General features: G+C 43.9%; 32 protein-coding genes and 5 pseudogenes. 25 read left to right on the top strand and 12 right to left on the bottom strand.

The features are described 5' to 3' along the window. Positions 1-125: 125 nt before the first annotated feature. Both AACQ38_RS20050 and AACQ38_RS20045 read left to right on the top strand, forming a co-directional pair. Positions 126-836 (top strand): annotated as a pseudogene (locus tag AACQ38_RS20050) (ISKra4 family transposase); the annotation flags it as partial. A gap of 73 nt (positions 837-909) precedes the next feature. Next, positions 910-1,017 (top strand): annotated as a pseudogene (locus tag AACQ38_RS20045) (IS982 family transposase); the annotation flags it as partial. Positions 1,018-1,092: 75 nt separating this feature from the next. On the opposite strand, the pseudogene AACQ38_RS20040 reads toward AACQ38_RS20045, so the two are convergent. The 4 genes and pseudogenes from AACQ38_RS20040 to AACQ38_RS20025 all read right to left on the bottom strand — a co-directional run. Then, positions 1,093-1,284 (bottom strand): annotated as a pseudogene (locus AACQ38_RS20040) (IS256 family transposase); the annotation flags it as partial. A gap of 93 nt (positions 1,285-1,377) precedes the next feature. After that, positions 1,378-2,268, bottom strand: a complete 891-nt coding sequence (locus AACQ38_RS20035) for a hypothetical protein (protein ID WP_165578907.1) — start codon at positions 2,266-2,268, stop codon at positions 1,378-1,380. Positions 2,269-2,535: 267 nt separating this feature from the next. Beyond that, positions 2,536-3,294 carry a hypothetical protein gene (locus AACQ38_RS20030; RefSeq protein WP_165578906.1) on the bottom strand — a complete coding sequence of 253 codons (759 nt, stop codon included), beginning with the start codon at positions 3,292-3,294 and terminating at the stop codon, positions 2,536-2,538. Between the two features lie 99 nt (positions 3,295-3,393). Then, positions 3,394-5,574 (bottom strand): hypothetical protein, encoded by a 2,181-nt coding sequence (locus AACQ38_RS20025; protein ID WP_165578905.1) that lies wholly within the window; start codon positions 5,572-5,574, stop codon positions 3,394-3,396. A 606-nt stretch (positions 5,575-6,180) separates the two neighbouring features. Between AACQ38_RS20025 and AACQ38_RS20020 the strand changes: the two genes are divergently transcribed. After that, positions 6,181-7,380, top strand: a complete 1,200-nt coding sequence (locus AACQ38_RS20020; protein WP_207631938.1) for a hypothetical protein — start codon at positions 6,181-6,183, stop codon at positions 7,378-7,380. A gap of 112 nt (positions 7,381-7,492) precedes the next feature. Beyond that, a complete protein-coding gene (locus AACQ38_RS20015) occupies positions 7,493-12,748 on the top strand; it encodes an RHS repeat-associated core domain-containing protein (RefSeq protein ID WP_165578903.1) in 5,256 nt (1,751 codons plus the stop codon). Positions 12,749-12,825: 77 nt separating this feature from the next. On the opposite strand, the gene AACQ38_RS20010 is transcribed toward AACQ38_RS20015, so the two are convergent. After that, the gene (locus tag AACQ38_RS20010; protein WP_207631937.1) at positions 12,826-13,125 is read right to left on the bottom strand and encodes a hypothetical protein; all 300 of its coding nucleotides are present in this window, start codon (positions 13,123-13,125) and stop codon (positions 12,826-12,828) included. Between the two features lie 270 nt (positions 13,126-13,395). On the opposite strand from AACQ38_RS20010, the gene AACQ38_RS20005 reads away from it, so the two are divergent. After that, positions 13,396-14,508, top strand: a complete 1,113-nt coding sequence (locus tag AACQ38_RS20005; protein ID WP_011146589.1) for a class II histone deacetylase — start codon at positions 13,396-13,398, stop codon at positions 14,506-14,508. Between the two features lie 220 nt (positions 14,509-14,728). Here AACQ38_RS20005 and AACQ38_RS20000 read toward each other — a convergent pair whose 3' ends face one another. Beyond that, positions 14,729-15,328, bottom strand: a complete 600-nt coding sequence (locus tag AACQ38_RS20000; protein WP_011146588.1) for a lytic polysaccharide monooxygenase — start codon at positions 15,326-15,328, stop codon at positions 14,729-14,731. Positions 15,329-15,520: 192 nt separating this feature from the next. On the opposite strand from AACQ38_RS20000, the gene AACQ38_RS19995 reads away from it, so the two are divergent. Beyond that, on the top strand, positions 15,521-16,354 hold the full coding sequence (locus tag AACQ38_RS19995; RefSeq protein WP_165578901.1) for an SDR family oxidoreductase: 834 nt from the start codon (positions 15,521-15,523) through the stop codon (positions 16,352-16,354). 207 nt (positions 16,355-16,561) lie between these two features. Here the strand turns inward: AACQ38_RS19995 and AACQ38_RS19990 are convergent, their stop codons facing one another. Beyond that, positions 16,562-18,172 carry an ABC transporter substrate-binding protein gene (locus tag AACQ38_RS19990; protein ID WP_165578900.1) on the bottom strand — a complete coding sequence of 537 codons (1,611 nt, stop codon included), beginning with the start codon at positions 18,170-18,172 and terminating at the stop codon, positions 16,562-16,564. 631 nt (positions 18,173-18,803) lie between these two features. Here AACQ38_RS19990 and AACQ38_RS19985 point away from each other — a divergent pair. The 7 genes and pseudogenes from AACQ38_RS19985 to AACQ38_RS19955 all read left to right on the top strand — a co-directional run bounded on the left by AACQ38_RS19985 (position 18,804) and on the right by AACQ38_RS19955 (position 25,546). Further along, positions 18,804-20,234: a gamma-aminobutyraldehyde dehydrogenase gene (locus AACQ38_RS19985; protein WP_011146585.1), complete on the top strand. Its 1,431-nt coding sequence runs from the start codon at positions 18,804-18,806 to the stop codon at positions 20,232-20,234. Positions 20,235-20,249: 15 nt separating this feature from the next. After that, positions 20,250-20,552 (top strand): annotated as a pseudogene (locus tag AACQ38_RS19980) (nuclear transport factor 2 family protein); the annotation flags it as partial. A gap of 18 nt (positions 20,553-20,570) precedes the next feature. Beyond that, positions 20,571-21,023, top strand: a complete 453-nt coding sequence (locus AACQ38_RS19975) for a nuclear transport factor 2 family protein (RefSeq protein ID WP_339367074.1) — start codon at positions 20,571-20,573, stop codon at positions 21,021-21,023. A gap of 294 nt (positions 21,024-21,317) precedes the next feature. Further along, positions 21,318-22,595, top strand: a complete 1,278-nt coding sequence (locus tag AACQ38_RS19970; RefSeq protein WP_165578898.1) for a 4-aminobutyrate--2-oxoglutarate transaminase — start codon at positions 21,318-21,320, stop codon at positions 22,593-22,595. Between the two features lie 38 nt (positions 22,596-22,633). Then, complete coding sequence (locus tag AACQ38_RS19965; protein WP_165578897.1) at positions 22,634-23,002, top strand: DUF805 domain-containing protein; 369 nt, start codon at positions 22,634-22,636, stop codon at positions 23,000-23,002. 57 nt (positions 23,003-23,059) lie between these two features. Beyond that, positions 23,060-24,601, top strand: a complete 1,542-nt coding sequence (locus AACQ38_RS19960) for an NAD(P)/FAD-dependent oxidoreductase (protein ID WP_165578896.1) — start codon at positions 23,060-23,062, stop codon at positions 24,599-24,601. 174 nt (positions 24,602-24,775) lie between these two features. Further along, entirely contained in the window at positions 24,776-25,546 is a 771-nt protein-coding gene (locus AACQ38_RS19955) for an SDR family oxidoreductase (protein ID WP_011146580.1), read from the top strand. A gap of 153 nt (positions 25,547-25,699) precedes the next feature. Here the strand turns inward: AACQ38_RS19955 and AACQ38_RS19950 are convergent, their stop codons facing one another. Beyond that, positions 25,700-26,437 carry a hypothetical protein gene (locus AACQ38_RS19950; protein WP_165578895.1) on the bottom strand — a complete coding sequence of 246 codons (738 nt, stop codon included), beginning with the start codon at positions 26,435-26,437 and terminating at the stop codon, positions 25,700-25,702. Positions 26,438-26,659: 222 nt separating this feature from the next. On the opposite strand from AACQ38_RS19950, the gene AACQ38_RS19945 reads away from it, so the two are divergent. The 5 genes from AACQ38_RS19945 to AACQ38_RS19925 all read left to right on the top strand — a co-directional run bounded on the left by AACQ38_RS19945 (position 26,660) and on the right by AACQ38_RS19925 (position 32,609). Next, positions 26,660-27,676, top strand: coding sequence for an NAD(P)H-quinone oxidoreductase (locus AACQ38_RS19945; protein ID WP_165578894.1), 1,017 nt, complete (start codon positions 26,660-26,662; stop codon positions 27,674-27,676). A 446-nt stretch (positions 27,677-28,122) separates the two neighbouring features. Then, positions 28,123-30,042, top strand: a complete 1,920-nt coding sequence (locus AACQ38_RS19940; protein ID WP_165578893.1) for a pyridoxal phosphate-dependent decarboxylase family protein — start codon at positions 28,123-28,125, stop codon at positions 30,040-30,042. 44 nt (positions 30,043-30,086) lie between these two features. Further along, positions 30,087-31,295, top strand: a complete 1,209-nt coding sequence (tyrP, locus tag AACQ38_RS19935; protein WP_011146576.1) for a tyrosine transporter TyrP — start codon at positions 30,087-30,089, stop codon at positions 31,293-31,295. A gap of 113 nt (positions 31,296-31,408) precedes the next feature. Continuing rightward, positions 31,409-31,843, top strand: a complete 435-nt coding sequence (locus tag AACQ38_RS19930) for a DUF29 domain-containing protein (RefSeq protein ID WP_011146575.1) — start codon at positions 31,409-31,411, stop codon at positions 31,841-31,843. A gap of 325 nt (positions 31,844-32,168) precedes the next feature. After that, the gene (locus tag AACQ38_RS19925; protein ID WP_011146574.1) at positions 32,169-32,609 is read left to right on the top strand and encodes an OsmC family protein; all 441 of its coding nucleotides are present in this window, start codon (positions 32,169-32,171) and stop codon (positions 32,607-32,609) included. A gap of 160 nt (positions 32,610-32,769) precedes the next feature. Here the strand turns inward: AACQ38_RS19925 and AACQ38_RS19920 are convergent, their stop codons facing one another. After that, positions 32,770-33,084, bottom strand: coding sequence for a hypothetical protein (locus AACQ38_RS19920; RefSeq protein WP_058589434.1), 315 nt, complete (start codon positions 33,082-33,084; stop codon positions 32,770-32,772). 647 nt (positions 33,085-33,731) lie between these two features. Here AACQ38_RS19920 and AACQ38_RS19915 point away from each other — a divergent pair. Continuing rightward, positions 33,732-35,495: an acyl-CoA dehydrogenase family protein gene (locus tag AACQ38_RS19915; protein WP_165578892.1), complete on the top strand. Its 1,764-nt coding sequence runs from the start codon at positions 33,732-33,734 to the stop codon at positions 35,493-35,495. A 246-nt stretch (positions 35,496-35,741) separates the two neighbouring features. On the opposite strand, the gene AACQ38_RS19910 is transcribed toward AACQ38_RS19915, so the two are convergent. Both AACQ38_RS19910 and AACQ38_RS19905 read right to left on the bottom strand, forming a co-directional pair. After that, entirely contained in the window at positions 35,742-39,218 is a 3,477-nt protein-coding gene (locus AACQ38_RS19910) for a Tc toxin subunit A-related protein (protein ID WP_165578891.1), read from the bottom strand. Next, positions 39,164-43,039 carry a Tc toxin subunit A gene (locus tag AACQ38_RS19905; protein WP_339367073.1) on the bottom strand — a complete coding sequence of 1,292 codons (3,876 nt, stop codon included), beginning with the start codon at positions 43,037-43,039 and terminating at the stop codon, positions 39,164-39,166. The genes AACQ38_RS19910 and AACQ38_RS19905 overlap by 55 nt, the downstream gene beginning before the upstream one ends. A 38-nt stretch (positions 43,040-43,077) precedes the next feature. Between AACQ38_RS19905 and AACQ38_RS19900 the strand changes: the two genes are divergently transcribed. From AACQ38_RS19900 to AACQ38_RS19875, 6 genes are all read left to right on the top strand, one after another. Further along, positions 43,078-44,103, top strand: coding sequence for an IS630-like element ISPlu3 family transposase (locus AACQ38_RS19900; protein WP_165578889.1), 1,026 nt, complete (start codon positions 43,078-43,080; stop codon positions 44,101-44,103). Positions 44,104-44,127: 24 nt separating this feature from the next. After that, positions 44,128-44,382 (top strand): hypothetical protein, encoded by a 255-nt coding sequence (locus AACQ38_RS19895; protein WP_165578888.1) that lies wholly within the window; start codon positions 44,128-44,130, stop codon positions 44,380-44,382. A gap of 237 nt (positions 44,383-44,619) precedes the next feature. Further along, positions 44,620-44,808 carry a hypothetical protein gene (locus AACQ38_RS19890; RefSeq protein WP_165578887.1) on the top strand — a complete coding sequence of 63 codons (189 nt, stop codon included), beginning with the start codon at positions 44,620-44,622 and terminating at the stop codon, positions 44,806-44,808. Positions 44,809-44,921: 113 nt separating this feature from the next. Then, on the top strand, positions 44,922-46,046 hold the full coding sequence (locus tag AACQ38_RS19885) for a hypothetical protein (RefSeq protein ID WP_165578886.1): 1,125 nt from the start codon (positions 44,922-44,924) through the stop codon (positions 46,044-46,046). Continuing rightward, positions 46,043-49,399, top strand: coding sequence for an ImcF-related family protein (locus tag AACQ38_RS19880; protein ID WP_165578885.1), 3,357 nt, complete (start codon positions 46,043-46,045; stop codon positions 49,397-49,399). The genes AACQ38_RS19885 and AACQ38_RS19880 overlap by 4 nt, the downstream gene beginning before the upstream one ends. 267 nt (positions 49,400-49,666) lie before the next feature. Next, positions 49,667-49,915, top strand: a complete 249-nt coding sequence (locus AACQ38_RS19875; RefSeq protein WP_165578884.1) for a helix-turn-helix domain-containing protein — start codon at positions 49,667-49,669, stop codon at positions 49,913-49,915. 29 nt (positions 49,916-49,944) lie between these two features. On the opposite strand, the pseudogene AACQ38_RS19870 reads toward AACQ38_RS19875, so the two are convergent. Then, positions 49,945-50,056 (bottom strand): annotated as a pseudogene (locus AACQ38_RS19870) (IS630 family transposase); the annotation flags it as partial.

Genomic DNA, 50,056 nt, shown 5'->3' with positions numbered 1-50,056 from the left:
GTGGTAAAGCAGCTAAAGAAGCCACTTTAACGTATAAGTATTCATGGGCCGATAATGGGTAATAGTCCGGTTGAATTGCCCACTTTACCGCTAAATAACTCAAGTGCCCCAGACTTTTTTATGCTCTACCAACCAAACGCTTTGGTTTTGTGCAATGTCTTGAAAATCACCCCAGAAGAAAACTCATCGCCCAGTTATCTTCACAAGGTATGCAGGCGAATCAACAAATTACTTTCTTATCGGATGGGGCCGATAATCTCAGGGATCTGCAATTTAACTTGTACCCCGAATCGCAGCACGTACTGGATTGGTTTCATATCACGATGCGTCTGACAGTACTCAAACAATATGCCAGAGGGGTATCGAAAAACACCCCTGAACTCGGTGCAGAATTATTGGACGCTTTAACCAGTACAAAATGGTATCTCTGGCATGGCAATGTGATTAAGGCATTAGAACAGCTAGAGGATTGTGCTGAGATGTGTGATGAGGACATCTCGCATTATGATAATAAGAAATCCTTATCAAAACATATCGATGAAATGTACACCTACATTGAAAATAACAACATGATAATCCCGAATTATGGTGAAATGTACCGCTATGGTGAACCCATTTCCTCTTCATTTGTTGAATCGACGATCAATGAAGTGATTGCCAAACGGATGGTGAAAAAGCAGCAGATGCAATGGAGCCAGCAAGGTGCGCATTACTTACTCCAGACCCGCACAGCCGTACTTAATGATGATTTGAAAACCCAATTTGAGCATTGGTACCCAGGCATAAAATTAGGTGAAAAAACGGAGCACTATTTGACAGAGGCAGCTGCTGCATAAGTGCCCCACAGATTTTTATGGTCTCCAGTTACCGCGCCACATCTCGACTCTACCCGTTTTCCAAGCGGACCCCTTACTCAGCTATCCCCGTTTTGTCAGTGTGGCCCCTTCCGTTTTGGTGCCACTATGCAGCTATCTGACGCAATTAAAAGGAAAACCCACAGGTATAGTGACGCCGGATAGATTTAAGCAAGCCAAAAATTCATCAAAATGAGTGTTGCAAAAACGAGGGCGACCATAGATTTTATGGTCTCCAATAGCCGTTTCGGGAGTTGGCCCCCGGTTTGGGCTGATTTTTATCGTAGCCGAGGTGATGAGTCATTTCGGCATTGAGGGCCGCCTCGACGCTGATTTTTTTCAGCAGGCGATTGAACTGGTTGAGATCCTCAGGGGTTTTGAGATTTTTGGCCAGTTCGTTAGCCAGAGCCTGCAACTGTTTTTCGTCCATAAATTAACCTGTTTTTGATGTTGGATTGAATATATCAAAATCAGGCAGATACACAAATTTCTAAACAGGCTCTGTTTGATTAGACCATTACAACTAACTCATATATTTTATCCCTTTTTCATTTAAAGAAACTTGCTGTTCTCGTAAATATTGAATAAAGTAATCAAAACAACCACTAGGTGTTCGGTAATGCCCAGTTTTATTAGTTAGTACTTTTAAAATGCCTTGCTCCACCTGCCATTCACCAGCAAAAATAACTGCTTTGCCGGCAGATAAAGACGTGTGATGTAGTACTTTACTTTCATGCTTATATGAATAAATCAAGTTCCCCCTCCTACAAACTATAGTTCCATATCCCTCACCGTGGTAACGAGTCCTATAAGAAGTTGTACTAAACGGTTTGCCATTTCTATCGAAAAACCTACCATTTTTAATGAAAACGCCTCTTTCTTCTAGTTCTTCACCATGTAAATATTTGACAGTTTTTCCTCCAATTACAACCTCTTCAAGTAGCCTTCTTTCTTCCTCGGTCATATGACAATATGCGGGATTGCCATTTGATCTTGAGTAGTTTCGAACCCAAGTAGGGTAAGACCAAGTAGGGCGAAACGTTTTGTCCTGTGTTTCGGAAGAAGTGTAATAAGGCCTGCCAGCAATAGGAGCTATAAAAGGGGCTCTTTGCTCTAAAACTTCAGATTTCGGGTAATTCATATTTACAGGCAGCTCATTAGGTAGCCCGCGAATGCCTCGTATCTTATGTACTGATTCTTTGAATAAGCTTGAAGCAAATCTTTTTCTTTCATCACTTCCCGTCGTAGCAGCCCTAAAATCTTCAACTATTTTAGATAAGTTGTCTGAAGTTGCAAAAGAATGAATTGCTTTCTTATAAAGTTTGTCAATAGTATTGATCGCGAAAGAATTGTATGGGTCTGTATCTAATACTTTATGCATAGCATTTAGTTTTTCTAAATCAAGATTTGGCATATAGCAACTCTCTATTTAAAAATAGGTTGTTGTGTGGAATCGGATGATATTAACTAGCACTAAGTTAGCGCAGTGGCTTTGTTGCATAAATTCAGGTGCGCGATGTAACACCCATTTACACTTTACCCAGACGAGTTCAGGCAGTAGACGAAGTCAGACAACTAACGATCATTCAGTTAATCTCGTAAATTCTTGAGGGAATCGAGAAAAATTGAATTTGACCTGACAACTGTACACGTCAAACCGGGTGCATATTTGCAGACAAGCCTAATCGATCTTCATCTCTTTGGCCGCATATGTCGCTTTCCCGCCCATTTGCGATTTACGCACCAGAAAATTTTTTATGGCCATACGAGCGTCCTTTTCAGAGGTGAAACAAAAATTGACAACCAGATTTCCCCATGCGTCGATTTCTCGCAGCACCTGCCATTCCCCATCACCATAGAGCGCATGCCAGAAAATGTCCTGGATTCTGTTTTCATCAGGAAGGGACGGTGCTCTTTTTTTTTCAAGAGCTGGAATCTCCTGCCGATACAGCACGCTATCAGGGGCATGAACCCTTAAAAAAATGTGCGCAGTACCATAACCTTTCTGGACATATTTGCGCGAGATGGCATTCCACATGGGTGCGATGCATTTCCAGTCGCTAAAGAGGTTTAGAGCGTCCAATACCCCGCCCAGTATTGTGGATTCGAGCGTTGTGCATTCTTTATTGAACCGCGCATATTCGCTGACAGCAAAGCCGCCGGACCACAAAGCTAGCGGCTTGCCATGTTGCAGCATAAGCAGTTCGCCACTAAGTACTTCTGCAACGGCGGCATAAAAAGGATTATGGTCACGTTTGCGATTTTCACGATTGAGTTGTTGCTGGGCGCGTATGCCCTGCAGTACATTTTCCCAAAGTGGCTCGATGGTTCCTCTTGGTACCCTCTGGCTGAGCAAGCGACGTTCGAACTCGGTCCACTCGGGATGGGCTCGCGGATTCCGCGGGATATAACGGGGGGCACGACTGCTGTCTCTAGGCATTTTTTTTAAACCTCATAAATACTCCGTTGCTATGAACAGACCCGAAGTAGACCTGTCGGTTGCCCGTACAGGTCTACTCAACGCGGCCTGGCCTACCGTCTAGAAAGACTTCTGAAAGATAACTTCGTTTTCAAGTAAAAATATAGGTTTTTCAGCAGCAGCTGGCTTAGATTTTCCTGCACTCCAACCAGCTATTTGTTTTGCTACAACATCTGATGAGGCCACTTGTACTAAAAGTTTATTTTTGAAATATTTAGTCGCACCTTCATGCCATTGGAAATAGGTTAATTTTGTAGAACATTTTGTAGTCGGCATTTTGAATGTCACAACATCATCATAACGTACTACATAAACATCATCATCACACATAAAGATCCATGGATTGGCACAACCAAATATAAAATCGTTAAGAACTTGCTGAAGATGTTTCTTGTTTTGATCACTAGTAACGACTGTTAATTCATTTGATTCATCCTCACTAAGAACTGTTTTTAATATATCCTTTGAGAAAAATAAACGACCTTGTGCGATGCCAATTGAGTATCGTGTCTTTTCATTTGGCAAAACAGGTGAACGCGTATCCATTACGGCACTTGTAAGAAAACTAAGACATGAGTTATGATAAGCACTAAGTTTCCCATTTAAAAAATAAAAAACCCTATCTCTGAATACAAGAAACTCAATTCCATCAGTATATTTATCATCTCTTTTAATATGTGTGGCATAATAGCTATCAGGCACTTCAGGAATATTTAATATCGCCATTGCTGATTTTTTAAATGGATATTTATTATTTAAATCATTATTTAAATACCACACAAAGTCTCGATTATATCCAGTTGGGCAGACCCAAACATTTCTATAATTAAACTTACCAAATCCGTCAATGAACTGTCCTTCTGGAATTCCATTATCATGAGGAACTTGGATTCTTGCAGCGTTTTTGAATGGGAGCCATGTAACGCTTTTGGCATTATCAACCATTAATGGATAATTGGTATACACATTAAAATTATTGTATAGTCCAGCTAAAACTGAAGCTGGAAATATTAATTCATAATTTCCAGCCTCCGGATCATTAAGATTGTGTAATGTTGCAATACCTATGGCAGAATCTTGGGCAAATTCAAGATAAGTTTCTGAACTTTCAATTTCAATGGGGGCACTGTTCAGATAATTGATAGACTTTTCTTTAGAAAGAAACCCTGAACTATGTTCATCTTTTTCCTGAAGCAGAGATTTTAGTTTAACTAATTGTAGGGTTTCTTGGTCATGACGGCCTTTGATAGACGAATCAGATATTCCTGAAACAGTGCCTAAATGCCAGTCCACAACGAATTTTGTTAAGAAACTAAACCTTTGAAAAAAATATTTATCTGATCCAAATTCCGGAACAATATGTTTAAGCATCGAATTATTAAATAAATAATCCAAAACACCTCCGAATGGCAGAGATTTTTTAATGAATTCGTCATCTGTCGTATGATGTTCATTTTTTACGAAAGAAAAATCTAATAGTATTGCAAATGTTGAGTATCGACTTGGTTTAGCCTCTGGTCTCAATGCAAATAAGCCTTCGAAAATGGGATTAAACGAAGATCTTGCAATCAGAGGATCTGCTTTTTTGTCAGAGCGCTGTATATTCCATACTATTCTAGGTTGCTGTAAATCTGACAAAGCGGCCATGCCTGCTAAATCATAGTCAGGAAGACTCCACTGCTTCGCATTTGATTCAGAAACATCAATACCTATTGTTGGAATACCGCCAAACATACCTGCACTTAATCCACTCCCGGTGGATGTTTCAACATTATTATCTTTGTTTTTACTTCGGGGAGAATATTCTGATAAATACCAGTCACTACCTAAACCGAATTTAGGGGATGACTGCGAATAATCATATTCACATATCGACGAATCTATAGGCTGAATAGTGATATGGCAATCATCGAATATATTTTTATTATCTTTAACTTTTAAGTTATTGACATCTTCTGTTTCCATACCTATTCTATCTTGAATAGAATAAGCTAAAACATCAACAGGTTTTTCATTTAAGCCACGAAATGAAGATGTATTGATCATTGTTCCCGCTGTGTTTATTTTTATGCAGCGCCCTGCTCCTGAGAGTGTAGTTGCGCCGACGTTCTCAAAGAGATCTACATTTATTTGAAGCTGTACCCAACGTTCATCTTTTGACTCGGCTATTATAGTTTGTGAAGATTTTCTAACTCCGAAAGGTGACTGACCCGGACTTACACTGCTAAATGATTGTTTCATTTTAATATCTCCAAGTTATCAGCTGATGTTACAAATTATTGTATGTAACGAGCATGAATTCAGCAATTGAGATGCTTATTGGAATTATCTAAGCAAAAATTACGCTATTAAAACCGCATACTAAATAAACCGTTACCTTAACCATAGACACTCAATTCCCGACTAGCAAGGAATAAATATAAAATAAATTCGTTGAGATTGGTATCGTAAGATCACACTATTTTTAAATCAGGAATGAGGTGCGGAATGACAGATTTAACTTCAAGGTACAGAATTTATATTTAAACTAATTGTTAAAAATAAGGAATTATTCTAAGCTATTAGAATAATCATTCTTATTAACAATCATAGGTTGTAAATATTTTTAATAAAAATAAATCCATTGTAATATTTTCCCATAAGGGAAAGATGCTGATGTGCAATCCGTATTTATTAATATTATACAACTGCAACCATTTTATAAGTGTCTAATAGAAAGCATAAATGGCACAGTTTTGAATAAGAATTTGATGATATGGTAGTCTAAGGCTACTAAAGAAAATACTATCCAAAAAACTTGGGCTGCCTATTTTTTCTAATATAAAAGAGGAAATGTATATGAATGATTTGATTTTTAACTCCCAGCCGCAAACGATAAAAGATAAGTCGGATGTGGAAAAATATACCGTCGAGACCTTTGATATCGAATACCCTGAATCCCGCGGGCACGACGCTAAAATATATGGCAATGGCAGAAATGCTGTTCATATTCGGGTACATATTAAACTACTTAACCAAGACGGAACACCGGTACAAATACCTTCGCGTAAAATGCGTGAATTTCTTCATTTGTATGACAGCGTGAGCAAAAAAATTATCTGGAACGTACGTGGCATGTCAGGAAACAATGTTAGTGGTGGTTCGTCAGATGGGATTCATTCTGATGATGTGGTGGCTTTTGAGCTACCAGGCTATTACAGTACTGGACGTTATCCAAATTCGGGGGAAAGTGAAATACAGAATTATACAGCACCGTCATTAGACGCGATGACCTTAGATTATTATGTCCAGTCAGCTAGATCGTTTCAGTCACCTGTGCACCTTTCTCTCTCTGGGTATTTCTCCACCACTCCGGCACTGCCTGATGCCAAGTCCATCACAACCAGTAACAACAATAAACCACCTCTAAAATTGACTGTGGAATCGTTCATACGCTACAGCGATCCCGCTCTTTGGACCTTAACAATACTTGATGAGCAGGTAAAACTTGTCGATGCCCCAGACATTAAAGTGCATAACATTCAGCGTCAGCATGTGCAGGTTGCCTATCAACGATACCTACTGACTCACCGTGATGTATTCGCTAGTCTTTCAGGCAATAAAATTTCCATATTTATTAGGTCACCTTCAAGGTCCCCTAATATTTTTGGGATGTGGCCATATCCCAGTGGACAAGCCTTTTTTGATGGTGTCAAGGAAAAAACAGCCTACACTCAGGCAATGGCTTGGGTGCTTCCTGAGCACAGTGGGAGTATTAATATCAGTGGCACAGTGATGATAGGCTCCGTGGAAGATACGAATAAGTACATTGTCGATTTTAACAAGAACCTTAAATTATGTACTGTGCAACTCAGCGAACATGCGATTACCGTGGTATGTGCGAAACTTATTGTAACGGATGAGTCTCACTTCAAATTGTCAGGTAATCAGGGATCAGGTTACTCGGAACAGACGCAGGCAACAGTCTGGATTGAAGATAACTTCGGGCATCAACAAAAAGTGAATATTTCATTTAACAAAAATACAGGGCTCCCCTCTGTTATCTGATATTCCATAATTTTATGCTCATAAACTGTACCGAACAACTATCTTTGGTGCAGTTTAGTTTGTCTTTGTCCGCGAATCCGAGGAAGAAGGTAACAGCCTTCTTGAATATCTTATGAGAAATGTGCAAACTCAGGCGCATAATTTTACCAGCGCTGCCCAAGCGGGTGTTGACCCCCGCACTGGTATTTTCAGCTTTGGCCTCCCGATGGCCACGCTGTCAGGACACCAAAATCAGGGTCCGTTCCTTGCTCTGCGGTTAAATTACTCCCCCTTGCAGCCTCAGGACGCCTTCGGGCTTGGCCGGGGCATGTCATTTGGTTTGACCATCTATGACGCTTCCACCAACCCTGGGCACCTGCAGCTGGCATCTGGGGAACAATATCGTGTCAACCACAATGTAGCCGGGACTCATTTGACACTGCGTCAGTGCAGACGCCCACCAACACTGACGATTGAAATGCAGACTTCCGGAGAGAACTCGCGATGCGTGGTACGTCATAACACGGGTATGGTGGAGATCCTGAAAAAATATGCTCAGGAAATGTGGCTGCCGGTCCAGATAATGTCACCAATCGGCCGAAGTCTGCATCTGGAATGGAATGACAGACATCGACAGGGGGCTTATCTTCTGACCCGTATCACTGGCGAGGCAGGTAACGTATTGTGTAAGTTTGACTATAACTCTTATCTTTCCATCACAATTTGGCCGGATACCCTCGAAACCGTGACCTTTAATCTGTTGAAGACCAACGGCTACCTGCGCAAGATCAAAAATGTCAGTCAGCCGGCCACACCGCTCACTTGGTCGCTGGACTATGACCCGTCTATAATATTTCCCGGCGATGTCAATCCGCTTTCGTATCTTGTGACACCGGCTGGGTTGACTCAAAAGGTGGACTATGCAGCCAGACAGATGCTTTACAACACCAGTCACGGTCAGGGCGGGCTGCCGGCGGTAACCCGAAGTTTACTTTCCCCTGGACTGAAGCAGCCCTTGCTACAGATAACCTACCGTTACGACGGTAACAACTATTTAGGACATGGGGCGCAGTTTCAGGATTTTAATGAAAACGATGAAAACCTTTTTTCTGTGCCAGGTAGTCATTATACCTACTGGACCGAAGAGCGAGTACACCATCCTGATGGTGGCGAGCAGGTTACCCGGCGTACCTATAACAAATTCCATTTGCTGACGGAGGAACGATTTACCCAAGGGGATTGCACACATACCAAAACCACCCACTATTATGCTGATGAAAATAAGCCGTTTTCGCAACAGCTATCGACTTATCAGTTTCCGAAACAAAACCTGTCACATTGGCAAAAAGGAAGCACTGCCTCTCCGATGTTATCGACATCAATGAAATACGATAAGCAGGGCCATCAAACATGCCAAATCGCAGCGGATGGCACCATTGTGAAAATGCAATGGTACCCGGCTATCGGTGAACCCGGCAGGTGTCCGGCTAACCCTAGTGGTTTTTCGTGCTTTATCAAGAGTCGTACAGTATACCCGCCTCAGACATTCAAAGACGAACCGATTACCCGGGTTGAATACACTTATATCGATATCGCCGAAAAGGCGAAACATCGTCGTCAGGCGGTTATCATGCCACTGACGGAAACGCATTTTCTGTATTCACGGGAAAGTGAAGCCCATCTGGTGCGGCAGAACGTTACTTATGCTTACTATTGTGACGATGTGTCGGCCAGCGACTTTGGGCGTCTCAAACGAAAGACTACCACTTTCCGTAATGACAACTCGCCGGCACATCCTTATGTGCAGCACACGAACTATGCCTTTGTTTTCAAAAACCATCGGTTAACTCGCACGGTGAAACTGAGCACCCAAGCCAATGCTGCCGACCCAGATTATGGCAAGATGACACGGATTACGTCGGATACCGTATCCACGCTCAGCGGCCTCATGCAAACCCAAACGGACAGTGCGGGAAGTACCCTCCAAAACCATTTTAATGCACTGGGACATCAAACCGGCATGGTACTGCACCCGGATGAGGCCGAGTATCGTCAGGAGACACGGATTGACTGGCAACCGGCCAGTGCCTCGTCGCCCGCCCAAGTCACGAAAACTGACCCTTTGGGTAATCGGATACGGATATCTCATGATGCGCTGGAGCAGGTTCTGGCGTCTGAAATTCAGGACAGTGACGGCCCGGCGTCAGCCCGTGACGTGTGGCATATGATGTTGCAGCATACCCTAGATTCATGGGGAAGGGTCACAGAAAGCGTGCAGACAGATTATCTCCGGGCTCCTGGAACCGATATTGTCGCTCCTGCTCCTCTGGGGGAGCGAATTGAGATCCGAACAGCCCTGACTTATGATCATTGGGGGCAGGTCAGCACAATTACCGGCAGTGACGGGATTGTGCACCATAGTCTGGCGGACCCGATAGCCTGTACTGTGACGCACTGGACCACTGACCGAACCGGCAAGGACACGGCCCATATTGTCACCCATCACCACAAATACACGCATCAGGTGGTGAAAATGGAAGTGTTTGAGTCTGCAGACGCTTTAATACATAACACTCCTTATAGTATTAGTCACCAGGAATGGGATGGGGCCGGACGTTTGCGTACCGTCACCGATGCGCTGGGGCGTGTCACCCGGTATGAATATGATGTGTTTGGGCGACTGTTGCGTACGGTCTTGGCGGACAAAACCCAGATTATCCGGCGGTATGCCCGCTTCAGTAGCGCCAATCTGCCCGTTGCAGTGGCCGTGATGGCACTAGGCGAGACGGCAGAAACGGTGCTGGGTGAACAGCGGTTCGATGCACTGGGGCGTCCAGTCAGTATGACTGTCGGGGGACGAACTACCACGTATACTCATGAGCTTAATCCGAAAGCTCGCCCCAACAAAAACAGCATCACTGAACCGGATGGATCGACACAGGATTACCTGAATGAGCCACGCCTAGGAGGGGCGCTGATGGCGGTCATGGCGACGCAGCCAGACGGTAAAAAAGTGCATAAAACGTACCGTTACACGCCAGAAACTGGTCATCTGCTTGATGCGACAGAAGGAAATTCGGTAGTGACGGCGTTGTACGCGCCGTCAGGGCATACGGCAGGGGAGATCACGAGCGTGCACGGTAGCAAGGCGTTGTCCACGCACCGTCTATATTCTCTGGCGGGACGACTGCTGCAGGAGCGCCGTGGTGACGGCAGTTGCTGGACTTACAGCTATGCCACTTCCGGAAACCAGGTCGGCCTGTTGACGCAGATGACGGACGGCAAGACGGTGAAAGTAGTATTTTGCTATGACGACCTGAACCGCGTTGCCCAAACGGTGGCAACGGCCCTGCAGTCCCGGCATGTACTAAAAACCGACATCGAGCGCGATGCCTTCGGGCGGGAGGTGAAGCGTATTTTTAACAGCAATGCCCAAGACACCCGTATATTGCTACAGGAGTACGATGTGGTCGGTCGCGTGGTCAGACGCACCCTACACAAGGGAGACCATCAGGGGGAGGTGCTGACGGATGAACAATTCACGTATGACCTACGCAGTCGCCTGAGTGACTACCGGGTCAGTGGCAGTCTGCTACCCAAGGATGCGTATGGTAACGCGATAGTACGACAAACCTTCATGGCAGACGTACTGGACAATATCACAACATGTGTCACGACGTTGCAGACGGGGGAGAGCAATACCGCTACCCATCACTATAAAAATGCAAAAGACCCCTGCCAACTAAGCTATGTAACAAATACACTGACTTCTAGGGGGTATCTATCGAAGATCCCACTACTGTACGACGGTGCAGGACGCTTAGTCAGGGATGAGGTGGGCCGGACACTACGTTACGATGCGCTTGGACGCCTAAGTCGGGTGGAAGGTGCAAAGCACGGCAGCGGTGACTACGGCTACGATGCCTTTGATCGCCTAGCCTGGCAACAGGGAGACGATACCCGTCGCCTGCATCGGTTGTACTATGACGACAACATGCTGACCAATGAATGGATCAGCGCATCGGAACAAAACCAACAAGCAAACACTGTTATCCGGTATCTGGGTACGGTAGCCCAGATCACACTGGAGTCGCACGGGGAAGAGACGCTGCTACTGGGAACCGACCAGAAACAAAGCGTGATGGCGGTCTGTCGCGAGACTCTAGCCGACCAGACATATACCCCGTACGGGCTGAATACGCCACCCGACAGCACTAAACCCCGCGCGGTCAAGGGATACAATGGAGAGCGGCGTGACCCGATAACTGGCACCACGCACTTGGGGCATGGCTATCGAACCTATAATCCGGTGCTGATGCGCTTTCACTGTCCTGACAACTGGAGCCCGTTTGGCAAGGGCGGTCTTAATTCGTATGCCTACTGCGGTGGCGACCCAATCAATCACGCGGATCCGAGCGGTCATGTTAACTGGTGGAGCGTGGGGTTCGGGATTTTTGGGATTGTGACTGCCGGGATAGCGGCAGTGCTTCTGGCACCGGTGACCGGGGGGGCATCACTGGCGCTGCTGGTTGTTGTGACGGCCTCGGCGGTGGTTTCCAGTGCATTGGACATTGCCAGTGGGGTGCTGGAAGATAGTCATCCCGAGCTGAGTCGCAAGCTGGGAATAGCCGCTTTGATTGTCGGCATTCCAGCGATAGTGGACGGTATTGCACGCCTGCCGGGCATGGTGCGGGCGGGATACAACTTGGTGCGTCAGGCACCGAAGTTATTGCGTGAGGCGAATGAACTGTATAATGCAGGGGTGAAGAGCCTACTAAGCGCAAATCGATTAGCTGTGATAAATATGGGGAGTTCGGCAGTACGAACAGGGAGACGGCTCGGGAGTGGAGCTGAAATTTTGGATGAAGCGCATGTGAGTCAAACCAGAGGTGGCGAGGCTCATCAGGAGGTAATAATGGGGAACATGGGTGACGATACTACCCCGTTTCATGCTGGCACGCGGAACGATTGCGGCCTGCATGCTATCGCTGCCCTGTCCGGCTGGTCAGAGTCCGAAACGGTGAGCAGGCTCGGGTTGTCTACAGAGGGGGTGGAAAGCATCAGCAGGCACGGCATGCGGCTCGATGATATGACCACGGCGTTGCGTATTGCCGACAATGGTAACGCCGTGAGCCACACCCAATTCTCCATTGACGGATTCATAGGGGAGCTGCATAAATTGCCGGACCAGCACAAAGTCGTGCTCGGCATTCAGCGCGATACTGGCATTGGCCACTTTGTTGCAGCAGGCCGCAACGGCAATTATCTGGAAATCTACGATCGTCAAGCAGGAGTGCGTTCGACGCTCACCGAGGCTAATAGCCTCAAGCGTTATCTGAAGGAATATCTGGGCGCGTCGACACTCCACACCTGGTATAGCGCGACATGAATATGACCTTCGCAGCCTGAAAGCGGTGAGAGCATGAAATTGTGTGGGGCACTACATTGGTGTTTATGCTGCTATAGCTAATGTAGAACCATCAATCGTACTCCGGCTAGCTCATTAATTCTGATGCGGAGAGCATTTAAACGATTGCCCCACGGTTTTTTATGCTCTCCCTTAACTACTGGCGTTGTTTTAATATTTATTTCCGGCACTGTGGCAACCCGGGGAACCGGGTTACCAAGATCCGGATTAGTGAAAATAACCAGTTTTTTGTTTCTTTGTACGTAATTACGAATGTGGCTGCGTTTTCTTTCCACCAATCCAAGTTTCACAGACTCCGATTTTGCTCTGGGCCAATGGCTGAACCGGTCGTATCGCATTTTCTGTTAACTGCCTAAAGTTGATTAACTTGTCGTTACTGTCACAAAACAGAAGATATGAAAGTTGTAGGCATCCGTGATGTTATTTTCCGAAGACGACTGCACCGGATTGTTAGAGTTGAGAGGGATCATCTAGGAGCCGGAAATTTCTAGTTGTAACGGTTCGTAATTAAAAACAGTCTGGCTCGTGCTCGTATTTACCCGGTTTTTTGGTATTCTGATTATGTTAATAATGTGTAAATAAATTTAATATTATATAAGGAAGGGGTGATGAAACGAAAAACGGGGTTTTTCTTTGATGAACATTGTTTTTGGCATAGTACTGGCATGCATGTAATGACTCTACCTGTCGGTGGTTGGGTGCAGCCTTCTTCTGGAACTGCACATGCTGAATCGCCGGAAACAAAACGGCGGTTAAAAAATTTGATGGATGTATCAGGCTTGAGCCACTCTTTACACCTTTCTTCGGCATCGCCTATTGATGAGCAAACACTACGTAAAATTCATCCTGAAGAGTACCTGAAGCAGTTTAAGCGAGTCAGTGATAACGGTGGAGGAATGCTTGGTATAGAAGCCTCTCTAGGACCGGGAAGCTATGAAATTGCTAAGCTTTCAGCCAGCCTTGCTTGTGCGGCGGTGGAAGCAGTGCTTAGTGGTGAGCTTGATAATGCTTACAGCCTTTCTCGACCACCGGGTCATCACTGTTTGCCTGATAAACCTATGGGATTTTGTTTTCTAGCAAATATCCCATTGGCAATTGAACAGGCAAAAGCACGTTTTGATTTAAAACGAGTTGCGGTCATTGATTGGGATGTTCATCACGGTAATGGTACTCAACATATTTATTGGGATCGTTCTGATGTTTTGACTATCTCGATACATCAGGATGGTTGTTTCCCTCCAGGATACAGCGGTGAAGATGATATCGGGGAAGGTGAAGGAACCGGTTATAACCTGAATATCCCATTACTTGCTGGAGCCGGACATAATAGCTATATCTATGCAATGACACAGATAGTACTTCCTGCGCTTGAACGCTTTAAACCAGAACTGATTATTGTCGCCTGTGGCTATGATGCGAATGCGATGGACCCTTTGGCAAGGATGCAGCTCCATAGTGAAAGTTTTCGGGAGATGACCCAGCTAGTGCAACAAGCAGCAGATAGTTTATGCGACGGAAAACTAGTCGTTGTTCATGAAGGCGGGTATGCGGAATCTTATGTCCCATTCTGTGGATTGGCTGTACTTGAACAGATGAGCGGCATTCGTACAGAAGTCAAAGATCCAATGTTAGATTCCATACGCTTGCAGCAGCCAAGAGCTGAGTTTGAGCTATTTCAACAACAGCAACTTGATAAACTTAAAGAAAAATTCGGTCTTTAAGCTTTGTTGCATAGGTTTGCTCCACGCTCCACATAGTTTGGAAGCAAACCTATTAAAGTCTCACCTTCATAACATATCAACGACACGTCAATAAAATTTATAGAAAATAACTGAGTTCAATAAATGGAAAAAAAGTCCGATAAACAGGAACAGCATGAGGCTGTTCCCGATAATAGTTATGTTATACCCGTCCCATTGGGTATATAAGATGTACCAAATATCAAGCAGGGCTAATTGTTGTGTCAATTACTTGGTAAAATGCATTTAGGGTATCTGAGATTGTCCAAACACCCAGTATAACGTGATAGCCTTGATAACCCTCTGGTAAGGTACATTTATTAATAACTCTGCTGCTCGGCATTTTTTCCTGATAATCCTCAAAGCAGAAAGGTGTACTATTAAATTGCTCTCTGGTTAAAGGTTTATTGGGATCCCAACCAAGTTTGGTAATAAAATATTCCCAACTTGAGGTTTTGTGTTGAATCATAATTTCCCACTGGAACTCAATCTCACCGGCAGTAATAGGGATTTTTTTCCAACGATCTTCGGTTTGAGCATCCAATGCGCCAAAATGACCAATGCCAGCGCTGGCAATATGACCATCTTCCGGGCCAGCTTGTGGAAAGCCTTTCTTAGCTTCAAGAGATTGAGGCTCATACTTAACCAACCCACAATCCATATTTTGTTCATTTCCTTGTGCGGAACAAAGGAATGCACGACTTCCTGGGCTATCAATATAACCATGAGCCCATGTACCATTAGATAAAGCTGTAATTATCGTAGCGGCTAAAGCCATCACTTTCACTTTATGTTTATACATAATAGCGTCCTCCACTTTGCAGGATAATTTATCTACGACAAATAAAGCCCCAGGACTTAACTATCAATTCTAGATAAATATAATATGATTATCCATTTCATAAATTGATTAACAATTTAATTATATTAAGTTATTGAAATTTTGTTTAAAATATGCCTGTTACTATTTTTTGTAATATAAAAGGAGATTATCATGCAGAGTAATATTTTGGTCACAGGTGGTAAGGGAAAAACCGGAAGGTTGATTAGTGAGTTACTGACCCAAAATGGGAGCACGCATCGGATCGGTACCCGCACCCCTGAATCAAGTAATGAAATTGCCTTTGACTGGATGCGCCCTGATCTGGCTGAAGCCGCATTTTCTGGCATCAGGTCACTATATATTGTGGCACCAACGAACACCAGTGATCATGGCTCAGTAGTACCACCATTGCTTGAAATAGCGCTAGAAAAAGGGGTTCAACGTTTTGTGTTGCTCAGTGCATCGTCACTGGCCTCTGGTGCACCAATGATGGGAAAAATTCACGCCTGGCTGGAAGCTAATGCGCCAGAATGGACAGTGTTACGTCCTACCTGGTTTATGCAGAACTTCTATGAACAACGGCATTTGGTAACAATAAATGAAGAAAATGCTATCTACTCTGCAACGGGCGATGGCAAAGTGGGGTTCATTGACGCTCTTGATATTGCTCAGGCAGCTGTTTCTGCGTTAACATCAAATCGAACCATAAATAAAGATTTCATCCTTACAGGGCCCGAAACACTGAGTTATGGCGATATTGCTTCTGCACTGAGTAAAGCCTTAGGCCGCGAAATTAGTCACCGAAATCTAACGACCAACGAATTGGCCAGTCGGCTACAACAAAATGGACTGGATGAAACCTACTCAAAAATCCTTTCAGCAATGGATAGTGACATTGCATCAGGTACTGAAGACCGCATTACAGATGGCGTCAAAGCATTAACAGGTGTAAATCCTTGTTCACTGGATATCTTTATTCAGCGGGAATGTCCTCGCTGGAGATAATAATTAACCAATATATACCCTATGGATTTCAAGATACATCGCGGCGGCAAAGGAGCGAATCCCCGGGAGCATAGAGAACTATGTGACTGGGGTGAGTGAGTGCAGCCAACAAAGAAGCAACTTGAAAGATGACGGGTATATTACGGTTTAAAACAACCAATCTGCTCAAAACCGTAATATCTACTTAAATGCTACAATAATATGTTATTAATGTTTAATAACATAAAGATCTTTTGTCGATACGAAACCCAATGGACTCATATAATACCCACCAATATAAGGTTTGACTAATCTAACACCGATATAGTAATAAACGGGAATTGCTGGTACATCTTTTGCCAAAATGTCTTCTGCTTGCTGAAAATATTTTCGATCATTTGTTGCTTTAGCTTTATTTATCAAATTATCATAAGCATGATTGCTATATAAGAATGTATTATTAGAACTATCAGTAACAAAATTATTTAAAAACGAGGCAGGATTATCGTAATCAGCGATCCGTGCATATCTCACCATCTCAAAATTACCTTGATGAATAACATCTAACATAGCTTTTCGTTCTTGGTTCTGCAAAGTAATATCTACATCCAGACTTTTTTTCCACATTGAAGTCGCCGCAATAGCAATTCGTTTATGCTCTTCTGATGTATTATAAAGAAGTTTAAATTTCAATGGATTATCTCTATTATAACCCGCTTCATTTAATAATTTCCTAGCTTTCTCAATTCTTGCTTGTTGTGTCCATGATGCATAATCAGGTTGCCCTAAATTCACTCCTCCAGTATTTGGTGGGGTATGATTATAAGCAGGTTCTTGGCCTTGCCCCAAAACTTTATTCGCTATAATCTCTTTATCTAAAGCCAAATTTAATGCCTGTCTGACTCTGAAATCATTAAAAGGTGCTTTTTGATTATTAAGATCATAATAATAAACGCCTAATGCTGGTGTGATATGAACTTGATTACCTAATTTTGCCTTTAAGGATTTAAATAAAATCGACGGGATATTCTTGGTGATATCAATTTCTCCGGCTAGATAACGATTAATATCTGCCGTTTCTGATGCTATTGGAAGGTAAGTGACTTTATTGATAACAGTATGAGCACTATCCCAATATTGTGAATTCCTGACACCCACAACCTTCTCATTGACAACCCATTCGGACAACTTAAATGGCCCACTACTGACAAATACATCGGGATGAGTCCATTTTTCGCCATACTTTTCAACCGCTTTTTGGCTAATAGGCACCATAACAGGGTAGGCCAACATCGGTAAAAAATAGGATACGGGTTGTTCTAACGTCACTTCCAAAGTCAAATTATCCAGTGCTTTTACACCTAATTCATCAGTTTTTTTCTTACCAGCAACAATATCTTTGGCATTGACTACGTGCATGTTTCCAAGATAACTGCCATACGGAGACGCAATTTTGGGATCAACTAAACGTCGCCAGCTAAAAACCACATCATGAGCAGTAATAGGGGAGCCATCAGACCACTTTATTCCTTTTCTTAGATGAAATAACCACACTTTATTATTTTTGGTTTCCCAACTGACCGCTAAATCAGGGATGATTTTTCCATCACTGCCAGCTCTGATTAATCCACTAAAAAAATCATGAACAATATTAAACTCAACATCATTTTCAACTTTATGAACATCAAGAGACACAGGTTCCGAACCATTATTGCGAACGATATCTTGATTAACTGACAATAATGTACCTGCTGGAATAATTGCTGCATGAGATAATGCCAGATTGAAAAATATAATACCTGTGAATAAGGATATATTCCTTAATGTTTTATTCATCATTTGTTCTCCAAGAGGATCTCATTTTGGGGGTAGCTATTTCAGGGAAATCAATTATTTGATAATTAAGGTTTTTATTTAATCTTGCAAACCAAACCTCAGAATGTTTATGATTATTTAAGATATTAAGTGATTCTATTGAATACCCTATTTTGAATGTAAGAGGTATAACTATAATTAAGTATTAGCATAAAATACTTAGTGCTACTTCATCAATCATGAGCTTACAGTACCAAGTGGAATAATTGCTGCATGAGATAATGTCAAGCCTCTAAATATAATTCCTGCGAATAAAGATATATTTTTTATTGTCTTTTCCATCGTAATTTCTCCAATAAGACTTCGCTTTTTAATATTGATGTTGCAAATTGGGCAATCTTTGATATTAGCTCGATTGTAAATAATCCTGCCGAGGAATAACCCCCGAATCTTTTCTTCCAGTAAAAAAAATCCTCGATCCTGCTCACAGATCGGCCGGTATATTTTCCTGAACAGGAGTGTCGAAAGTTACATCTATGTCTTTAATTACTCTTTTATTTTTGTTTTTTAGTTGAAAAATTAACATCTACATAACAATTGAACATACTAAGTTATAGGTTATATTTTATGTTATCCAATCCATCAGGAGGTAACCATGCCGGTACCAACGCTCAGGCATTTCATTAATAGTCAGTATGTTGAATCTAAAAGTTCCGAATATTTTGACCTAATAAGCCCGGTCACGGGTGAAACCTATGCGCGTTCTCCTAACGCGACTATAGCGGATGTTAATGAAGCTTATGCATCAGCTAAAGAGGCATTCAAGATCTGGGGGCGCAGCACACCGTCAGCACGTCAGCAAGCGTTGCTGGCATTAGCCGATGCGGTAGAAAAAAACTCTGAACGTCTGATCGAAGCGCAAAGCCGCAATACCGGGCAGCTCAAGCATCTGATTGCCTCTGAGGAAGTTGCGGCGTCAGTGGATCATATTCGTTTCTTCGCGGGTGCCGCCCGTTTTCTGGAAGGCAAAGCGACGGCTGAATATCTTCCTGATATGACGACCAGTATTCGGCGCGAACCACTCGGCGTGGTGGGGCAAGTTACGCCGTGGAACTACCCGCTGATGATGGCAGTATGGAAGATAGCGCCTGCGTTAGCCGCGGGTAATACCGTGGTACTCAAACCGAGCGATACCACGCCGGAAAGTACTCTGTTGCTGGCTGAACTGGCCGCTCCGTTCTTCCCGACAGGTGCATTCAACGTAGTGTTGGGTAATGCCAGCGCGGGGGCGCTGGTCGTTTCACACAAAACGCCAGCTATGGTTTCCATCACGGGTTCCGTACGCGCAGGTTTGCAGGTTGCCTCTTCGGCGGCAGCTAATCTCACCAGAGCACATTTGGAGCTAGGTGGCAAAGCGCCAGTGGTTGTTTTCGCCGATGCAGATATGGACAAAGCGGTGGAGACCATTGCTACCGCGGGGTATTTCAATGCGGGTCAGGATTGTACGGCAGCCTCGCGTGTGTTGGTGCATGAATCTGTTTACGATACCTTCGTCGCTAAACTGGTGGCGGCAGCTAAAGCTACCCGCTTTGGCTACCCGGAAGATGAAGAGGCGCTATATGGGCCGCTCAATAATGCTCGTCAGCTGGAGCAGGTCAAAGGGTTCATTGCGCGTTTGCCCGCGCATGCCTGTATTGAAACCGGGGGCCGTCAGGCTGAGCGCTCGGGTTATTACTTTGAACCTACGGTAATTACCGGTCTGGAACAGCACGACGAAGCAATCCAGACCGAGATTTTCGGCCCGGTTATCACGGTGCAGAAGTTCCGCGATGAACAGGATGCCATAGAGAAAGCTAACGACGTGAAATACGGACTAGCCTCCAGTGTCTGGACCCGCGATCATGGCCGCGCTTTGCGCCTGTCACGTGAACTCGATTTTGGTACCGTCTGGATTAACACCCATATTCCGCTTACGGCAGAAGCGCCGCACGGCGGCTTCAAGAGCTCAGGATATGGTAAAGATCTGTCGGCTTATGGCTTCGATGAATATACGCGTATCAAACACGTGATGAGTTCCAACGACTGACACAGGACATCCGTAATGATTCAGAATAGATCTCCACGCGACTTGGTGTCGCGTGCGCACCACGAACTGTTTACTGACCGTGATATAGGGGCGCTTGATCGTTATTTTGCGCCGCATTTCATCGAACATTCCCCGTTGGTTAAAGAGGGTCTTGCCGGATTGCGTGAGCTGGTCTGGACACATCCTGAACTGCACCACGAAACGTATCGAGTATTGCAGGATGGTGATCTGGTCGCCATCCACGGTCGTTTTACGGGATTAGACGACTGGCCGTTGGTCGGTTTCGATCTGTACCGGGTTGCCGACGGCTTAATCGTAGAGCACTGGGACGGCCTGGTGCCGCAGGCTGCACCCAACGTCAGTGGCCGGACTCAGTTAGACGGCCCGACTGAAGCAGGCGATGACCATGACCGAGAGAAGAATCGCGAACTGGTGGTCAACTTTTTTACACGTACCCTGATCGAGGGTCACTACGAAGAGTTTGGAAACTACACTAATGGTGAATTGTTTCGCCAGCACAGCCCCGATATTCCCGATGGTACGGCGGCAGTTATCTCGTTTCTTGAGCAACTCAGAGATAAAGGGCAGGGGCTGCATTACACTAAAATTCACCGTACGGTAGCCGATGGGCAGTTTGTTCTGACTCATTCGGAAGGGAGTATCGCCGGAGCGCGTCATAGCTACTTCGAGCTATGGCGCATTGAGGACGGCAAAGTGGCTGAACTTTGGGATGCTATCACCCCGGTACCGGAGGATGCGAAAGCGCTGCATCGCCACGGTATTTTTTAGCGTTGATCGATACCCGGCGCGAAGCTTGTGGTCGCGCCGCTACCGGATGCCCATACACAGGCAGATATGCGCTCATCGACGGTCCCTCTGTGGATTATGTCTGCAACGGAGCCTACATAATTACAATGCCCACTCGGTACTCATCGTTGGGGATTTTGTCGGTGCGGCGGCGGATATGCTAGTTTCGACGCTGGATCGGTTACTTCTACCAGCTTTGGATAGCTATTTACATCGGGCGTCTGTCTGTTGAAGCTCGCTTATTTCAGATTGCTGAGGAGTTAGGAGTTTTCATTTATGACTGAATCTATGCTAGCCAAAAGACGCAGCGCAGCTATTGCAAGAGGCGTGGGCGTGACCACACAAGTCTATGCGGAGCGTGCGGAAAACGCTGAAATTTGGGACGTTCATGGGCAACGTTATATCGATTTTGCCGCCGGTATCGCCGTGGTGAATACCGGCCACTGCCATCCGCGCGTCATCGCGGCAGCCAGAGAACAGATGGAACAGTTCACCCACACCTGCCATCAGGTGGTGCCCTACGAAAATTATGTGGCGCTGGCCGAACGTCTGAACCGCTTGGTGCCCGGTAATTTCGCGAAGAAAACCGTCTTTGTCACTACCGGGGCCGAGGCGGTGGAAAATGCTGTAAAGATCGCGCGTGCCGCTACCGGGCGCAGTGGCGTGGTAGCTTTCAGCGGTGCTTTCCATGGCCGTACCTTCCTCGGTATGTCATTAACCGGCAAAGTTGCACCGTACAAAATGGGGTTCGGCCCGCTGGTTAGCGACGTTTACCGTGTTCCGTTTCCGGTCGGGCTGCATGGCATTAGTGTGGAACAAACGCTGAATGCGCTGGAAAATCTCTTTAAAGCCGACATTGAGCCCACGCGCGTTGCTGCCATCATCATCGAACCGATACAGGGCGAAGGCGGTTTCTATCCTGCTCCTCCCGAGCTGCTCAAAGCGCTGCGTGAGATCGCCAATTGCCACGGCATTGTACTTATCGCCGATGAGATCCAGACCGGTTTCGCACGTACGGGCAAACTGTTTGCTATGGAGCATCATGAGGTTGTTGCCGATCTGACCACTATGGCGAAAAGTCTGGCGGGCGGTTTGCCGCTGGCTGCGGTAACGGGACGTGCAGAGTTGATGGACGCTGTAGTGCCCGGCGGTCTGGGGGGAACTTATGGTGGTAACCCGGTGGCGATTGCAGCCGCCCATGCGGTGCTGGATGTGATCGAAGAAGAAAAGCTGAATGTGCGAGCGACACAGCTGGGAGAGCAACTAAAACAGCGTCTGCATGAACTGCGACCGCATGTCCCGCAGATTGCCGACGTGCGAGGGCTCGGGCTGATGATTGCGGTGGAGTTTAACCATGCGGACAGTCAGGAACCCGATGCCAACTTTACCAACGCGGTACGCCAGAAAGCGCTGGAGTGTGGTCTGATCCTGTTGATGTGCGGTGTACACGGTAACGTGATCCGTTTCCTTCCGCCGCTGACCATACAAAATGACGTTTTTAATGAAGCGCTCAACATTCTGGAATCTGTGCTGCTCGATCTGACTAAACAGTAGAGTAGATATAATCGGTTACCTCACAAGAGGGGATAACAATGCACTGGTATTTAAATGTATTAAAGAACTATGCATATTTCAGGGGGCGGGCCCGGCGTAAGGAGTTCTGGTATTTTTTTCTGTTCCAAATCTTGGCTGTATTTATTATCTCTTTCCTTGAAAACTACTTTGCTGTTGCCAATCCTGAAATTTATATGGGCTGGTTCAGCGCTATCTATCTGCTGCTCACGTTTTTGCCCGCGCTAGCAGTGAATGCTCGCCGCCTGCACGACATCAACTGTAGTGCTTGGTGGTTACTGCTACATCTCATACCGTTTATCGGCACTATTATCCTGCTGATTCTCGCCGGTCTGAAAGAGAGCTCTGGCAACAATAAATACAGCTCAGATAGCCGGACTCACCCATAGCAAAACTCTCCGGACTCGGCCAGCAGGTGATTTCAAGATCATGACAGGAGTGTTGAAATGACAATGAATAGAAGAGCCTTTATCTCTACCGTCGCGACGCTCGCGGGGGCAGGAGTGCTTTCATCCGCACTTCCCAATTTATCCCTGCTCGCCCGGACCTTAACCACGGCCGATGCTCCGGCTAACACTATTGATAAGCTCCGGCCAACACTGTTGGAGGATGCACAGCATAGAGCCAGCCGGTTGGGACTGGATCCGCGCATCTGGAGCTGGCATAAAGACGCTGCTGCTGGCGTCATGCCAGCCAACTATTATGAAGCTTCTTTAGCTGACTGGCCCGCTTTGGGAAACCTGCCCGGAGACCAGAACTGCGAAGTTGTGGTTATCGGCGGAGGGTTGCTGGGTGCTTCCACGGCATTGCATCTTGCTGAAGCGGGAGTGGACGTGATTCTGGTTGAAAAGGATAACATTGGTTCAGGAGCTTCTGGCCGCAACGGGGGACAGATAACCCCCGGGCTCGCACGCTGGGAAGCTAAGACCATACTGGAAAAACTTTCATTCGATGAGGCTAAACGCTTATGGCGTTTTGCCTCTGTTGAAGCGATGAATCTCTTGGATGAACTCCGTGAGCGTTATCGTTTCGAATGTGACCGCAAATATGGTCATATCACTGTTGCAGTGCACGCAGGCCACATGGGGCCGCTGGTGGCTAATGCCGATGCCCGGCGTCAACTGGGAGATACGGCGATGAAGGTTATCGGGCCGCACGAATTGCAGGAAGAGTATGTGCGTTCGGGCATCTACCACGGAGCAAATATCGACAGTATCGGTGGGCAGGTCCAGCCTCTGGCACTGTTGCGTGGTCTGGCTTATGGTTTCGCCAGACTGGGTGGGCGAATCTATGACAGCACAAAAGTGAAGGGCATCAAGCAGGATACTGGTGGCACAATCGTAGAAACTGAGCGGGGGACTATCAGGGCAAGTAAAGCCGTGGTGTTGGGTGTGCATGGCTCCACGGGTGAGTTTATCTCCGGCCCTTCCACCACGGTGCCTTTTTTCTCCTACGTGGCGGTAACGCCGCCGTTGCCAGTGGATGTCAAAGAACTGATCCCATCAAATCTGCCGGTCTACGATACACAGTTACAGGTTGACTACTATCGTGCTGTGCGCAACAACCGCCTACTGTTCGGTGGACAGGGGACTGGCAATTCCTGGTCACCACGTGATGTGAACAACTATCTGCTTGGGCGTATCAGAACCGTGTTCCCACAGTTGGAAAAAGCTGAACTGGAATATTCCTGGGGCGGGATCAGCGATCTGACCCTGAACGGTGCCACCGATGCTCGCAAGAGCAACGACAGAGTACCCGTGTATATGGTACATGGCTGGAGTGGTCATGGCGTGGCGCAAACGGTACGCATTGGCAAAGCTATCAGCGACGATCTGACCAGACGCAACGACGACTTTACCATGCTTACCTCCATTGACCACGCGAGTATCCCGCTGGGTTCCTATCTCTCTCCGGTAGCCATTCCGTTGGCTAAGGGTATTCTGGGAGTGATCAGCACGCTTAATCCGGCAAACATAGTTTCGTTCTGAGCATTGCCTCACTAATATGTCTTATGTGAGCACTTCTGGAGTAACTCTCTATAAGTATTCTGTGTTTCACTAAGCAATTATTGATACCGCCACCGCATGATCTAGAGTCAATAGAACTCTCAAATTGCGCCTGTAATAGCACTACACATAGCACTACACAATGAGGAATATCAAATGGATCGTATGCTAGAAGGTAAGGTTGTGATTGTCACTGGCGGCGCGAGTGGCATCGGAGCAGGTATTGCTTTAGCCGCTGCGCGTCATGGCGCAGCAACCGTAATTATCGGCGATATCACGGATCAACCCCGAGAGGGAGGAACGCCAGTGTTCCAGCGTCTCCGTGCGCTTGGTACACAAGCCATATTCCACCGGTGTGATGTCACCTCGCGAAGCGAGATGGATGCATTAGTCGATATCGCTACACCATTCGGCGGTGTTGATTTGATGGCTTGCAATGCAGGAATTGCATTAGCTACCGATGGCCCACAGATTAATGCGGACGATTTTCACAAACTGCTTACGGTCAACCTTGATGGTGTTTTATTTGGCGCCCAGGCTGCTGCTGAACAGATGATAAAACTGGGCAAACGCGGAAGTATTGTAGCAACGTCAAGTATGGGGTCCATTAGGACAGGACAACTTACAACCGCCTATTCCACGAGCAAAGCTGGCGTGAATATGATGGTGGCCGCATTGGCCGATGCTTTTGGGCCGTCAGGTATTCGTGTTAATGCAGTATGCCCAGGGCTGATCAATACAGCACTTCCTCTTTCCTCGCCGGAAGTCGCGAAAATGTTTGATGGGTTACGGGAGAGGATGCCCCTTCGTCGATTGGGAGAACCGGAAGAGGTAGGAAATGCAGTTGTGTGGTTAGGATCAGATCTCGCGTCGTTTATAACTGGCGTATCACTGCTAGTCGACGGCGGACAAACGGTAGTACTGTGAGAACACGCATTTTTGCGCAGTTGGTATATTCCAAAGGAGAGTAGGGTAAAATGGCTGTTTCTCAATTATATGCTGGACTTCTTTATATATACCCGTCATCTTTCAAGTTGCCTCTTTGTTGGCTGCACTCTCTCACCCCGGTCACATAGTTCCCTATGCTCCCGGGGATTCGCTCCCTTGCCGTCGCGATCCATCTTGAAATCCATAGGGTATAGAATCAGCAGAACTGAACATTTGCGCCAGTTTTATCAATTGAGCAATTTCATCATTGGAGGCACCATTTCTGAGGATATCCAGTACCGTCGTGGATTCAGCCAACTCGATACCAAGATTAAATGTCTTGATTTTACGGAGGAAAAAACCGCACTTTTTTACGCCACTGACTGGACCTAGATTAGCCAGCATTTCTGGAACACCTGTTAAATATCCCTTATTGCTAGTTTTTTTATTTACCGAAAACTGAAATACAGGATATAAATTCTCTATTCCCCAATTTAATACAATGAGTTTATGATTTTCACCATACTTATTTACTGTCGGGCGGGTCACTCCTAATATATCAGCAACCTTACTGGACTTATAAACACCACCATATTCCCCAAGATGGGCAAGAAAAGCGTTTCTAGTTTCGATAAATTCCTCGTGTTCTTTCTTTTCCTGTGTGATATTTGCCACTATTTCAATATAGTTAGCTCGTCCTTTGACTTCTGACCAAAATTCATCATCAGGTAAAGTCAACAACTGAGAAATACTCTCTGAATCTTTGTTTTTAAGCACATTAATAAAATGATCAGCAAGATTGATGATACGTGCTCTGACCAGTTCAGGCTGATCAAATCCACTTTTCAGTTTTACTGCCAGAGCATTGAGCTCTTTCGTCGTTGTCCCCATAGAGTTACCTCAATTATTTTTGTCATTTTTAAAAATGAGCATACATGAAATGGTAAGATTTTGGCACCTATGGTCTTAATCGTTTGTGGAAAAACCTCAGCCGAGCTCCTTAGTGCAAGCATTATTTCTCAGCACTCTTTCCACAAATCAGAATAAATAATATTATCATCTAAACTTAAACTAAATTCATAAAAAGGATCATCGAAAAAATAAGAGGTATATATGCACAGCCAAATTAATTCATTGCCCCAATATATGTTAGCTATCAGTATCATTAAGCCCGGAGGCCCGGAGAAATTGCATTTGGTCCAGGTTCCGTTGCCGCGGCCAGGAAAAGGTTACTTGTTAGTAAAAGTGGCGGCGGCGGGTGTGAATCGGCCTGATATATTTCAGAGAATGGGTTCTTACCCACCACCACCTGATGCATCTCCATTGCCGGGGTTAGAAATTGCAGGAGAAGTGGTTGCCAAAGGTGAAGGTTGTGAACGCTGGAACCTTGGCGATAAAGTTTGTGCCCTTGTTGCCGGAGGCGGTTATGCCGAGTATTGTCTGGTACATGACTCCGTTGCCTTACCCATCTATGGCTTGGATTTTGTTCAGGCAGCCGCATTGCCAGAAAACTTTTTTACCGTCTGGGCAAATGTTTTTCAGACTGGTCAGTTGAAACAAGGAGAAAATTTGCTGATTCACGGTGGTACTTCTGGGATAGGCAGTGTCACTATTATGTTAGCAAAAGCCTTTGGTGCCAAAGTTATTACTACCGTCGGCTCTGATGAGAAAGCCAAAGTTGCACACAGTTTAGGTGCTGACTTTGTTATTAATTACCATAAAGAAGATTTCGTTGATCGGGTATTGAAAATCACGGGTAATCATGGGGTTGATATGGTTGTTGATTTAATCGGTGGTGATTATGTCAATAAAAACTATAAGGTTGCTGCTAAATTCGGGAGAATTATTCAGATTGGTATGATGAAAGGAAACCCTGAAAATCTTAATCTGATGCCCTTAATGCTAAAACGTCTGACTCACACAGGTTCTACATTACGTTCTCGCAGTGTAGAAGAAAAAGCAGAGATAGCCAAAGAGTTAGAAAAACAGGTCTGGCCACTACTGAAATCAGGAAAAGTCACTCCATTAATTTGTAAGGTATTTGATCTGAAAGATGCGGCTGATGCACATCGAATGATGGAAGCCGGTGATGTTATCGGCAAGGTTATGCTGGTAAATGTATCACCTTAATAGTACTTCTGCTTAAATCAGGGCTATTTTAACTTGTAGCCCTGCATTCTATCTACTAACCTCTTCGCGTTAGAATAAACCATTATGGTTAATAAGGTTAATGGCAAATAACGCTCTATTTTTTGATTGGTTTTTATTCGTTCTTTGTCCTCGCGCACAAAATCAGAATTTATATTTAACGTCATTGTTAATATTTTAACAAATATAGTCTATATCTATTAACAAATGATCGTTTATAGATATGTTAATGATTAATCTATTACACCTGATAGATTTTTCTTAATGTTTAGAATAATGAGGTATGACCAGCTATGAGTAAGTTAGGTGGCATACAATTTTCTGTCTGCCTATCAGAGGATAATAGTGATTTCATTAATAAATAAAGAATTTAAAAATCTCTCTGTTGCTGACAGCCGTTTTTGTTAGTTGGAAAAGGGTATGTGATTATGACCAAGCAGTTTACTTCGCACTTAAACATCGATGCGTTGTTTTTAGGCCCTAAATCAGAAAATACGGTTTTTTTTAGAGAAATGATGGAATATGCCGTAAGTGAGCACATGCACTGGCGTTCTGATTTTCATCCTGAAGACCCCGCCTTGGTAACTTCAGTTGATCGTTACGCACCTGATTATAGAGAAACCCTTTATCGGACAGAGGGTATTCTGAACCAGCTATCTGCCAAACTGAAAAACACCTCTGTTCCCTGGTTTTCTCCTCGTTATATGGGACATATGAATGCCGATACCTTGATGGTCTCCAATCTCGCTTATGTCATGGCTATGATGTACAACCCGAACAATTGTGCCCACGAGTCATCACCGACAACAACAGAGCTAGAAATTGAAGCAGGGCTAGATTTATGCCGGATGTTTGGTTATGACCCTCGCCGAGCCTGGGGACATATCACATCGGGAGGAACTGTCGCTAATTATGAAGGGCTATGGGTTGCGCGTAATTTAAAAACCATGCCTCTTGCCATTGCACAACACCCGCAATCTCGTGATTTGGTTGCAAATAAATCAGAACAACAACTGTTGAATATGTCGTCATCAGACATTCTGGATTTAACGGATGAATTAAAGAAGCGTGGCATTTTCGAAGAAGTTCGTGAACTTTCTTGCCGGGGTGTTGGGATAAAACAGGGAATGTTCGGCAAGGTCTTGGTACCACAGTCGAAACATTATTCATGGATGAAAGCAATGGATGTTCTAGGGATTGGTCAACAGCATATTGTGCCATTGCCGGTCGATGCAAATTATCGTACCGATGTTGAAAAAATGCGCGAAATTACATTCAGTCTGATAGAGCAGGGAGAACCTATTCTAGCGATGGTAACCGTAGTTGGAACTACGGAAGTGGGTGCCATTGATCGAGTTGATGAAGTTATTGCATTGCGTAAAGAGTGTGAAGAGCGTTATGGCGTCTCATTTTATGTGCATATTGATGCTGCTTATGCCGGTTATGCCAGCGCAATGTTCCTTAACGAGCGGGGAGAGTTTATGGAATATGATGAACTTATCCGTCGTTATCGTGAATTGGCAATCATTCCGGAAGATATTATTTGGCCTAAACCTGAAATTTACCAAAGTTTCCGGGCCATGTGTCAGGCTGATTCAATCACTGTAGATCCTCACAAAGTTGGATTTATTCAATATGCCGCCGGTGCGGTATGTATGAAAGATAAACGTATTGTTGACCTAATTTCCTACCGTGCAGCTTATGTTTTTGAAGATGTTGATACGCAACAGGATCAAGCTGTTAATCGGCGTGTCGTGCTCGGTGCTTCTATTATGGAGGGATCTAAAGCCGGAGCTATCGCCGCCGCAATTTGGGCTGCGCATCGATTGGTTCCACTGAATATCAGTGGCTACGGAAAAGTCATTGCTGCCGGTATTGTGACGGCCAATTGGATGGTTAAAAAACTTTTAACCACAGAACCATTGGTTGTTGATAAACGCCGGTTTGAAATTCATGCCATGCCGAATCCTGATTTCCATATGGTCAATTTTACTTTTAAAGAGCAAGGAAATGATGACTTAATACATCATAATCGTCTTAATAAACGGATGTACGAACTTTGTTCATATGCCTCTGGACGTACTTATACCAATGATTTTTTGACTTCTTCCACCTCCCTTGGTTATGAAGAGTATGGTGATACTCCCTGGCATTATGTTGCAAGTTGCGGTTTTGACCAAAAAGAATGGCAGAAAGTCCACCGTTTATATGTCTTACGGGCTGCTGTGATGACTCATTGTTTACGTAATGCTGACGATTTTGACGAGTATTGGGAAAGGCTCCAGAAAATTTTTATTCACAAACTGACTCAATTTATTGATGAAGAAGAAAAAAAGAAAGTGGCCTGATTTTCTATTATTAAATATTTGCTGTTGATTCGAAGGGAAAAAACGTGAAGAACCGTACTTTTGGCAGTACTTTTATTATCGCCGGAACAACCATCGGTGCTGGTATGCTAGCCATGCCATTAGCCACCGCCGGTGTAGGATTTGGTGTAAGTTTGATCATGTTGGTTAGCTTGTGGGTTTTGATGAGTTACACCGCATTATTGCTGGTTGAAACTTACCAATATGAATCCCCTGATACGGGGTTAGGGACACTTGCTCAACGTTATCTTGGCAGCAGCGGCAAAATATTAGCCGGTTTCAGCATGATGTTTCTAATGTATGCATTAACATCAGCCTACATTAGTGGCGCAGGGGAATTACTGACAGTCAGCCTCAACAAATGGCTGAATCTATCTCTTCCTGCCTCAGTCGGTGTTATCCTGTTTACCGTGATTGGTGGGGGAGTTGTTTGCATTGGTACCCGTTCAGTAGATATGGTTAACCGAGTTATTTTTGGTGCAAAAATTATTTTCTTGGTATTAATGTTGGGGATGATGATGCCGCATGTTCAGCATATTAACTTACTGACCATGCCATTAGAACAAGGATTAATACTATCTTCAATTCCGGTGATATTCACCTCGTTTGGTTTTCACGGTAGTGTTCCCAGTATTGTGAAATATATGGATGGCGATATCCGTCGACTCCGCTGGGTGTTTATCATCGGCAGCGCAATTCCGCTAATTGCTTATATTCTCTGGCAATTGGCGACACTCGGAAGTATTAATTCCAGCACATTCGTCAATATTTTAGCTGAAAACGCAGGGTTGAATGGCTTATTACACAGCATTCGCGAAGTTGTTGCTTCACCGAAAACTGAGCTTGCAGTACAAATGTTTGCCAACCTGGCGCTCGCAACCTCATTCCTCGGTGTCACACTTGGCCTGTTTGATTTTCTGGGTGATCTATTTAAACGCAAAAATAGCGTAGCCGGGCGTATGCAAACTGGTTTGTTAACTTTCGTTCCGCCATTGATTTTCGCGCTATTTTACCCAAAAGGATTTGTAATGGCGTTAGGATATGCCGCGGTCGCGCTATCAATTTTGGCGTTAGTATTGCCTAGCCTCCTGGCATATAAATCCCGCCAGCAAAATGAACGTCGATATCGGGTACCTGGTGGTAAGCCTGTACTATTACTGGTGTTTGCCTGCGGTATTGCAGTAATAGCAATCCAAATTGGCATAGTCAGTGGAATGTTGCCGGAAGTAGGGTGAATACAGGGTTATCGAAGACAGGTTATTTTTTTGATCCAAATAAGTTCTTTTTTGACCTAAAGCGTATTCTCTGACAGACTGCTAGCATAATAGACCTATTAGCGGAGGCAATTATGAATCATACCCGTTACGAAACTGATGTGGTCGCTTGGGCAAATGAACAGGCAGCGTTATTACGTGCCGGTAAATTCTCTGAGATTGATATAGCCAATATTGCTGAAGAGATCGAAGACGTGGGCAAGAGTGAACAGCGTGAGTTGGCTAGCCGCATGGCAGTATTAATTGCTCACTTATTAAAATGGAAATACCAGCCAAGCCATAGAGGAACAAGTTGGGAAAGAACCATTAAAGCGCAAAGAAAAGAGATTCTTTATGGTTTAAAAGAATCTCCTAGCTTAAAGACAAAGTTAAATGATTCAGACTGGGTTGATGTTGTTTGGTCTAAAGCCGTTGCCTCAGCAATGAACGAAACCGGGTTAGACGTGTTTCCCGACGTATGCATTTGGGGTATGTCCCAGATACTGTCCCCTGAATTTTATCCTGATTAGCAAAAATCTATATGAATAATCAAACTAAAGTTTTAACAGCTCACATTCCACATCCGGCATGGGTTTCTCAAGAGGAAGAGCAAGAAAGAACAATTAAAAGATAAGCACTTTAAAAACAAAATGGAGAAAAATTAAAAGTTATAATAACTATACCCAATGGATTTCAAGATGCATCGCGACGGCAAGGGAGCGAATCCCCGGGAGCATAGATAACGATGTGACCGGGGTGAGTGAGTGCAGCCAACAAATAGGCAATTTGAAAGATGACGGGTATATCTCTATTTTCCCCTGTGAAAAACTAACATTAATTATAAGGAGTTGGATCATGGCGAAAGAGTTATTTACTGCCACAGTAAAATCTGTAGCTGGATTGAAAGTTGAATGTACATCAAGAGATTTCTCCTTTTATTTGGATGAACCGCGTAATTTAGGTGGTACTAATCAGGGGATGAATCCCGTTGAAGCTTTACTCTGTTCTCTCGGGGCCTGCAAATGTATCGTAGCAAAGGCTTTTGCTAAACTGCACAAAATTAACTTAATTGATATTCACGTTGATCTGGAAGGCGAGCTTGATACTGATGGTTTCACTGGTAGAAATAAACAAGCGAAATTAGGTTTCTCCAAAATTGTGACAAAATTTCATATTAAAGCTGATAATAGTGAAGAAGAAATTCATGCCTTTGTCGACTTTATTAATAAAACCTGCCCAGTTCACGACACTATTGAGAATGCACCAAGTTTTGTCACTGAAATATATTGTGAATAAGATAAATACTGAGTTGAAATAATTCCGAAAAGGAAAAATTTTTTAAGTTAATTTAAAAAGCCCTCTACTTTTTAGTAGAGGGCTTCGTTATAAAGTTAGGTAAATCAATGTTTATCTATCGCTTTCTTTATCCCATTGATAACAGAATAAGAAACAATGACTATTGTTTAATAATGTAAACGGTAGTTATATTACAACTCGCATTTTCTATGCCAACTTTAATATTTAAACCCTGTGCATAAGCTTGGCTTAATAGCTTGTTAATGTTATCAGCGCTTGAACCTGACCAAATATAACCTGGTTTTCCACAGTTACCGGCTAATCCTCCACTGAATGTATAAAGATAATGTGCAGGATTGTCCCAATCCGCTTTAATTTCTGCGACTCTGACAATGCCACTATTGGTTTCCGCAGAAAATGCAGGGGCGCTAATCATACCAATGAAAATAAATAGCATAGATATCAATTTTTTCATATTCTACTCCTAGTTAATAATAAAGAAAATTTGACGCATTTGAAGTGTAAATTATGCAAATAATCTTTGCATCAACTTCATATTAATATAATAGGTTCCTAGCATGATAAATAATGCCGGAAGTTTTTTCATTAAAATTAATTAATTGATATAAATAACATCAACATTGTTTAAAATAATAAAAACCTCTACCTATAATGGTTCATAATCAATTCACCAATTAATTATATTAAAACAACAAAAATCCATTCTCATAACAAACTATTTATATCAAGATAATTTTGACGATGAAGATGAAATGATTAATCATCTATTCAAATAAAATAACGGCGATAAATTATTTACTTGATAAATATCTTTTAATATCGTTTTATCTACTCGACACTAAGAAGAAAAATTTTTAACAAATTACTTCTATTAATAAATTTTTTAACGTAGAAGTATATACCCTATGGATTTCAAGATGGATCGCGACGGCAAGGGAGCGAATCCCCGGGAGCATAGATAACGATGTGACCGGGATGAGTGAGTGCAGCCAACAAAGAGGCAACTTGAAAGATAACGGGTATATATTTCTGGCGTATCCCATTACACTATATTAAATAGTTAATATACATATTATTAATCTAGTAAAAGGCTCCATCGATATGGATAAATCATTGTACAATTCAGAATCAACATTAAAGTCTTATTTAGGTATAGGAAATGAGGGAGTATCTGATAACCTTTTAGCGGTACTTAAAAGCAATTGTGTCAATTATCAGTCGTCAGTAAAAAAATTCATAGAACTTCTTGAATATATTCAAAATAATAATATTCGCACGAAACCATTTAATGAATTAGTTGCGCTTCATGAACTTGTAGCTCCACATGATTGCGCTGTAGTTTCTATGCTATCAATTCATTATAATTTAGCCATCGGCACTGTCGCTAACTTAGGCGTGCAAACTCCATATGTGGAAGATCTTTACCAAAAACTTTGTTCAGGTCGTGCCATTGGAGTATATCTGGCGACTGAGCTAGCTCACGGGAATGATCTAATCGCAATCGAAACACAGGCTAATTATCTGCCGGAAAAAGGCGTATTCATGCTAAATTCACCTAGCCCAAATGCATATAAATTTATGCCTAATACCATGCCTTGTGAATTACCCAAAGTGGCTGTAATTTTAGCTCAGTTAAATGTATCAGGAAAAAAATATGGTATTTTCCCATTTCTTCTTCCTCTGTCTGTAAATGGAAAATTAACGCCCGGCGTTAAAATTACCCCACTTGGCGATAAGCCCGGGTTTTATTTAGATAATGCAATAACTTCATTTGATAATGTCGAAATTCCCTTTGAAGGACTCCTTGCGGGTAATATGATAACCCTGACTAGGGAGGGTAAAGTATCATTGCATATTAAAGAATTAAGAGAAAGATTCTCGTTAATTACAAATAGAATACATTCAGGGAAGTTATGCATGGCAATGATCTCAGTTACAGCGGCCAAATCAGTTCTTCATATAACTAGCACATATGGAAATAAACGACAAACATTCGGCTATTCAGGTGCTATGCCAATAATTAATTATTCTCATTTCAAAGAAGGTATCGCCTGGGATACCCTGAGCACCATCACTCATACGTTATACTTAAGAGAGCTAACAAGAAAAGTTTCAACTATATTATCAGAATCAATTAAAAACTTTAAGTTTTCAGATGAACTACTTATTGAAATCATTACTACCAAGTCCCTGTGCACATGGCGTACACAAGAAATATTAATTAATTGTCGTGAGCGTTGCGGCGCACAGGGGTTATTTACGGTTAACAAGATATCCCCTTATTTGATATCTAATTTTGGTACGATTACTTCGGAAGGTGATAACCTTGTATTATCACTAAAAGCCGGAGGGATGATCATTCTCAATAAGATGAAAGAAATAAACAAAGCATCTTTCCAACATAACCTATTTCCCATTTTGCATGACTATATGAACTTTTTATATAAAAAGTTAAATGGATTAATAGCGAATAACAATAAAAAGATAAACTTAGATATTCTTAATAAGCATAGTGGGGATTTTCTAGAACTAAGCCAAACATATGCCGTTTTATCCGTGGTGACGACAACTATTGATGCATACCATGATAATAATGATGATGATCTTTGTATGATCATCGAAGGTTATCTTCTCGACTGGATTCATCGTAACATGAGCAATATCCTGAGAAGTGAAGTGATCAATTTACAAGAATCTAAAAAAATAGATGAGAGACGCATTGAGTATATACGCCAGCATGCAGACAGAATAAATGATTATATTCCCAGTTTTGGCGTAGATAAGGCTGGAATCGAAACGCCGATATCCAGTGATGATTATATTTCCTGGTATGCAAATAATCACCATCAGTTAAAAAACAATTAACCCCAGGTATGGGAAAGCAGGTCAAAATGCGGGGTACTACCTAAAGTTAAAATTAATTAAAAAAGCCTCTATCTTACTATATACCCAATGGATTTCAAGATGGATCGCGACGGCAAGGGAGCGAATCCCCGGGAGCATAGGTAACTATGTGACCGGGGTGAGTGAGTGCAGCAACAAAGAGGCAACTTGAAAGATAACGGGTATAGAGGCTTTTATTGCTAAATTCAGGTAGTCAGTAACTCAATATTATGTTTCAGATCCATTTTTCTCCTCAGCTAATTTATCAGCCACTCGTTTAGAAAACTGATTACCGCCATCTCGTGCGGTATAATGCAAATGAATAAGAATATCTTTTAATTTCCAACCGCCATTAATGTTTTTTAGCACCTGATCGATAACTTGCTTATCAGGGAATTTCAGGTTCCAGGTTGAAATAGCACCAGTTCCTTCAAATGGCAGATAACGATCATCATCAAACATCAAGGTACATAACCAATTCTCTGTTGCTACTCCACCATCATCTTCATGTATTGAAGAGAGGGCAATTTGTTGCTGTGCGCGTAAATTGGTTTTGATATTTCTATTGTTGCCTGCTTTTCTCGTCGGATCATAGAGCCAATTAACTCCGTTAATATCAGTATCAACTAACGTTGAACTGCTTGTTTGTGTCAAAATCGCGCAAATTTCCGGGGTAGCTATTGGCTCGGAACCCGCGTTTTCCAGCGATAATGACACAGAAACCCGTTTTATCTGACGCAAATAATGTCCGGGATAGTTTTTATCAAAGGCCCGTGCGTCCAGAGTGAAATTTATCTCCTGTTTTTTGTCAATTTGATCAGTTATCTCTTTGATAGAAGACACAGTACTAAGAAGAGAGAAGGTTTTTTTGATATTTAAACAGCGTTCGTGACGCTGTAACCAAGCCGCTTCCATTTGCTGTAGATCCAATTGTAACGATTCGCCCGCCAGAAAGCCCCGATAGGAATTATTCCAAGCATCGGCCTTGATAAAACCTTGTTGTTGATAATCACCAACTTCATAACGCCAGCCAGCTTCAACCATTAAGCACAGTGATAAAACAGCATCATAGGCAGGAGCATATAATATAGAAAGTCGATTCATCAGCCATTGATATGTCGGTACAACCAGAAAACCTGTCGTTATAAATTCATACAACTCAACAGCCGCATTTCGCTGTGCCTGAGCTTCTCGTAATGAGATTTGAGCGCTTTGAATCAGTAACTCCTGCTCTTTTAACTGCTTATCAATGATATTGATTTCACTTTGTGCTTGTTTCCACTCAATTTCCCAATCCTGACGCCGCCGCTGATAGTTTGCTCCATCTTGAAGCCGATCCGCTGTCATGCCTAATGTCAGTCCGGTGATTTCAGCAACTAGTGCTGTTCTTACCAAAGGAGCTGCGTAGTTACCTCCTCCTACCGCCAGACCAAAAATATTGGGTAAAGTTTCCACCGCGGCACTCATGATATGGAAGGGAACGGCTGCCATTCTTGTGATTTCCGATGTAGTCTTGAGAGCTATAGCTGATATTTCCAAGCCAGAAAGATTCTCTTCATATAAACCGTAGTAATGCTCATACCGTTGTTGCGCCATATTTTTACTTGCTTCTAAAGCAGCTTTACTAGCCTGAGCAATTTCAATAGCTTGTTGTTGCAACTCTATAGCAAAAGCAGATAACTTAACGACTTGCGATTGTTGTAACACCTGTTGTTCAGCGTTAATCTCATTTTCTGTCGCCCTGAACAGTCTATCTCCTAGTTGAATTAACTGTTTCACGGCTTTACTGGCACGTTTTAACATGATCGGGAAACGATAGGGCGGAACTTGCTGTAGCGAACTATTAGATGTACCGGCGATATTACCCGAATGTCGCTGGATTAGGTTTCCGGTATCATCAGATTCAGCATAGAGTGGCAACGGTAACGCTTTACCATCCAGCGTCAACCCGTGACGAAGGTTATAGAGACGACTTCTTAGTACCTTTTGATATTCAATAAGCTGAATATTAAAAGGAGACATAAAATCGCTATCAACAGTCCCAATATCTGACTTAAATGTTTTTTTAATCTCTTCAAGGCTCACTGGATGCCAGCGGGTGGCAGTAACACTTTCCGGTAAGGTTCCTAACAGTTGTAAAGCTTGCTGATAACATAAGCTAGCTTCATTCAGACTATCTCGGGTCAGTTGCCGGTAAAAGTTGTCGCCTTCTTGTGCCCAAAGCTTAATAAGGAACTGGAACAGGGCCTTTTTATAGTAAATCGGTAAATTATAGGCCACGACATCAGGGTCATCACTCTTTACAGAAGAAGGAAGATTGCTGCCCCGTTCAGTCAGAGGACGCGAATTCCAGCACTCGCTGCCGTAAGGGTCAAACAAATAACTAAAAAACCAACGCCGAGCATCGTAATAACGCCGTTCTTCGCAAAGCCGGTAAGATACCAGGAAAGGCAGATGAAAGAATAATTCCCAGAAATACTGTCCATTAGCACCTTGGAAATCGACAGGGGTAGATTGAGAGCCTGTACCTAATGGAGGTTCGGATAACCACTGTGTATCCTGTGCCAAAACACGTTCTATCGATTGAGTTGCACGAGCGACTAGCTGTGTTCCAAATAGGGTATTCAAGCGAATGGAAGAGTAAGGGAATTTTAGTGTCTGAATATCCAAGTATTGAGCCTGTTGGCTATTACGGCGCAATGTAACAGCTGGAATATTATCTATTTCTTCAAGGGAGAGAGTATACTTACTAGAAATTTTACTGGAGTATTCTTTTTTATTACCGCTAGACTCAATTGATATTTCCTGTGTTGCTGTCAAAAAGAAGGAATATTGACTCACCGCTGACTCTATCGGGAAGGTTATTTCTCCAGTGGTCGCTGTACCATTTAAGCGGGTGATTGAAGAAGAAAGTATTTTTTGTTCAGAAGATGTAGTGACAACGCCAAGTTCTAATTTTGATTCTGTATACTCCCAATAAGCGGATATATCAAAATTAATACGATCAAATACTGTATTATAATTATCCACAGCTATGGCAAGTTCTTTGACACTATTGCCTTTCTGTTGGGCACGTCTTTGAAAGTCAAGTCCATTTATCTTGGAAAGATCAACTTTCTTAGAAATCTTATTATTTTCCCAATCCTTAGGAGACAATTCGAGAATCCAGTCTTCAGCATAGAATATATTTAATTTTTCTGTCGGTGGTGCCTTTCCTTGCCACTGAAAATTGAACGTCTTTGAGGTAGATTCCCCTGCGGGAACATTGACTGTTATAGGGAAATCCTGACTTTTGATTATCCAGTTCAGTTCTTTCGAGGAAAGTGGTTGTGACCTATTATCTTCACCTCGAGACCACTCTACTGTCCCCAAACCTATAGGGTTGCGTTTGATCAGCGTATTCGTACCTGTCAGGATAATTTTAGTCTTATCTGCACTCAGTTTTGCCTGAATTTCCAGATGAGAGTCATTATTATCTTCAGGTTTTGATGCAATGCGTTTTGTACTACCGGCGTATTGATGCTGCAAGGTTCTGGAATCTTGATATAACTTATACCAGCTAGATACCAGGTTTTTTTCTTCTGTTGTACTGAAATTTTTTTTATCTACCAGTAGTAGATCCCGTAGTTCCAAGAAATAGTCTATATTTTTTATCCAAGTATCACTATTTTTTTCTCCGTATTGTAAAGTAATACTCCCATCCACGGGTCATTCTGGCGTTGTACATCGACCATTGCTATCAAACCCGGTTTATAATTCTCATCTTTCATATAAGGATTAAGATTATCGGGCATACGTTGGGTAGTACCAGGTAGTTTGGGGTATTCACCATTGGCATCTCTGCCATCCAGACTAAACAGCTTATTAGGAGCACTCCATTCACCGTTACTTTGTTTATAGACAAATTGCACATTGATGGCACGGTAAACCGAAGGTTTTTGGTCTGCACCAAGCAGAGGGGTGGATTCACGTTCAACCCATACGACATATTGACGCCCGGAGATAACAATGGGTCGTAGCGCTAAAAGGTCTCCTTTCAGTGATAACGTGATTTTTTCCCATTCGCTCCAGGCCAGAGGAGTGATGAGATCCTGGTTATCGCGCAATTTGATATCAAGAGTACGCCAATAGTATTCCACCGGCTCAGCATTGTTTTTACCGATAAAGTGATATCGGTCACTTTTGGGATCAGTACCGTCGATATAGCCGCTAACTAGCTGGAGGTTGCTGAGCCGTTCAAATTCAGTCAGGTAACGCAAGATAGCCGTTTGTATCATGTCGTTATTTAATCGGGATTGGTTTAGATCGTTTTCCAAATTAGCAAAAGCGCGGGTTTTTCTGCTCCTATGTGTGGGATCGATAACATTTTCTGGGAAATTATTTTGCTTTTGCCAAGCTTGCCAATGGGCATACTGGTTAAGGTAGCGATTCCAGTTTTCGATCCGTTCCTCCGGGATGGTCATATTGCCATAACCAGGTTCCAGGTGAGCAAAGAGACGGAAGAGATAGTGTTGCAAACTAGCGATACAGAAAGCTACCGGGCTGGTTTTCACCGCCGAAGATACTTGTAAATCGGTCAGGAAATAGGTTGATAGTGTATCAACATCTGAAATGTCAGCCAATTTTTTATCAGAAGGTACCCACTGGCCTAATAGATAGCGGACCAGAGCGTCCCGCCAAGACTCATTCAATGCACTTTCCAGTGTAGCTTGTTCTTCAAGGGAACAGGCCGCTAACAGCGCGCTGCTGACCTGTTGCCAATTATCATAACTTGATGTTGGGGTCAATTGGGCTACGTCCAGTAAAGGTTGAGCAGAGAGTTCACTTTGGCTTACCAATGTCTGGATGCGCATTACAAAACTGATGCCGATAACGCCTTGTGCTACGCTATGGTTAAAATCTCGGGTTACCCGCACTATCTCGCTACTAGGCCATCCGATTAACTCTGACAAATTGTCTGCCGCTTGTTGTGGTGTCCATATTTTCTCGTCCGGTGTCTGCGGCACTTTTCCTATCTTATTGGCCTGACGCAGATAATAGAGAATATCGTCTTCAGTTTTGGTTTTCGGTAATAAATCTAACCAATCGCCATAACGGCTAAGACGATACAATGAAGTTAAATCCAGAGGGCGGAGCTTGCCATCAACCAGATTCAACCCGAACCAAACAGGGTAATTAACCAATGTTTGTATGCTTTGTGCGGTGAGTTTAAATAATTTACTCACAGCGGCATACCGGTTCAGGTCGTACCATGTGACGACCGCGTTTTTTCTTAATTCATTGGTTTGTTGATCTTGTTTAACCTCTTTCCCAAGTGCGATTGATTCACGTATAAAATCTGCATTACTTTTGCCGACCCAGAGTAATAGCGGTAAAGAAAGCGATTCATCTAAGCCAAAAGCATGGCTGACAGATTTAATAATCATATCTTCCTGGGCGACAAACGCATTCTGAATAAGCGCAGTTAATATTTGCGACCACTTATCCCCTTGCTCCTGCCATGCGGTTACATCAACCAATGGTTGCAAAATAGCTTTGATTTTTTCGGTCAGTACTTCTTCCTGAGTTTTACCCGCTGGAACGACAATAGCTTTGATGATGCCTTGTGGATCAACCAGTTCAGAAAGTGTCGTTAGCCAGTTAAAATCAGATGCCTGTTCTTGGAAATTAATCATCTCAGCGGCAATTTTCTCTTCACTTAACAGTGCATAACTGGGATCAGGTAAAATTGATTTAACTTTCTTAAGCCAATCTATATTTTCAATGTCGTCGGTTACACTTCCGCTGGCACTGTAAGGGGTGAGCAAAACATTTAATAACGGAGCTGACAAACGATGACGTTTAAGCCACTGTGCTGCATTCATAAAAGCAATTAATGCATCAAGAATATCAAAAGCTTTAGGTTCTGTTGTCGTATCAATTTTCTTTAATGCAGGGATACCCGCTAACTGTTTCAAGTAATCTGGATTGTTTCGATCCAGTAATAGGAGCAGACCTAACCCATCCGCTAGAGAGAGTTTCAGCAAACGAGGTAAAGAGACCAGCCGATATAAAGCGGAAACTACAGTGAGTGAACGAGTGGGTTTTTCTATCCCTAGCGCTTTTACCACCCAACCCAACAGAGTTTGGCAGATGATATCATTAATATTCAAACCAACACATAACTGATTAACGGTTAATGCATCCTCTCCTTCGGTAGCCGCTGGATCAAATTCGCTGTTATCCAGATTAAGTACAGATATTGAAGCGGCTTGTTTTGACAGCCCTTGCGCATTGAATAACCGATCAAAAAAGGAGAGATGATTATCGAGCGCATAAGGGGTGATTTCACTGATAAGAGCAGAAAATTGTTCAGCACTAACCTGATATTCCCGATTAAAATGTAAAAATACACCTAATGCACGTAATGTCGATTCGGTGATATTAAAGTCCTGCTGCTTTTCAGCTCGCCGCGCGGCGGCCAATAATAGGTCCAGTTGTTCAAAGGTCAGTTTCGATACTCGTTGAATATGGAGAAAACGCTGAATACGGTCAAAATGGTCATTCTTAATCCCCTTAATCCAGACCACTTGCTCTCCGGTTTCTTTATCTGTGATTTTTTCCAGATATAGTGCTGGATCGGTACCAGCATTGATAAATGATGCACCGTAATTGGTTCCAGAAGGAAATTGCTGGCTAGCATTGACAGGTTTAACGACATTTGCCGAAAACGCCACTGAACTGTGCGTCAGGTTGTTGTCAATCAAACCATTGGTTGCCAACAGACGTTCAACATCTTGGGAATTCAGCCCGGTTTGCTGTGTGAATACCGTAAGTTGAGATAATGCCAATGTTGCCTGAGCGGCATCACCGGGCATACCATAATATTTAGCAAAGAAATCTTGTTGAGCACTTTTAGAATCTTCAAGTAGCAATTCCTGTAGTTTAGGTGCCAGAGAATTACTAACCATCATGGCATTGTGTAATGAGGGTAAATACAGATTATTATCGATAAAATTAGGAAATGCGCGATCAGCCTGCTGAATAAGTTCCAGTAATGGAATCTTTTTTTTCTCTAGAACTGCGGTTGTTTGATGTAATGGGAAGTGAAACGGCAGTGAAAAAGGATAGTGAATTTTTGCCAGTGTATCAGTTAAAGGTTGGTTATTGTTTAAATGAGCCTGTGCTTTTTGCGCCAAAACTTCAATAATAAGTGGCAATATACTACTGGTCTGGTTGATACTTTTACCGTCAAGTAAGAGTTTTTCAATATCTGGTCGCCACTGACTGAGAAATCTGGTACCATTTTTATCTGCTTTATTTTCGAAAAAGAGTACTTGTTGGTACAAATCAACCAAATAGGCCAAAGGCCCATCATTGGCTTCCGGTGCACCGGGAAAACAGTAAAGATCTTTATTATCGTTAAAAAGGGTTTGATAACTAGTACGTTTCTCTAATAATCTATTAGCGTTAATATCATTTGCCATAATGTGATACCTTTGAATAGAAAATAGGTTTAGGTGTATATACCCGTAATCATTGAAGATGCTTGATTTTATCCGAAATGGAGATCATTATCCTCGCTATGAAAATATTTATTACATCAGAACAAAAAATCAAACTTGAACGTCTTCACGACACCACTCGTGATGGTCAGGTACGAGACAGAATAAAAGCTATCCTTCTGGCTTCTGAAGGGTGGAGTTCTGTGATGATAGCCCAGGCATTGCGACTCCATCAGACCACCGTTGACCGCCATATCAGTGATTACCTCAATCAGGGGAAACTTCAATCTGATAATGGGGGGTCTGATAGTTTGCTTTCCCAAGAACAAACTGACTTTTTAATCAATCACTTATCTCAACATCTTTTCCATCACACCCATGAAATCGTGGCCTATGTTGCTCAGCTCTGGAAGATTACCTTTAGCATTCCCGGCATGAATAAATGGCTACACCGTCAGGGTTTTTCTTATAAAAAACCGGGTGGCGTCCCTCATAAATTCGACGCAGAAAAACAGCGACAATTTATTGAATATTATGAGAATCTTAAAGTCACAGCGAAAGACGAACCCATCCTTTTTCTTGACGCTGTTCACCCGACTCAAGGCACCAAACTCAGTTATGGCTGGATGCGAAAAGGCGAGAAAAAAACCGTCAAGACAACAGGAAGCCGGACTCGCCTGAATATATTGGGCGCGCTCAACCTGAATGCCATTGGTCGTACGGTGTTCCAGGAATATCAAACCCTCAATGACTACAATATTTGCTGTTTTTTCAATGAAATAAGAAAGTCTTATCCTGACTATCATCAAAAAATTCATCTTATTGTGGATGGGGCAGGTTACAACAAAGCTCATCTTGTGAAGGAGTGGGCTTATGTGAGCAATATTGAATTGCATTACCTTCCTCCATACAGCCCAAATTTAAACCCGATAGAGCGATTATGGAAGATCATGAATGAACAGGTTCGAAATAACCGTTATTTCGCGGATAAACATGAATTTCGAGACAACGTCTTTAAATTTTTCACCACAACGCTACCGGATATAGCGGACTCGCTGATGTCTAGAATTAACGACCATTTTCAGGTGCTAAAAACTGCATCTTGAAGTTTCTTGGGTATAGTATCATTAATGGCAAAATATGCTGATCAGCCTCATGCTTTGGAACGATATCAGGTTCCTACCAATCAAGGGAACAAAGTTTATTATCGTAGCCCCAGTTTTTGGGAGGCCAGTGCTGCTGTAAATTTACCAAGAAGTGTAGGAAAACTATACCACCGGTCATTAAACGGTTTTGATTCGCGTTGTTGTGCCTATGGTTATGCGATTGCTGTTCTTTCAGAAATTAAATTCCCAAATTCTCATAATTTTTTATTCTCAAGATAATTATGCCGCTGAGTATTACCCCGACCCAATAAAATATCCTGATAAAAAGAGGATTAATTTTTTAAATAAGGTAACAGATTTATTTATGACAATGGGGGTTAATTGTGACTTTAGTTAAGTAAATTATATATCATTCAGTATCTTTATGGTAAGAAATTATTTTTCCCTGTTGATGACGAACCTTCTTTTATAAAGAAGGTCATTGTCTTAATTTTAATATGAAAAAGGAAATAAGTGATGAATGGCATGATCCATGTCGGAGATAAAACTATTTGCGGTGATCGAGTGATTTTAAATCCTTTAATCATGAAACTTAATGGTAGCTGTGTTGTCCGTAAAGAAAGTGCCCCAATTGCCTCTCATGGGTACCGTCATATGTGCGGTTGTGGGCTACTCTCTTTTATTCTGGATGTTACCGCGAGTTAATCATTATGCCCGTTAAATTGAATCTTTTACCCGGTCCAGCTCCTCGTCCTAAAACTCCCCGACTTTTGTTTTGGCTTGTTTTACTCCCCAGCGCACTTTTTATTGTCGGTGTCATGAGTACCATATTGTGGGGAGAAATAGAAACTCGTCATCAGCCAGTGATTTTTGGCTTACATGCGTTGGGCATTCCTGCGTTGTGCTGGTTGTTTATCGCAGGATGCCGGTGGTTACTGTATAGCAGCCAGCATTTCTGGGCAGATGGTTGGGACCAACGTCGCCAGCAGGTTATTTTACAAGAAACTCGGCGAGGTCGACGTTCATTGCAGATTCTGAGCGTTGCATTGCACACGGCGTTAGTGGATGAAGAAACACCAGATAAGCAAGTTGCATTACTCGCCAAGAATGAAAAGGCGTTAAAAACACAGTCGTCATGGCTAAGTGAAGATGCTATTCGCCACAGCCGGTTACCCACTCTGGTAGATGAATCTTTTGATGAGCTGATACGGCGAACATTGTCATCCATTATTGCTACCTTTGCTAAGACGCTGAAACGGCTGCCAGATAACATCCCTCTTTCCCTACTTCTTGAGGCCAATACGGCTTTATCTGAAAGTGAATTGAATAACATATGGCAACAGGTGTGGTCTGAAGCGGGTATTCGCCAACCTGTGAGTTTTGTTGAAGGCACGGGATTATCTGTGGTGGATGACTGGTTGGATAATCATATTTGTAAGCGATCATTGTTAATGGTCGTGGCTCTGCAAATTTGTCCGGTTCAGCCTGAGAATACAGCCGAATCAGCTGTTAGGCTGATATTAGGTAATCGTCTGACGCAAAAGACATTAGCACCACAGGCATTTTTGCACCGTCCTGAATGTTCTTTTCATTCGCTGCTTGAGCAAAGTGTGCAGCAGGCGCTGGATTGGGTACCCACCACACCAGAGTCGTTACAGTATGCTTGGTTATCACAATTATCTCAGGCAGATAGTGAAGCCTTTACTACATTGAGCAGTATTGCTCCCTTAAGCATGACACATGAACAAGGCATTTATGACTTGGATATTTTATTAGGTACATCGGGCTGTGTTGCCCCCTGGCTCGTGATTGCCGCTGCGGCGCTTCATGCTCAGTACACTGCGGCTAGTCAGCTTACTTTCAGTGGTTCATCTGTCCTTGATCAAGGGTGCTGGTGTGTCGTCGTATCCCCTAATGAAACTTTACAGGAGGTAACGCAATGAAGCGTATCCGAACTCAATCTTTTTTCTGGTTGTTGCTTGTCTTCGTTCTGGTCATGGCCGCAATGCTAAGCTACTTCGTTTGGAAGATGCCTAATGAACTTGGCATTCAGGCAGATAGTCATCTTCAACAGATGTGGTTTATTGGTATCGTCATAAGCAGTGTGGTTTTTCTGCTTATAATGGGAATTTATTATGTTGCTACCTACCAAACGGGCAAGTTGAGTTTTGAAGATCTACGCAAAAGTATTTCCGGTGATGACAAAAAAACCGAACCTGTAGAGACGCAACTTTCCGAATCAGTCTCCGCTATAAAAGGCTTGCCTGACCGCATGCGCCTCCGTTATGGGAGGTTCTGGTGGTATAAAGTCCGTATTTTACTTGTGGTGGGTGAAGTGGAACAGGTGGAAGCCATCGCACCGGGGCTGACCTCGGCGTATTGGCAGGAGGGTTATCGTACGCTGTTGCTTTGGGGGGGCAGTTTGCAGGTTGAACCGGATACCACTCAGTTAATGGCCCTACGTCGCTTGCGCCGTTACCGGCCACTCAATGGAATTGTCTGGGCGCTGACCGAAGCCCAAAGCGCACAGCCGGTATGGATGGATAAAGCATTGCGGATATTACAGAAACAGGCCCAACAGCTGCGCTGGCAGGCCCCGGTCTACCTGTGGCAGGTGTGTCACAGTCTCTGGTCTCAAGAAGACCGTATCACTCAGGCCGTCGGCTGCTTTTTTCCTGAACGTTGTACCCCGGATATTGTGGCGACACAGTTGCAAGAATTGGTTGACCCCATACGCAAGCGAGGAATGCAACAAGTACTAGAAGAGAACGCCCATGATTTTCTTTATCGACTATCATCTACATTGGAAAAACAGGGAATTGATCACTGGCGACAGGTATTGCTGCGTGGTTTGATGTTCAGTTTGCCGCTCAAAGCGCAGGCGAGTAGCATCCCGCAAAGCTGGCTGCCTGACTCGGCTTGGCAGGGGGTGTTGGAGGGCAGTCGTCGTTTCCACGGTCGGCGGGTGGGCATACTCCACACACAGACCATTTATCGAGGCTTGATGGCGTTGGCCTTGTTATGGGGGGCTGGAATGGTGCTCTCCTTTTTCACCAACCGTGACCAGCTAGCCGTGGTGCAGGCGGCGGTGATTGATCTGAAAGCTCAGCCGGAAGGTTCTGATGCCCAGTTGATGGCCTTAAAGAGCCTGCGTAATGAGGTGGGCCGGTTGCAATACCGGGCTGAACAGGGTGTGCCGTGGTATGAGCGTTTTGGTTTGAGTCAGAATCAGAAAATGTTGACGGCAGTGCTGCCCGATTATGCGCAGGCCAATAACCGCCTGATACGGGACAAGGCTGCCGCGGTGTTGCATGCAAAACTGAGCGCACTGGTGAATTTACCGCCGGGCAGCCCTTTGCGAGCTAAATGGGCACAGGCCGGTCATGACCAGTTGAAAGCCTACCTGATGATGGCGCAGCCGGAAAAAGTGGATGTCGCGTTTTTAACCCGGATACTGAACGCAAATGAACCCAAGCGGGCCGGTATTGCCCCCGGTGTCTGGCTAGATGCGGCGTCGGATTTGTGGGGTTTTTATGCGGAGAATCTGCCCGCGCACTCTGAATGGCGGATAACCCCGGATAAGGCGTTGGTTAAACAGGTGCGTCAGCTGTTGCTCCTCCAGCTAGGTAAACACAATGCCGAAGCGGCGCTTTACCAGCAGATGTTGCAATCGGTGGAGAAGAACTATGCGGACCTGACGTTAAGGCAAATGACCGGCGACACTGATGCAGCGAGGCTGTTTACTACCTCACGCGTGATACCGGGAATGTTTACCCGTCAGGCGTGGGAAGGCGGGATACAAAAGGCAATAGCGGAGGCGCTGGCGTCACGTAAGGAGGCGATTGACTGGGTGCTAAGTGATAACCGTCAAGCAGTCTCTGCGTCGGTGTCGCCCGAAGAACTGAAAGCCCGTTTGACGGCCCGTTACTTTACCGATTTTGCTGGGGTGTGGCAGGATTTTCTCAACAGCCTGCGTTGGAACAAAACGCGTAATCTGTCAGATGTGATTGACCAGCTAACCTTGATGGCTGATAGGCACCAGTCCCCATTGATTGCGTTGATGAACACACTGGCCTATCAGGGCGAGACCGGGCAACAGGTGGGGACATTATCAGATTCGTTGATGAAATCCGCCAAAATGTTTTTGAATAAAAAAACACCCAGGGTGATTGACCAACAGACGGCTGGCGTACGCGGGCCGATGGATGAAACCTTTGGGCCGTTGCTGGAGTTGATGGGAGAAAATCAGGCAGCCGGGGGAATCAAGGCTGACAATACCCTGAATTTACAAACCTTTCTCACGCGGGTAACCGAAGTGCGCCTGAAACTACAACAGGTGAACAACAGTGATGATCCGCCAGAGATGGCGAAAACACTGGCTCAGACAGTGTTTCAGGGAAAAAGCGCAGATCTGACTGAGACACAGGGTTACGGTAATCTGATAGCCGCCAGTTTGGGTGCCCAATGGCGCGGATTTGGTCAGGCGATGTTTGTGCAGCCGTTAAAACAGGCGTGGCAGGAGGTACTGAAACCGGCTGCGTCGAGCCTGAATGAGCAATGGCGGACGGCGATAGTCGCTAACTGGAATACAACGTTTGCTGGCCGCTATCCATTTGCTGGTGGGCAGAGTGAGATTTCATTACCGATGCTGGGGCAGTTTATCCGGCCTGATTCTGGTCAGATAGAGCGATTTCTGACCAGTCAATTAAGCGGAGTGTTACATAAAGAAGGTAGTCACTGGGTGCCAGATAGAGTGAATGGTCAGGGATTACATTTTAACCCGCGTTTCCTGAAGGCGGTAAATCAGCTCAGTCAGTTGTCAAATCTGCTGTTTGCAGATGGCAGTCAGGGATTGCGGTTTGAACTGCGGGCCAGAGCTGTGCGGGATGTGGTAGAAACCAATCTGACAATAGATGGACAGAAATTGCACTATTTTAACCAGATGGAAAGCTGGCAGAGTTTTCGCTGGCCGGGAGAGACCTATAAACCGGGGGTGATGCTGACCTGGACCAGTGTCAATGCAGGAGCGAGGTTGTTCGGGGATTACCAGGGAAACTGGGGACTAATCCGCTGGCTGGAACAAGCGAAAGCAGAAAAGCTGGATGAAAGCCGATATCGGCTGACGTTTATTGCCCCTGATGGTTTAACGTTGACTTGGATATTACGCACGGAAATGGGTAGAGGACCATTGGCATTGCTGAAACTGAGAGGATTTACGTTGCCGAAAGACATCTTTGCGGTGACGCCAGGTGATGATACAGCCATGTCAGCAACTCATGATGACTGGGAGGAATAATGTTGCAACTTAGTTAGGTGCATGTATTTTATTAATTCGAATAACATAGTCGATTAGAATTGTCATGCTACCAGCAAAATCTGATAGTCAGGGTTTCGCAGCCTTGAACTCATTGGACACTGGTAAGTAGTTTTACCAGTGCGCCGCCTGCTATCCCCAATCAATGGTGATTCAGGCAGGGAGAGGTTATGCCTCGCTGAGTTGATGAGCTCAGACTGCGAATCCCTGTTTGTATCACCACCACTATTTTGAGGGAGTAAAGCAGAAATGAGTGATGTACAAGACTGGCATCCAGCAGACATTATTGCGGCATTTAGGAAACGAGGAACCACTCTTGCGGCCGTTTCCCGAGAAGCTGGATTGGCATCAAATGCTTTAACTAATGTTTTTGCTCGTCGATGGCCAAGAGGCGAACAAATCATAGCGGAAGCTTTAAATTGTAGCCCTGCTGAAAAATTGCGCTTATTAGTCGAATCCGCCTGCTATTATTGTTTTGGCTTTTGTTTTTACGAATGATTGATAGTGGGATATATACCCAAGAAACTTCAAGATGCAGTTTTTAGCACCTGAAAATGGTCGTTAATTCTAGACATCAGCGAGTCCGCTATATCCGGTAGCGTTGTGGTGAAAAATTTGAAGACGTTGTCTCGAAATTCA

It is taken from the genome of Photorhabdus sp. RW14-46 (assembly GCF_963887965.1).
Classification (GTDB): Bacteria; Pseudomonadota; Gammaproteobacteria; order Enterobacterales; family Enterobacteriaceae; genus Photorhabdus; species Photorhabdus laumondii.
The sequence above is the reverse complement of the archived record's forward strand: the minus strand, read 5'-3'. Positions and strand labels throughout refer to the sequence as shown.

Excerpts from the sequence above, each read along its gene's own strand:
- AACQ38_RS19885 (WP_165578886.1), top strand. The coding sequence starts at position 44,922 with ATGAGTACCATATTGTGGGGAGAAATAGAAACTCGTCATCAGCCAGTG.
- AACQ38_RS19930 (WP_011146575.1), top strand. The coding sequence starts at position 31,409 with ATGAATCATACCCGTTACGAAACTGATGTGGTCGCTTGGGCAAATGAA.
- AACQ38_RS20010 (WP_207631937.1), bottom strand. The coding sequence starts at position 13,125 with ATGCGATACGACCGGTTCAGCCATTGGCCCAGAGCAAAATCGGAGTCT.
- AACQ38_RS19915 (WP_165578892.1), top strand. The coding sequence starts at position 33,732 with ATGGATAAATCATTGTACAATTCAGAATCAACATTAAAGTCTTATTTA.
- AACQ38_RS20005 (WP_011146589.1), top strand. The coding sequence starts at position 13,396 with ATGAAACGAAAAACGGGGTTTTTCTTTGATGAACATTGTTTTTGGCAT.
- AACQ38_RS19940 (WP_165578893.1), top strand. The coding sequence starts at position 28,123 with ATGACCAAGCAGTTTACTTCGCACTTAAACATCGATGCGTTGTTTTTA.
- AACQ38_RS19895 (WP_165578888.1), top strand. The coding sequence starts at position 44,128 with ATGGCAAAATATGCTGATCAGCCTCATGCTTTGGAACGATATCAGGTT.
- AACQ38_RS19955 (WP_011146580.1), top strand. The coding sequence starts at position 24,776 with ATGGATCGTATGCTAGAAGGTAAGGTTGTGATTGTCACTGGCGGCGCG.
- AACQ38_RS19920 (WP_058589434.1), bottom strand. The coding sequence starts at position 33,084 with ATGAAAAAATTGATATCTATGCTATTTATTTTCATTGGTATGATTAGC.
- AACQ38_RS19925 (WP_011146574.1), top strand. The coding sequence starts at position 32,169 with ATGGCGAAAGAGTTATTTACTGCCACAGTAAAATCTGTAGCTGGATTG.
- AACQ38_RS20000 (WP_011146588.1), bottom strand. The coding sequence starts at position 15,328 with ATGTATAAACATAAAGTGAAAGTGATGGCTTTAGCCGCTACGATAATT.
- AACQ38_RS19880 (WP_165578885.1), top strand. The coding sequence starts at position 46,043 with ATGAAGCGTATCCGAACTCAATCTTTTTTCTGGTTGTTGCTTGTCTTC.
- AACQ38_RS19970 (WP_165578898.1), top strand. The coding sequence starts at position 21,318 with ATGACTGAATCTATGCTAGCCAAAAGACGCAGCGCAGCTATTGCAAGA.
- AACQ38_RS20015 (WP_165578903.1), top strand. The coding sequence starts at position 7,493 with ATGAGAAATGTGCAAACTCAGGCGCATAATTTTACCAGCGCTGCCCAA.
- AACQ38_RS19900 (WP_165578889.1), top strand. The coding sequence starts at position 43,078 with ATGAAAATATTTATTACATCAGAACAAAAAATCAAACTTGAACGTCTT.
- AACQ38_RS19945 (WP_165578894.1), top strand. The coding sequence starts at position 26,660 with ATGCACAGCCAAATTAATTCATTGCCCCAATATATGTTAGCTATCAGT.
- AACQ38_RS19875 (WP_165578884.1), top strand. The coding sequence starts at position 49,667 with ATGAGTGATGTACAAGACTGGCATCCAGCAGACATTATTGCGGCATTT.
- AACQ38_RS20035 (WP_165578907.1), bottom strand. The coding sequence starts at position 2,268 with ATGCCAAATCTTGATTTAGAAAAACTAAATGCTATGCATAAAGTATTA.
- AACQ38_RS19990 (WP_165578900.1), bottom strand. The coding sequence starts at position 18,172 with ATGATGAATAAAACATTAAGGAATATATCCTTATTCACAGGTATTATA.
- AACQ38_RS19965 (WP_165578897.1), top strand. The coding sequence starts at position 22,634 with ATGCACTGGTATTTAAATGTATTAAAGAACTATGCATATTTCAGGGGG.
- AACQ38_RS19995 (WP_165578901.1), top strand. The coding sequence starts at position 15,521 with ATGCAGAGTAATATTTTGGTCACAGGTGGTAAGGGAAAAACCGGAAGG.
- AACQ38_RS19985 (WP_011146585.1), top strand. The coding sequence starts at position 18,804 with ATGCCGGTACCAACGCTCAGGCATTTCATTAATAGTCAGTATGTTGAA.
- AACQ38_RS19950 (WP_165578895.1), bottom strand. The coding sequence starts at position 26,437 with ATGGGGACAACGACGAAAGAGCTCAATGCTCTGGCAGTAAAACTGAAA.
- AACQ38_RS20030 (WP_165578906.1), bottom strand. The coding sequence starts at position 3,294 with ATGCCTAGAGACAGCAGTCGTGCCCCCCGTTATATCCCGCGGAATCCG.
- AACQ38_RS19890 (WP_165578887.1), top strand. The coding sequence starts at position 44,620 with ATGAATGGCATGATCCATGTCGGAGATAAAACTATTTGCGGTGATCGA.
- AACQ38_RS19960 (WP_165578896.1), top strand. The coding sequence starts at position 23,060 with ATGACAATGAATAGAAGAGCCTTTATCTCTACCGTCGCGACGCTCGCG.
- AACQ38_RS20025 (WP_165578905.1), bottom strand. The coding sequence starts at position 5,574 with ATGAAACAATCATTTAGCAGTGTAAGTCCGGGTCAGTCACCTTTCGGA.